Source organism: Janthinobacterium sp. LPB2021202312-11-4 (assembly GCF_037049705.1).
Lineage (GTDB): Bacteria > Pseudomonadota > Gammaproteobacteria > Pseudomonadales > Pseudomonadaceae > Aquipseudomonas.
In genome coordinates this window covers 1-48,277 of the sequence record NZ_JBAGKV010000041.1, presented here as the reverse complement: position 1 = coordinate 48,277, position 48,277 = coordinate 1, and the positions used below count along the sequence as shown (strand labels likewise).

Here is a 48,277-nt window from a genome sequence, read left to right as displayed (position 1 = left end):
GAAGAAGTGCCAAAACAATGAGCTATTGCCGCCATTGACCACCGCCTGATCGGCGGTGAACACGCACGCAGAATTGATGCTTGCAGATCTGCAAAGGCATATACATACTATGTTCACCGATTGCGTTCCGCAGGTTTCCGCCAAGAAATCAGCTGCTGAACGTAATTAAGGAAAGGCCCGCCTCGTGCGGGCTTTTTTATGCCCGCTTTTGCGAGGCGTGTCGCTGCTGCGCGTAGAACTCACAAATGTCTGCGAGGTTCCAGCGAATTGCGCGACCGAAATGCAACGGCTGTGGAAAGGCGGGATCGTTCTTCGATAGCCGATAAAGCGTTGACCGTGAAATCTTAAAGATCTCGCAAACCTGCTCAGTAGTTTGAATTTGCATCGCGTATTTCTCGTTGTCAAAGCCTGTGACGCTGATCATTCGCGACACGAGCTGACACGTCAATCAGCCAAAAACCGACTCTAAACTGCTGTTTTATATGGTGTTTTACTATCAGAATTGCTTTTGAATATCTTTATGCGGCTCTACGAGTCATTGGCCCGCTTAAAATGCACGAAAAGGAATAAGAAAATCAACATGAATAACAATTCAATATAAAATTATTTGTAATTTCTGACGCCAACGCGCCTCCTAGATCCAGCATCAGGAGGAACTCCGCAGATTGCGTTGTTTCACCGATATCACGACACGCACCTAAGGTGCCAATTCCACTGATTCCACTTAATACCCATCAACCCCCAGCGAGCGCAAAATTGGTCGACGAGCTTCGCCAAACTCTCTAGATATATCCGTAAAATACGCTGCAACTTCTAAATCTCTATCATCGATTCCACGCCAAAAGAACGGAACATTTCTATTTTCGAGACTCTCTATAAATGTTATATGAGTCAGACAAATGAACAATCTTGCAAAGTTCGCTGGATTGTTAAAATCATTTTTCAACAAGTGCATTACAAGATGACGATTAAAACCATCAACTTCACCATAACTAGGCCTATAAAGAACATTCTTAAAGTATATTCTGAACGCGTTAATCACATCAGACTGCGGGCATATATGCGTTAAAAAATCTATCTCAACCGCTTGATTATAGTCTTTTCCTGGGTGCCAAACATATGATTCCAGCCTTCGTCGCCCCCATTGAATTATGATACTACGAAGATGGCGCTCAAAAACCTCTCCACTTACATTATCGGGCGCAATGCTCAGGCGCGAGTTCTGAACATTTCTTAACCCCGCCTCGAATACTGGTATAAGAGACATAATCGCTACATGATCCATTCCAAGATAGTAAGCTTCTATCGCCTCAAACACGATGAGTCGATAACTTTTAAGAGAGTCGCTTGTAGAAAAAAACTTATTGAAATAGGTTGCTGCGATTTCAGGCGCAAAAAACTCATTAAGCCAAAAATCTGCTGCAGATTTCGGATCTTTTGAATTATTCATTTCGAATATTTCTTTATTTAGCTGACCTTCACCTATGATGTGAAGCGGTACTGGCAAGGACAACGGCAATGCTCTTTCCTGCGCGCCAGTGACCCGCCCCCACTTCTCATTGTAGTGGCTTATCGGTCGTTCCGTGACAAAGCACAAACCAGCATCGGTGGCAATCTCAAAGCCCGGCTTTTCAATGTTCTTAGGACGAACATCTACATCCTTATCTTCATATTTATTGAAAGCTGCGACTATTAGGTCTTCGGTTAGCTTGGGATACGCACACAATCTTCTCAGCGTTTTTTCATACTTCATTCCGAAATCCTTTTTTTATGAATATACGAGCCAAGGCCCCAAAACCGAGCTCTGAGTTAAACAAATAATAGTTATTAGACCCTATCAAGCAAATTAATTTTAACCCAGCTGATGATCGCTATTCTGATGTAGCGGCTAAAGTTTCCAAAATCAGCATTTTTTTCGTGAAAAGAGAACGCGATGTCTTGCTGAAATTCGATGTTGTATTCATCAAATAGGAACTGCCCAGCGTGGAAGTGTTTGGAGCGAACGCTGTAAAAATAGTCTGTCAGGTCTTTGTCGAATCCCGGCTTACTATGGCTTATCATGAACTCTGAAAATTTCTTGTTTTCGCAAAGCCCCAGAGCTTCGACGGCACAAACTTTATATGATTGTGCCAGGGTGGGATGTCGGCGGCCGACCGTTAAAGCGAGATTATAAAGGCGACAGCAAGCCAGAAAGGCGTCTTTCTTTTTTTCATCAAGAGAAGCAATAGCCCTGAAAAATTTACGCGTTTCGGCTGGTAACCTCACTGGAGCGTTAGGACAATGAGGTTCGTCCGACAACTGAGGTGGAGCAACCCTGTCTTTGGACCCAGCGGGAGGGGTGAGGATATGTCTGCTGAAGGTTTTATCGAGGAATTCATTATTCGATGAATTATCGAATACGGCGGTAGAATAATGCTCGAAGCCCCCATCCTCCCGGGTGCCTGCAAAGCTTAAAGCAACTTTCCCTGCATTATAGGAGTCAACTTGGTCCTTATCATGTAAGTCTTTAAGACCATAGTGATTGTCTTTTACCAGCAGCCCTAGTTCGTTGTCTACGACGCCGGTCCGGTAACGCATCGACTGTACTATACCGCGCTCATTTTTTATGTTAAATATTCTGAATTCCGAACTTACCATTTCGAAGCCACAGTCTAGAAGCACGGAAAGGTAAGCATTCATATTAGCTGTGTGATTGTATGCCAGGTTGCGAGCATGCTCAATATTGACGGCGTGAACCTCGGTATCGAACATTAGTATTTGTTCGGATAGTGGCTCTTCTCTGGTGGGCCATGGCTGAGGTTTTATGAGAAATTTTGGGTCGAAATTTATAAAGACGGTGTCAGTCATTGCATAACAGCAGTAAAACCTTGAGTATGTTCGTATAGTGTACTTTTTCATCTCCTCATTGTGATCATTGGCGAGGATATCTTGAATTAGATTAATAGCAAAAAACTTTAAAGTGTATGTGTTAATATCTTTCGGCTTTTCATATAGAGAGAAGCGCGTATTATAAATATGGTCCGCATTCAGCCTAAACTCAATATCAAGCTTTGCTGAGGTTCCTTCTAGGTCGGCGAGAACAGTGAAACGTAAGGACCGGTAATCAGGAGTGTTTTCTGTGGCTGATGAATATATGGATGTGCTGAATTTTTCAATGGAAGAATGGATGCGGCTTAGCGTGTACTCTTTGATTTTTAGTTTATGTTCATGTACGTAACTTAGGTCGTGCTCCATGCAGCCCTCTCTCGCTCAGTGTTATGGGGATCTTTCACGTACTCGGAAGTGTACCGAATGGTTGGCTATCTGGCACGACGACCATGGTGTTTGCATTACTGTCCTGGTGCTCTTACTACCCGCGAGTCAATGCACCAGGTGTTCAAATCAGGCCATGCACGTTAAGTTTGAGGTGTAGCCGCTTGAGCCTTGTTGACGAAAAAAGCGGGGACAGACCACGTTATTGATTCTGACGAGAGTCAGCGTGGGGTCGACTCTGTCTATCATGACTGACCACTCCTGGCCGTTTTCTGCCCATCGAGAGAGGCAGAAAACGACTCAAAGCAGACCCAAAGCTAGTTTTTGCTGCGCTGCAGGTTCAGCGCCAGAAGACGGCGCAGGATGAGTTCATCCGTCCACTCAGGATCATAGTCATTCCAGCCGTAGGCTATTGCGACAGCTTTATCCAGGGATTCGTGTGTGAGTGCGAGCCACTGCGGGCGTTTATTATAAAGGTTAGTTAGCGTACGTTTTTTCAGGTCCAATTCATGGCCTGACTTAGGGACTGGGCGTTTCGGAAAGCCGGCAGCATCCTCTTCAGTGGTAATGAGCCAGTCCGTCCAGTCCGGTGGATTGAGGTAATGATCACGCAACGCCATGAGTTCGCTTGCAGCAATGGCGATGGCCTTCGCTTTTTCGTTGTCTTCGTATTTCACCGCAGGGATATTCGGTGTCAAACCATCGGGAAACGGGAAAGTTTCAAAGCAAGTTGTGTGAGTGTAGCGTGGGTCATTTCCGACTCCCAAGCTCGTGCCACGCCTGAGCGCCCAAACTTCGTGAATACGAGATTGAAGTATTCCCATGGTGGTGTCGTCGTCCCGGGCGATAACTACCAGTGCATCGCCCGGGGTAACGGCAGGAGGTGTCCATGCGCAAAGATGGTGCTTTGATACTCGCGTAATGGAGATGTAGCGAGTTAGTCCATTAAGTGCGGTGACCATGGCCGGGCGAGGCCGCCAAAGCTGCCACCATGGGTAGCCTTGGGCGTCTTTCATTTGCGCACGGTTCAGTCGCACGTTTTCCAAGGCCCCAAACGGTAACTCGAAAAGGGAGGCGTCCTTTTTTTCGCGGACAATGAAGTTGACGATGAAACGATCAAGTGGCCTCGTCGTGATTTCGTCTGCAATCCAATATGGGCGCACTACAGCGGACATCGGCTCCCCCTTGGCGTTGGCTGGTTCTCGCAGAATTTTCCTAGCCTCGTCCCCGCTGAGGTTGAACGTGGCGCTCGGAAGTCCAAGCTCAAGGCGGCGCCTCTTCTGAACTTCAGCGCGCGGCGTGACACCCTGAAATGACTTGTTCAAGTTTTCTCGCATTATTGATGCGTTCGTCACATCAATGTCTGAATTCAGGTCGGCATGAATAACCGCAACGTCAAGTCCATCAAGCTTCGGTTTGATGGTGCTTTGTCCGAAACCCGTCATCGACACGCGCACGGCAGCGCCGTTGTCCCACCATTCCTCATCGCTCCAAGCAAGAAAAATCGGCGACTTCTCCAAAATTCGACTAAGCACCTCGCGGTTCGCACCGCCGCGAATGGAGTTGGTCGAAACCAAGCCTGCTGATTGCAACTTGCCCGCTTCCATCTGCAGCCGTGCTTTCTCGAACCAGAAGCAAACAAAGTCTGCACCGTCAATGTTGTTGTCTCTATAGGCGAGGCGCACCGCGTCCACATAGGCATCTCCCAACTCACCGCGCATCTTCTTGTTGCCTATAAACGGTGGATTGCCGACGATTACATCCGCGCTAGGCCACTGGGCTTGGCTGCCATCGGTGTTCATCAATGCATCACGATGTTCGACGCCATCCAGTGGCTTTAGAATCGGGTTGCTTGCATGCCGCCAGCCGTTCTGCCTGCACCACTGGATGTCGCCAATCCACACAGTGACCCGAGCCAGCTCCGCAGCAAACCCATTGATTTCCAAGCCCAGGATGTTGTGTGGGCCGGTCTGCAATTCCGTCTCAGCGTGCAGGCCCAGCTCCTGCGCTTCAATTTGTGCGCACTTTTCTACATCGCGCAGCGCTTTAAGTGCCAGATACAAAAAATTGCCACTGCCACAGGCCGGGTCGAGTACACGAAATTTATTAAGACGCAGAAGAAAATTGGTATATAGGTTGCGTGCCTCGTTCAATGCTTTGGTGCTGGCGGTCTTTGCAGCGGTAAGCTTGCGCTCCATTTCTTTCTTCGCTTGCACCGTAGTTTTTACATTCACGGCGGCGGCTTTCGCCTCGTCGAACGCACCGGCCTTGGCCATTTGCGTGACGATTTTTTCGCGCGTCGCTTGCCATTCGACCAAAAGCGGGTCGCGTACCAGCGGATCGACGAGCTTGGCAATAGTGTTGGTGTCCGTGTAATGCGCGCCAAGCGCAGCGCGCATTTTTCCAAGCCCGCGTTCGAACAGCGTGCCAAAAATGGTAGGGTCAATCGCTCGCCAGTCCATATCTGCAGAGGCAGCACGCAGCGTTTCAAGGTCGCTGGCCGTTAGCGTGGGGATGGCAATGTGGCGGAATAATCCGCCGTTGAACCATTCGATGTCATCGTTGCCGTAAACGCCTTTGGGTTCCTGCATAGCCATGAACAGCGCGGCAATACGGTTGGCGGCCTTCGCTACGTCACTTTTGGCGCTCGTAAGCAGGCCCGTGAAAATCCTTTCAGGCAACAGACCTTCGTCTTCGGCGAACATGCAAAACAGACATTGCACGAGGAAGTGTGCCACTTGATTACTGTCTTGCCCACGCTGGCGCATAGCCTCGGCCAAGTCAGCAAAGCGACGGGCAGCCTCTTCGGTGACTGCTGCGGTAGATTTTTCGGGCCGCAGCTTTAACGGGTCTGTAAACACCCACTTGAGCATTTGCCGCTTGCTGTCATCCACCAATTCTTCAATACGAATTTCGCGGGGTTCATCAGGGTAGCCAGTGAAGGCAGTGTGGATAATGAGGCGCTCACGGTCGCAAACCACCAGGAGCGGCGGGCTTTCGAGTTGCAGGGAATAGTCAGTTAGTTGCTTTAGGGCCTTGTCAAGGTCACGTCCAGGCTTCTTGTTCTCCCACGCGAAATGACCACGCTTCCAGACATCGGCCCAGCCATCGCCGCCTCCGGATTTCTTGGCGCCACGTTCGAAGCAGTAATTGTTGGGATCACGCGGCTTATCGACGCCGAGTAACTCGCACAAATCATCAAAGTGTGACTGCGCCCCGGCACGCTCAGTGAGTTTGTTGGATTTCCAGATTGAGATGAATTGGGTTGGTGTCATGGGTTTTCTTATGAGCCGTGCAGAAGGATGGGGGCTAACAGTAAATCACGCAGGGATTGAACCATTCCCAGAAGCTAAAAACTGTAATTTTCACATGGGCGGTTGCGATAGTCTGCGTTCAAAAGAGAGATAGTTAGATTCATAACTGCCCCAGGTTCTGGTATGCAGTAACTGTCCGCTTCTGGCCGTTTTCTGCCTATGGCGACCGGCTGAAAACGGCCAGAAGCGTTCATCGAGCACCTTGGAAATTTAGGACCCTTCAGGCTGCCTATGCTTGTGATGGCAAAAGCAAAGTCGGTATCGGAGGCGCGGATCACAGCACATCAGCGGAATCGGCTGCAATTCCGCTGGTGCAAGTCAATTAAGGGCTGACAATGACCTTGATGTCCGAGCCCGAGATACTCTTGATGTATGTGTAGCTCGTTCCCAAGACGGCCAACTGCTCCTTCGACACCTTCTTCGCTGATATCGCGGGTTGGACGATCACAAATTTGAAGATCAACTCATGGTCGTGGCATTTATTTCGCAGTATCTCCAGCTGCTGAGGCGTGCCTTTCAGGATTCTGTCGAAGTCCTTTAGCAGTGATTGCTGGTAACGATCCATCAGTCGGTTGAAGAACTTATCGCCTGTGTACAGCCATTTCACCGATCTCGACGCCTGACCGCATACCTCATAGACGTCGGCGACGCGCGCCCCGGGCGCGGCCACGCCATCCGTCATGGGGCAGAATTTGCAGTGGTAAAGGTCGACGTAGATGGCGTCCTTGTTTTCCCGAATTGCCACCAGATCAGCAATTTCGCCTTTGCCGTCATCGTTGAAGACGATGGAGTAGTCATCAGCGATCTTGTCAAAGGTGAAGCCTTGTACTGAGTCCTTACGTCGCTCTGCACGCATGGACTCCTGATGGATTTTCGTCGTTCCCCAATCCCAGGGTTCGAGCAAACCGGCAGGCAGTTTTACATCCATGCTGTTGAGCGAGTACTGACGGTAGTTGCCTTGCACCATGGAACCGTCGACCTTGAGCAATACTAGCGGCTCTGCATCTAGGTAGGAGTCCAGTGGCATTTCGTGGGGGTAAAGGATCTTCACACCTGGGCAGGAGGTCTTGTATCCGTCCTCCAACAACTTGATGGCGATGGTAGTGAGGCGACGCTCTTCGCCATCGTTACGCGCGACAAGGACGGGGATCTCCAGCGTCCGCGCGCCACTGTACTCAGGCTTACCAAGCTCGACGTCGAGAAGGTTGAAAGTCTCTCCCTGAAAATATAGCGAGATCCTTTGCTCGTTTTCGATCGCGATCGACACAGGCCAGTCGGCGTAGAACAGGCCTTCTGGCCATCTGTCCTTGATTTGGTCAACACGCATGACATTTTTGAGTACGTCAGCAGGGTCGATGGTGTTGTCGTTGAGTTTGAACGACATGCGCTTGCACCACTCGACCCAGTAGTTGATTGGAGAGGAGTTCATCTCCCAGATCTTGCCCTTGTGCGAGCAGCCCACGGTGGTTCGTTCTCCATTCTCAAAACCCGTGGCGAAGATGTTGGACTTTGTCGCATTGCCTTTCTCGATGTCGCTGATCACCTGGTTGATATCGCGCCCCACGTGCATCGTGAACCGCAGGTCTTTCCGGGCGCGGGACAGGCCAACGTTCTGCAGCTTCATCAGCTTGATGTCGTGGAGCGTACGGAAGGTCGGCTCACCATTGATGCGACGAGGGTCTTTGGCTACCAGGTTAAGAAAGCGAGTTGCCTGGGTGTCGTCACCCGAGGTGTGAATGAACAGGGTTTTCTGCGCTTTGTTATAGAAAGCGATGTACAGATTCCAGTTGGTATCGACGATTTCTTCGGTCTGAGCCCACCCAACCAGCGTCTCTCGCCGAGTCACGGCAATGACGGTATCGGCCTGATCATTGATCGAGATGTACTGCAGTGTTTCTCTGCGTCCATCCAGACCCTGCGCACGCTGTGGTGTCCAGTCTTTGGGGGAGACGTGATACGCCACGGCGCTGATTTTGGGGTTCGGGTTCAGCCCAAAAATCACTTGGGCATCGTCACCGTCAGCAAACTGCTCGTTGAAGTCCGCCTTCTCAATTTCCCGGCCTACCTTTTGCTCGCTCACGTTGCGAATGACTGCACCCCAGTCAGCACTCTCCTTGTAGAGGTCTGCCATCTGGTGGTCGGTTTTCTGGTTAGCGATGTTCGCCACGAACTTGGCATCACCAAGGGCGGCATCAACCCGCGTCAGCCGGCCAATGAACTGGAGCGTCACCGCAGGGCTTTGGTGTTGGTCATGAATTGCAGCGATTTTGAGCTCAGGCAGATCGAAGCCTTCCCCAAGCATGTCGACGCAGACGATGATCCGGTGCTTCTTCTTGACGATCTCCTCCATCACCCTGGCTTGGTTCGGCACCTTGCTGTGAATCAGGACTGGCGTGAGGTCGGCGTGCTGCTTGTAAATCTCAAACAGGTCTGTCGCCCGCTTGTGCGATTTGGCCCGCACCATCATTAAATGGTTGTACCCAGCCTTGAGGTCAGCCCGGAGCAGCTCAACAGCCTTGTCTGCGATGGCCTGGTCGGACAGCTTGAGGTTGTATTCTCGTACCGGATGGAACTCGATGCCTTTGAAATAGCCATCAAGCTGCGCATCCCGGAGCGGGTAGTTGTAGATAATCTTGCCGGCCAGAGCCAGACCATCCTCCCGGAATGGCGTCGCTGTGAACTGAATACACGGTTTGCCCATGAAGGCGGTTTTGATTCGGTTCCAACTCACTGCCACGACATGGTGAGCCTCGTCGATCATCAGGTGGCTGCACATGTTCACCAGCGCCCCCAAGACGGCGTCTTCGAATAGCAGCAGGGCCTGGGGAGTGGCCACAATGATGTTGGCAGTAGCTAATTCTGCAACCTGCGCCTCAGACAGCTTCGAATCGATGGCTGCAACAATGGGGTTACGCGCCGTGTCCGATACCGCCCCCACGGTGCGGAGCGTCTTCATCTCCGTGCACTTGCCCACCAACTGCGTCCTGAGGGCGTCCGAGGGAACCAGGATCAAGGTTCTGGCCATCCTCGCAGCGATGATCAGCGCGAGCATGGTGTCGGTCTTCCCTGTACCGGTCGGCATGACCACTGTGGCGGTCGAAGAGGGATCAACCACCAGGTGCCCCAGAGTGGCATAAAGCGCCGCCAGTTGCGGTTTGCGCAGCCCAGGTGCGTTCGTCTTGGGATCGTCGAGACTGAAATTGAAGAGATGGTTTTGCCAGCTCTGGTACACATCCAAATGCGTTATGACTACATCGTCCATGGCGATTACCTAGAGGCAGAAAAGACTTCTGGGGGAGAGGGTGGCGATATGGTAGCACGCCCCCTATTGCTTCCATGACCTTAACCACTTAGACATAAGGACAAAACCAGTCGAGCCCCGCGCAGGATTGCCGAACTGTCGTGCCCGCTTTTGGCCGATTTCAGCCTGTCGCCACCATAGGCAACATTCATCATTTTTACGAAGCGCGCGGGCCGAATCCGACGCAGGGGATCAGTTGAAATGCACAATGGCTTTTCAATTGGGATTCAATTACACAGGTAGAGAGAACGGCCAAGGCATCAATTTCGAAAATCGGCCAGAAGAATCCGATTCCCTTGAAAAGTTGACTCAATACCGAACGCTCAGAGAAGTGGGGACCAAAGTGGGGACTTGAGAGAAAACTCAATCGAGGAGCTATCGGAAAATCTAGCTAATAACCTGATTATAATGGTGTCCCAGGGCAGGTTCGAACTGCCAACCTTCCCCTTAGGAGGGGGATGCTCTATCCAATTGAGCTACTGAGACACAAAGTCGCCCGCGAGGACCGCGGAACGATAGACGGCGAGCATGTTAACGGGCACACCTGCTTTTGTCATGTCGTCCTTGGGCTTTTTAAGTGTAGGCAAGCGCCTCACAGCCCTGCAGCATTGTTTACCGTGCAAATTGCATCACCCCAGAGCGCCATCATTGCAAATTGCAATGCGACCCCTCTCTAAAACCACATTAAATCCTTGTTTTTAAAGGATTTAATAGCCGTTAGACTCTTGGCATACGGACTGCTTTAGCTATTCTCCAAGAACAATAGAGGATGCCCCCATGACCCGCGCCCTTTTACTCTCGAATGCGATCGCCTTGGCCGTACTGCTTGGCTTTCAATTTATCCCAGAGGGCGACGTTGCCGTGGTTGCACAGCGCATGCCTCACTACCTTCAACTGCAAAGAGCACCTCAATTGGCAGTCATGGGTCATGAGCCCAGCTTTGTAAATCAGGAAGTGAGCCAGGAAAGCTCACTTCTGCAGCCTCAGCACTCCCAACGTTTGGTATTTTGATTTCCCACCAGGAGCACCACATGTCCAAGTCGGCCGCCGGATTTTTCATTCTGGCCTTGTTGAGCGGCATTCTTCATTTGTTATTGGCTCAGCCCGCGACAACCACCCTGCCTTTGATAGCTTGCGGCGTGTTCTGCGGATTGTTCGTGCTGGCACTCATCGCAGGGCGCCGAATCAAATTTGATCCGGTTTTACGTTGAGGCTTAGCCAGCTCAGGAGATTGGCGACCGTGATGGCCAGGTCGCCGGAGTTATCGAGTCGATAGATCTGCTTATTGCCGATCGCCCCCTCTGACGCGAATTGTCCGTTACGCCCAAGCCTGGATTCGATTTGCACAAGGCTTTCACGCCCTCGCCGCAGCAACCGCTCGCGTAGCACTTCATCCTTGACGGTCAGTAGCAACGGCAGCAACGCCGGATAACGCTGCCGCGCTTCGTCCAGGTGCCCCCGAGATCCATTGACCAATACATGCCAACCATCGCGCAACCATTGGTCGATTTCGGCGGGAATTCCGTAGTCCAGTCCATTGGCATGCCAGTACAACGCAAAATCACCATTACTGCGGCGCTGCTCAAATTCCGCGCGGGAAACGCCTACCGCCTCCTCCCCCACAGATTCGGCAGACCGAGTGATAACACGGCGCACGACCTTACAACCCAGCGCCTGCAGCGGCTCTCGAGTGGCGTCGATTAGCGTGTCCTTCCCTGAACCCGAAGGCCCCATCAGATAAATCAACTTGCCATCCATCCTGAAATCGCCCCGCACTACAGGTTAGGCTCTAGTAAATCGGCCATTTGCCACTATCCTATAAAGGGTAAGGAACAATGATGTAATCCGCACAGCATGCACCTTCGGACGTCTTTGGACATCACCCGCAGGGCAAGAGGACGCGGCCAGAGATACGGACCAAGGCAACTTTTCAAACCAGTCCGCATTTTTGTCAATTGCTACTGGCATAACGCCTTTATCCAGTTCAATATTTGTCACAGAATTGACGCCAACGATCTGGCTTCTTTGAGGCATGATGCGAGGCTCTATCAATTCAGGTTGAACATTTGGCCAGAGCGCTTGTCCTATCAGACATCCTGCGGCCAATCCCGAGAACCGCTCCCCTGAACTAACCGGTTAAATATATGCGCCCATTGAAACAGGCAATTTATTCCAGCCGTACGGCTGACAAGTTCGTCGTACGTCTGCCAGACGGAATGCGTGAACGCATTGCCGAGGTGGCTCGCAATCATCATCGCAGCATGAACTCCGAGATCATTGCGCGCCTTGAGCAGAGTCTTATTCAGGAAGGTGCACTGGGCGAAGAACTGAGCATGCGCCTGGACAGCCCGGAGCTTTCGTTGCACGAACGCGAACTGCTGCAACGCTTCCGCCAACTTTCACACCGCCAGCAAAACGCTCTTGTTTCGCTGATTGCCCATGACGCTGAAATGGCCGCAGACGCGTCCTGATACATCCTAAAAAACTCAAGCCAGCATAATCGCTGGCTTTTTTTTGCCTGGAATTCGGGTAAAAAAAAGCCCGCCAATTCGGCGGGCTTTGAAGGAACTGTTTAGAGCAGAAATATTGTCGCCAACCCCAGGAAGATGAAGAACCCGCCACTATCAGTCATGGCCGTGATCATCACACTGGCACCCATTGCCGGATCACGCCCCAGGCGCGCCAGGGTCATGGGTATCAATACACCCATCAGCGCCGCCAACAACAGGTTGAGTGTCATCGCTGCAGTCATCACCACTCCGAGAGACCAACTGCCATACAGCAGATAGGCAACCACACCGATCACCCCTCCCCAAACCAAGCCGTTGATCAAACCGACCGCAAGCTCTTTACGCATCAAGCGCGAGGTATTGCCGGTGCTGACTTGGTCCAGCGCCATAGCCCGAACGATCATGGTGATCGTCTGATTGCCCGAGTTACCACCAATTCCCGCCACGATCGGCATTAACGCCGCGAGCGCTACCAGCTTCTCGATCGAGCCTTCGAACAGACCAATCACACGGGATGCAATAAACGCTGTGATCAAGTTCACCGCCAGCCAGGCCCAACGGTTACGCAGGGATTTCCAGACTGACGCGAAAATATCCTCCTCTTCCCGCAGACCTGCCATGTTGAGAACTTCGTTTTCGCTCTCTTCACGAATCAGGTCGACCATCTCATCGATCGTCAGACGGCCGATCAGCTTGCCGTTTTTGTCGACGACAGGCGCCGAGATCAAATCGTAGCGCTCAAACGCCTGAGCCGCATCATAGGCGTCTTCGTCCGGGTGAAAACTCACCGGATCGCTGGCCATGACTTCAGCAACCTGTTTATCAGGATCGTTGACCAACAACCGCTTGATCGGCAACACGCCTTTCAGCACACCGTCGTAATCGACCACAAACAGTTTATCGGTGTGGCCCGGCAACTCCTTGAGACGACGCAGGTATCGCAGAACCACTTCGAGACTGACATCCTCACGGATGGTCACCATCTCGAAGTCCATCAGCGCCCCGACTTGCTCTTCGTCATAGGACAATGCCGAGCGAACGCGCTCACGCTGCTGGCCATCGAGGGTTTCCATCAGCTCATGAACGACGTCTCGCGGCAGCTCGGAAGCCAGGTCAGCGAGTTCGTCGGCGTCCATGTCCTTGGCCGCTGCCAGGAGCTCATGATCGTCCATGTCGGCGATCAGGGTTTCACGGACCGAGTCGGATACTTCAAGCAGGATGTCGCCGTCACGATCAGCCTTGACCAGCTGCCAGAGCGTCAGACGATCGCCCAGCGGAAGCGCTTCAAGGATGTAGGCAACGTCGGCGGAGTGCAGATCATCAAGCTTGCGTTGCAGCTCGACGAGATTTTGCCGGTGAACCAGGTTCTCGACCCGGTCGTGATTCGGACCTTCCTGGCGATGAGTCAGGTCTTCGACCACCCGCTGGCGCTGCAGCAGCTCAACGACTTGAGCGAGGCGATCTTGCAAGCTTTCTTGCGTTTTCTTTACTTCAACATCGGACATAGGCGAACTCCACTCCCAGCAGCGGGGCACGCCGGAAGGATCAATCAGTCAATTCATGATTGGAAAAACGGGGTACTGAGTAACTACTGGGTAAGTCCATGGAGGTTTTCCACAAGCCCCGGCGGGGCTGACGGGCGCAATGATACACCGCCTGACGGTTTAAAACGTTAAAAAATCGTGGATGAAACAAGCGCTTGCAAGACAAACCTGTGCGCTCTTCTTATCCATGAAACTGCGACGACTTATCCTGAAAAGAAAACACACCACTGCCGAAAAATGTAGCGACTACCCTTCTGATGAAACGTCATGGAGGACGCCGAATGCCATCGAACACCCACCTTTTATTGCTGACCACTCTGCTCGGCCTGCCATCCGAAGCACTTGCGGCAACCATCCACCGATGCGAAGCAGCCAACGGGCGCATCACCTTCACGACGCTGAGCTGCAAGGCCGAAGAGCATCTTTCACTTCAAGAGGTGCGCCCCTTCATGCCAGGCAATGTCGTAGCCGTCATGCCAGAAGCCAGCGCTCGCGAAACATCAGGCACGAATACAAAAAGGAGGGAACCGACGGTTGTCGGCCAATTCGAGGACAAGTGCGGAAATCTGATAAACGCCAGGCAACGTCGAGAGGCAATCATCAATCAGCGTGTCGTTACCGGTATGACACAACAGGACGTCGAAAGTGCACTCGGCAAGCCGGACAAGATCAGTATTCGAAATTCAGCCATGAGCTACCGCTATGACCTCAAGCGGGGTCGCAGCGCTCACGTCGAGTTTGATGAGAAAGGATGCGTCAAAGGAAAAGCCAAATCCCAGACAGCAAAAAGCCCGCGTTAGACGCAGGCTTTTTGGTGTTTGGTGCACTCGACAGGATTCGAACCTGTGACCGCTCGGTTCGTAGCCGAGTACTCTATCCAGCTGAGCTACGAGTGCATTTTGTGTTTTTTAACCAGACCACAACTGGCTGAAGCAAAGTTGCTCGCATTACTGCAAACAACTCTTAAATGGTGCACTCGACAGGATTCGAACCTGTGACCGCTCGGTTCGTAGCCGAGTACTCTATCCAGCTGAGCTACGAGTGCATTTGTTGCCGCGCATTATAGGCCGTCTAATCTCTATGTCAAACACTTTTTCTAGTAATTTCAACAACTTACCGAAGAAGCCAGATTACAACGTACTACGCAAATAATGGCGGAGAACGGGGGATTCGAACCCCCGACACCCTTTTGAGGTGTACTCCCTTAGCAGGGGAGCGCCTTCGGCCACTCGGCCAGCTCTCCGCAACACGGGGCGTATCTTAACCAACCTTTTCCCCGTTTGCAAACATAAAAAACGATAAAAATTAATGGCTTGGTTCGTCGTCCTTCTCTTTCTTTATACGCAGGTAAATTTCCTCACGATGCACAGCCACCTCTTTCGGGGCGTTGACGCCAATGCGCACTTGATTTCCTTTGACGCCGAGCACCGTCACGGTGATTTCGCCGTCACCAATAATCAGGCTTTCAGCGCACCGACGAGTCAGAATCAGCATACCTTTCTCCTCACGCATTACAGTTCAGGGACAACAGTCTGCAAAAAAAAGGCACTCGACCTACAACCGATACGATCGCAGCCCTACATGCCTGAGTATTGACCAGCGCGAGCAAAAGAACAGTTCCAGGGTCGCGCTATTCAAAAAAGACGAAGGGCGCGGTCAGACCGCGCCCTTCGAGAACCGCATCACTCACCCTGACGGGCAGGCGCATCCAGTTCGAAAGCCGTGTGCAGAGCGCGCACAGCCAGTTCCAGGTACTTCTCTTCGATTACAACGGAGACTTTGATTTCCGAAGTCGAGATCATCTGGATGTTGATGCTTTCCTTGGCCAGGGATTCGAACATGCGGCTGGCCACGCCTGCGTGGGAACGCATGCCGACGCCGACGATCGAGACCTTGGCGATCTTGATATCACCCACGACCTCACGGGCACCGATCTCGCGAGCGGTGTTTTCCAGCACGGTTTGCGCAGCCTGGAAGTCGTTGCGGTGCACGGTGAAGGTGAAGTCGGTAGTGTTATCGTGCGCAACGTTCTGCACGATCATGTCGACTTCGATGTTCGCGCCGCTGATAGGCCCAAGAATCTTGAACGCAACACCCGGGGTGTCTGGCACGCCACGGATGGTCAGCTTGGCTTCATCGCGATTGAAAGCGATGCCGGAAATGATCGGCTGTTCCATGGTTTCCTCTTCATCAATAGTAATGAGGGTGCCCGGACCCTCCTTGAAGCTGTGCAGTACGCGCAGCGGAACGTTGTACTTGCCGGCGAATTCCACCGCACGGATCTGCAACACCTTGGAACCGAGGCTGGCCATTTCCAGCATCTCTTCGAAGGTAATCTTGTCCAGGCGCTGAGCCACGGACACCACGCGAGGGTCGGTGGTGTAGACGCCGTCCACATCGGTGTAGATCTGGCATTCGTCAGCCTTCAAGGCTGCTGCCAGCGCCACGCCGGTGGTGTCCGAACCGCCACGACCGAGAGTGGTGATGTTGCCGTGCTCGTCGACGCCCTGGAAACCGGCGACAACCACCACGCGACCGGCCTTCAGATCACCACGAATCTTTTGGTCATCAATCTGCAAGATACGCGCTTTGTTGTGCGCGCTGTCCGTCAGAATCCGTACCTGGTTGCCGGTGTAGGACACCGCTGGCACGCCGCGCTTGATCAGCGCCATGGCCAACAGGGCAATCGTCACCTGCTCACCGGTGGAAACAATCACATCCAGCTCACGCGGAACCGGCTGACCGTCGCCACTGATTTGCTTGGCCAGATCGATCAGACGGTTGGTCTCGCCGCTCATTGCAGACAGCACAACCACCAGGTCATCGCCGGCATCACGGAATTTCTTAACCTTGTCGGCGACCTGCTCGATTCTCTCGACAGTGCCGACCGAGGTGCCTCCAAATTTCTGTACGATCAAAGCCATTTCAAAGCCGCCTCTGCCCATGAAGGGCGCCCAATAATCACTCAAACAGTTGCCGAACCCGCCACTAGACCACGGGCTCGGCAAACCGCCTTATAAACCCTGCTCTACAAATGGAACGGTCAGGGCCAGCGCCGCGTCCAGTGCGCTGGCGTCTACACCACCGCCCTGCGCCATGTCCGGACGACCACCACCCTTCCCGCCCACTGCCGCAGCGGCTTGCTTCATCAAATCACCGGCTTTGAGTTGGCCAGTCAGGTCTTTGGTTACGCCTGCAACCAGAACGACCTTTTCCTCATGGACACTGCCGAGCAGGATCACTGCGCGGCCGAGTTTGTTTTTCAGTTGATCGACCAGCGCCAGCAGCGCCTTGCCGTCCTGGCCGTCCAGACGCACGGCCAACACTTTCACGCCTTTGACATCCAGCGCGGAAGCCGACAGATCGTCGCCCGCCGCACTGGCAGCCTTGGCTTGCAACTGCTCGAGTTGCTTCTCCAGCAGACGGTTGCGCTCCAGCACAGCCGACAGCTTGTCGATCAGGTTGTCGCGGCTGCCCTTGACCAGGTTGGCCGCTTCCTTGAGTTGTTCTTCGGCAGCGTTCAAGTATGCCAATGCCGCAGCACCGGTGACCGCTTCGATACGACGCACGCCAGAGGCCACACCGCCTTCGCTGATGATTTTCAGCAGGCCGATGTCGCCGGTACGGTTGGCGTGGATGCCACCGCACAGCTCGACGGAGAAATTGCCGCCCATACTCAGCACGCGCACGTTGTCGCCATACTTCTCGCCAAACAGCGCCATGGCGCCTTTCTTCTTGGCGGTTTCGATATCGGTTTCTTCGGTTTCAACCGCAGAGTTCTTGCGAATCTCGGTGTTGACGATGTCTTCCAGCGCCTTCAACTGCTCAGGCTTGATGGCTTCGAAGTGGCTGAAGTCAAAGCGCAGGCGCTGACTGTCGACCAACGAGCCTTTCTGCTGAACGTGTTCGCCCAGCACCTGACGCAATGCGGCGTGCAGCAAGTGCGTCGCCGAGTGGTTCAGCGAGGTGGCATGACGGACGTCGGCATCGACGTGAGTCTCAACCGGCGCGCCGATGGTCAGGCTGCCGGACGCCAACACACCGTGGTGCAGGAACGCGCCGCCGGTCTTGGTGGTGTCGCGCACGTCGAAACGGCTGCTGCCGGCTTGCAGATAACCACAGTCGCCGATCTGGCCGCCGGATTCAGCGTAGAAAGGGGTCTGATCGAGAACGACCACGCCCTCTTCGCCTTCACTCAAGACGTCGACCGACTGGCCTTCTTTATAAATAGCGACAATTTTGGCCGAACCGCTGGTGGCTTTGTAACCGGTGAACTCGGTCGCCACGTCAACCTTGACCAACGTGTTGTAGTCCAGACCGAACGAGCTGGCCGAACGCGCACGAACACGCTGGGCTTCCATTTCGCGTTCGAAGCCGACTTCGTCAACCGTGAGGTTACGTTCGCGAGCGATGTCGGCGGTCAGGTCCATCGGGAAACCGTAGGTGTCATACAACTTGAACACCACGTCGCCCGGCACCACGGTGCCTTTGAGCTCCAGCAGATCCTGCTCGAGAATCTTCAGGCCGTGCTCCAGGGTCTTGGAGAACTGCTCTTCTTCGGCCTTGAGTACGCGTTCGATATTGCCCTGTTGCTGCTTGAGTTCCGGGAACGCTTCGCCCATCTCGGCAACGAGTGCCGCGACGATCTTGTAGAAGAAGCTGCCAGTGGCGCCCAGCTTGTTACCGTGACGGCACGCACGACGAATGATCCGGCGCAGTACATAGCCGCGACCTTCGTTGGACGGCAGCACACCATCGGCAATCAGGAAGCCGCAAGAACGAATGTGATCGGAAACGACCTTGAGAGAAGACTGATCGCCATTTTCACAGCCGATCGCTTCGGCCGATGCGCTCAGCAGATTCTTGAACAGGTCGATTTCATAGTTGGAATTGACGTGCTGCATCACCGCACTGATCCGCTCCAGGCCCATGCCGGTATCCACCGACGGCGCTGGCAACGGATGCAACACGCCATCGGCGGTGCGGTTGAACTGCATGAACACGTTGTTCCAGATCTCGATGTAACGGTCGCCGTCTTCCTCCGGCGAGCCCGGAGGGCCGCCCCAGATGTGGTCGCCGTGATCGTAGAAAATCTCGGTGCACGGACCGCACGGGCCGGTATCGCCCATGGTCCAGAAGTTATCGGACGCGTACGGCGCGCCTTTGTTGTCGCCGATGCGGATCATGCGCTCGGCAGGCACGCCGATCTGCTGGGTCCAGATGTCATAGGCCTCGTCGTCCGAGGCATAGACGGTTACCCAGAGTTTTTCCTTGGGCAGTTTCAGGACGCCGGTCAGGAAGGTCCAGGCGAAGGTGATCGCGTCGTGCTTGAAATAGTCACCGAAGCTGAAGTTACCCAGCATTTCGAAGAATGTGTGGTGACGAGCGGTATAACCGACGTTTTCCAGGTCACTGTTCTTGCCACCGGCACGCACGCACTTCTGGCTGCTGGTCGCACGGGTGTAGGCACGTTTTTCCTGGCCCAGGAAGCAGTCCTTGAACTGGTTCATCCCCGCGTTAGTGAACAGCAGGGTTGGGTCGTTGCCCGGAATCAAAGAGCTGGAGGCTACACGGGTGTGGCCTTGCTCTTCGAAGAAGCGAAGGAAGGCTTCACGGATTTCTGCGCTTTTCATTAGGTTCTTCCACGGAGGCTGCGGCCAAAGGCCTGTGCGAAACGTCAACAGACGAAGCGACGGCAAAGGGCCGCATTATATCGGCGTTAGTGACTAGGTACAGTGTGTTTGTACGTTACAAGCGGTCAAATGGACGGCTAACACTGTCAGTTGCGATAAAAGTCGGCAAATGTCGCGATGACGTGCTCGATTTGCGCGCCGCTGACGTCCATGTGCGTGACCATTCGCAGACGGCCGGCAGCGCTCAGCTTGATGCCACGCTCAGCCCCGAACGCCTTGATCGCCTCGGCCTTGTCACCCATTTGCACATAAACCATGTTGGTCTGCACCGGCTCGACCTCATAACCGATGTTGCGCAGGCCCTCGGCAAGCGATTGCGCGTTGGCGTGGTCGTCGGCCAGGCGCTGAACGTTGTGATCCAGCGCATACAAGCCCGCCGCCGCCAAAATCCCGGCCTGGCGCATGCCACCGCCGACCATTTTACGCAGGCGGCGCGCCTTGGCGATCAACTCGACCGTGCCACACAACACCGAACCGACCGGCGCGCCCAGCCCCTTGGACAGGCAGACCGAGACCGAATCGAAGTGCTGAGTGATTTCCCGGGCATCGACGCCCAGCTTCACAGCCGCGTTATACAACCGGGCGCCGTCCAGGTGCAGGGCCAGACCGTGTTCGCGAGTGAAGCTGCGCGCCCGCGCCAGATACTCCAGGGGCAGGACCTTGCCTTGCATGGTGTTTTCCAGGGCCAGCAAGCGGGTGCGGGCGAAATGGAAGTCATCCGGCTTGATGGCTGCAGCAACCTGGGCCAAGTCCAGCGAACCATCGGCTTGCACTTCCAGCGGTTGCGGCTGGATCGAGCCGAGCACCGCCGCACCGCCGCCTTCGTACTTATAGGTGTGAGCCTGCTGGCCGACGATGTATTCATCACCGCGCTCGCAGTGCGCCATCAAACCCAGCAAGTTACTCATGGTGCCCGTCGGGACAAACAGCGCTGCCGCGAAACCCAGCCGTTTTGCCAATTCGGCTTCCAGACGATTGACCGTCGGATCTTCGCCATACACATCGTCACCAGTGGCCGCAGAGGCCATGACGTCGAGCATCCCTTGGGACGGTTGGGTGACGGTGTCGCTGCGAAGATCGATAACGCTCATAAATCTGGCCTCGGTAATCAGGGGAATTCACTTTCCAAGGCGAATTACTGCGGTCATGCCGACGAATAATCAACCCTTGGGCGAGGAAAAGGCGCTTTGTGCCTTCGAAAAAGCCGATATCAATCATCAGAAAGCAGCAATGCATAAGCGAGAAATATGTGTTAAAAACGCTTCGCCGCCAAACATTCTGGCGGCAAAACGTTCTCAGGGCGGGGTGCAACTCCCCACCGGCGGTAATTGCGCGCAATGCGCATAGCCCGCGAGCGCTTGGTGACAGCACGGCTTCGGCGGTGACTGGCGGCAAGGTCAGCAGACCCGGTGTGATCCCGGGGCCGACGGTCATAGTCCGGATGAAGAGAGAACGGGATTGGCGCCGAAGGGCCGTTTGCGAGCAGTTATGCGAGCGTGCGTACCCTTAAATCCCATTCGATTCATAAGCCCTGTTTTTCACACAAACAGGAACCAGAACATGCAACCCACCGCAATCGACAGCAAAAGCAAAAACCATCACGGCGAGCGCATCGCGTTCATCCAGGCCTGCTGGCACAAGGAAATCGTCGACCAGAGCCGTAAGGGCTTCCTCGCCGAAATCATTGCCCAGGGCTATCAGGAATCGGACATCGACTTCTTCGAACTCGGCGGCGCCTTTGAAATCCCGTTGCACGCCAAGCTGCTGGCCAAAACCGGTCGTTACGCCGGTATCGTTGCCGCAGGCCTGGTGGTAGACGGCGGAATCTACCGTCACGAATTCGTCGCCCAATCGGTGATCAGCGGCCTGATGCAGGTTCAGCTGGAAACCGAAGTGCCGGTGTTCTCGGTGGTTTTGACCCCGCACCACTTCCATGCCGGCGAAGAACATCAGAAGTTCTTCTTCGAGCATTTCGTGCATAAAGGCCAGGAAGCGGCGAAGACGTGTGCGGATACGCTGCACAAGACCCGTGCGTTGCGTCGCAGCGAGCCGCGTGCTGTAGCGGTCTAAACAACACCGCCCCCGTAGGAGCGAGGCTTGCCCGCGAAAGCCATTTCATGATCAACAGTGATGTTGAATGTTAAATCGCTATCGCGGGCAAGCCTCGCTCCTACGGGAAAGCAGTGTCTGTCAGGCGAGATTTTCTTCGGTGGTCGGCACAATCAGGATGCCGGCGCGCAGGCCGTTCTTCACCTTGGGGTTCGGGAAGATGATCCGGGCGCCCTTCTCTTCGATGATCCAGCGGGTCTGGGCGATGTCTTCGGCCAGCACGTAACCCACTTCCAATTCCGAAAAATTCTCGATGTCCACTGGCAGGTTCAAGCGGAAGCTGTCGCTGTGCTTGATGATTTCCCGCGCCACGCTAAAGAGCTGCAAACCGTCCAGCGAGGCGTCGTCCAGGGCTGGCTCGTTGCCTTCGATGATCTGTTTGAGACGGGTTTCCAGCAGATCGACATTGACCCCGGCGTTCTGCCCGAACGGCCGCGCCTTACCCAATTCGAGGGTAAAGGACTCGGCACCGAGCTTGTCGTAGGTGTAGGAACTGAACACGATGGACGGTTTGTTCTGCAACAGCACCGCTTCCATGCCAGCGGCGCGCAGACGAGCCAGCTCCACGCGCGAATGCTGGCGACCTTCCTTCCAGGGGTACAACGCAAACTGCTCGATTTTCGAGCCGCGAATAGCGGTGTGCAGGTCGTAGTGCAGACGGTCGCGGTCCGGCAGGCTGAAGAAACTCGCCGCCAGTCGCTCCAGCTCACAGGCACGCAGGGCTTCGGAGCCGCTGCTTTGCTCGTGACGGCCATTGAACAGCCGATTGACGTCCTGCTCGATGAAACGCTCGCCGCGACGGATCGCCTCGGGGTTGCCGAACAGGAACAGAATACGTGCGCGCGGTTTAAGATCGCCGCGAGCGATGTAGTGCAACAGGCGATCGAGCAACTCGATCGGCGCTGTTTCGTTGCCATGGATGCCTGCCGACAGCAGCAGGTCCAGGCCATTGTCGCGAGCCTCAGGTGGCCGGACTTCCAGCGCACCTTCGCTCAACCAGCGCATCCGCACGCCTTCGACAGTCAGTTGAGTCTTCTCCGCCGGTTCGCGGCCAGCGAGGGTCAGTTCAAGCAGTTTGCCGAGGGCGAGCATAGAGCGATTTCCTTAGTGGTCGTGTGCGCAATCCGGGCCGTGCACGTGGTCTTCGTCACCGACTTCGGCCGGTTCCATTTCCAGTTGCAGACTTACCAGATTAGTCGCCAATGGACGCAGCAGCAGATTTGCGTATTCGGCATCGCCTTCTTCGACGTCCACGCCGATCAGCAATTGGCCACGGCCGTCTTGCTGAATCCACAGCTCTTTGCCTTGCCACAGGACCGCGACACGGGTGCAGGAGGTTTCCAGTTGCGTGCCGTCGGTGTCTTCAAGGATCAGCTGCAGGGTATCGCTCATGTTTTTTACGCTCTCGACGTTCAATTGATCTGGAATGGATAAACCGCGCCCAGTTTAAGGATTTGCGTCAGTTCATCCAGTGCCGTCCGGCACTCAAGCAGCAATTGCGGGTCCGCCAGATCGTTTTCGGTCATGCGGTCGCGGTAGTGCTTGTCGACCCATTCGGTCAATGTGCCGTACAACGGTGCCGTCATGATAACCCCTGGATTGACCGCCGCCAGTTCGGTTTCGTTGAGCGCCACGCGCAGTCGCAGGCAAGCCGGGCCACCGCCGTTCTGCATGCTCTGCTTCAAATCGAAGACTTTCACTTCGCGGATCAGCCCGCCGGAGCTGGTCAAACCTTGCAGGTACTGCCAGACGCGCTCGTTGCCACGACATTCTTCCGGCACGATCAACAGCATCGAGCCGTCAGGACGCGACAGCAACTGGCTATTGAACAGGTAGGAACGAACGGCGTCTTCCACGGTTACTGCGGAACGCGGTACGCAGACAGACTGAAATTTCCCACCGACTTTGGCGAGTTTTCCAGCCAGTTCGGCCAGCATCTGCTCGGTGTCGAGGAACGCGTCCTCGTGATAGAACAACACCTCGCCATTGCCGACGGCGATCACGTCGTTGTGGAACACGCCCTGATCGATCACCGAAGGGTTCTGCTGGGCGAACACCACGCCGTCATCGCTCAAGCCGTGCAAGCGCGCCACCGCCTGGGAGGCTTCGAGGGTCTGGCGCGCCGGGTATTTCTGCGGTGCCGGATAACGGGTATCGAACGCGCTGCGACCGAACACGAAGAACTCGACGCCAGCCTCACCGTATTCACGGCAAAAACGGGTGTGGTTGGCCGCGCCTTCGTCGCCGAACTGCGCCACGGCCGGCAATGCGGCGTGGTGGGCGAAGTGCTTCTGGTCAGCGAACATCGCCCCCAGCACGCGGCTGGTGGTCGGGTGTTCGATGCTGCGGTGATATTTGCAGTTCAGGTTGGCGGCGGTGAAATGCACGCGGCCATCGGCGGTATCGGCGCTCGGGCTGACGGTGGCGGCGTTGGCGACCCACATGCTCGATGCCGAGCAACTGGCGACCAGCAGCGGCATCGCATCTTTGGCGGCCTGCTCGATCACCTGGGCATCGGTGCCGCTGAAACCCAAGCGGCGCAAAGCAGCGACGTCCGGACGTTCTTGCGGGGCCAACACGCCTTGTTGAAAGCCCATTTCCATCAGCGCTTTCATTTTCGCCAGGCCTTGCAGCGCCGCTTCCTTCGGGTTCGAAGATTGCTGGCTGTTGCTCTGGGACGCGACGTTGCCGTAGGACAGGCCGCCGTAGTTATGGGTCGGCCCCACTAGACCGTCAAAATTGACTTCATAGGATTTCATCGGCGAGGCTCCACGAGAATCTGTTTTTATAGGCATCGGGTAACAATTCAATAAGACCGAGGCGTGGCCTTCGCGGGCAAGCCTCGCTCCTACGGGATTTAGGGTATGTGTCAATCATGCGCACGACACAAAACCCGTAGGAGCGAGGCTTGCCCGCGAATGGCCGTTACGCCATCCGTACGCCAGGCGTCAGGGTCGCCGGCATCACCAGGCTCGGGGTTTCCAGCGAAGCCACCGGGTACGCGCAGTAATCTGCCGCGTAGTAGGCGCTGGCGCGATGGTTGCCCGAGGCGCCGACGCCGCCGAATGGCGCGCTGCTCGCAGCGCCGGTCAGCTGTTTGTTCCAGTTGACGATCCCGGCGCGGCTTTCCAGCCAGAACTGCTGATAACGCGCTTCGGAATCCGACAGCAAACCGGCCGCCAGGCCATAGTCGGTGTCGTTGGCTTCAGCGATCGCCGCTTCAAAATCAGCGTAGCGGATCACTTGCAGCAATGGACCGAACAGCTCTTCGTCAGGGCGATCAGCCACGGCGCTCACGTCCAGAATGCCGGGGGTCAGCAACGCGGCCTGGGCCTGAGGCTGGGTCATTTCCAGCAACGCCACGGCGCCGTTGGCCAGCAGATGTTCCTGGGCGTCCATCAGCGCTTTTGCGGCGCCAAGGGAAATCACCGAGCCCATGAACGGCGCCGGGGTCTGATCAAACGCACCGACTTCAATCGTCGAGCTGACCGCTACCAAACGCGCCAGCAAGGTGTCACCCCAGGCGCCTTGCGGCACCAGCAAGCGACGGGCACAGGTGCAACGCTGGCCGGCGGAAATGAACGCGGACTGAATGATGGTGTAGACGGCGGCATCCAGATCAGCGACCTCGTCAACCACCAGCGGGTTGTTACCGCCCATTTCCAGCGCCAGGATCTTGTCCGGGCGACCGGCGAATTGTTGATGCAGGTGATTGCCGGTGCGGCTCGACCCAGTGAAAAACAGACCGTCGATGCCCGGGTTCGCCGCCAGGGCGATACCGGTTTCGCGGGCGCCTTGCAGCAAGTTCAGCACGCCAGCCGGCAGGCCGGCTTCGATCCAGCACTTGACCGTCAGTTCAGCGACTTTCGGCGTCAGTTCGCTAGGCTTGAACAGCACGCTGTTACCGGCCAGCAGCGCCGGCACGATGTGCCCGTTCGGCAAGTGGCCCGGGAAGTTGTAAGGACCGAACACCGCCACCACACCGTGTGGCTTGTGACGCAATACAGCGGTGGCGTCGCCCAACGGGCCGCTCTTCTCACCGGTACGTTCGCGGTAGCTCTGCACCGAGATGGCAATCTTGTTGACCATGCTGGTGACTTCGGTTGCCGATTCCCACAAGGGTTTGCCGGTTTCTTCACCGATGCAGCGGGCCAGTTCGTCAGCGTGATTTTTCAGGGCGGCGGCAAAGGCCTCCAGCACGGCGATGCGCTCGTCCAGAGTCCGGCGAGCCCAGCCCGGGAACGCCTGACGCGCGGCTTGCACGGCCGACTCAACCTGAGCGGCGGTGGCGCCTTCGCCGGTCCACAACACTTGCTGGGTCACCGGGTTCAGCGATTGGAACGCTTCACCCTGGCCAGCCAGCCATTCACCTGCGATGTATAGCGAATTCATTATTTCGACTCCCGGGCAGCGGACAACGGAACGGCGCGCACTTGATCGCCGGCGTTGAGTTGAAGACGTTTGGCGGTCAGCGGATCAACCACCAAAGTACCGGCGGCGAAGCGTGCTGGCGCGGCAGTGATGCGGCAGTCTTCGCGCTTGCGGTTGTGAATCAGGAACGGTGTGGCGTCATCACCCGGAGTGCCAATGGCCAGCACCAGCGCCTGACTGTCGCGTACCGCGCGGATCTTGCCGGTTTCGCATTCCACCGCCGGGCCGGCGTCGAAGATGTCGACGTAACCCTGGTAACTGAAACCTTCGCTTTTGAGCATGGCCAGGGCCGGCTCGGTGTCCGGGTGCACCTGGCCGATCACGTTGCGCGCATCCGGCGACAGGAAGCAGGTGTACAGCGGGAATTTCGGCATCAGTTCGGCGATGAACGCCTTATTGCCCACGCCGGTCAGGTAATCCGCCTGGCTGAATTCCATCTTGAAGAAATGCCGACCCAGGCTTTCCCAGAACGGCGAACGCCCGGCGTCGTCGGACACACCGCGCATTTCGGCAATGATCTTGTTACCGAACAACTGCGGGAATTCAGCGATGAACAACATCCGCGCCTTGGCCAACATGCGGCCATTGAGGCCCGTACGGTAATCAGCGTGGAGGAACAGCGAACACAGCTCGGAATTGCCGGTCAGGTCGTTGGCCAGGAACAGCGTCGGGATTTCGCGGTAGATGTTCAGTTCTTGCGAGGCGCTGACGGTCAGGCCGACCCGGAAGTTGTACCAAGGCTCACGCAGGCCAACGGCGCCGGCAATGGCGGAAATCCCCACCACCCGGCCGTTGTCGTCTTCGAGCACGAACAGGTAGTCCGCATCGCCCCGCCCGGCTTCGCCGCGAAAGGTCTTCTCGGCCCAGCCGACCCGGTGGGCCAGACGTTCTTCGTTGGCCGGCAAGGTGGTCAGGCCAGTGCCAGTGCTGCGGGCCAGGTCGATCAGAGCGGGTAAATCGCTGCTGCGTACGGGACGAACGATCATGCTATCTCCTCAAACGGGTCGCTGCTGCCACCCGCGAAACACATCTGCTTTCTAGACACCCATTGGGCGTTAAACCGCGACCAGGCGCACGCTGGCACCTTCACCGACGCCCAAGGCTTCGGCCGCTTCCAGATCCAGGGTCACGGGTTTGCCCGGCGCGTAATCGAGCTCGAGCAATACGGCGCGGTAATCCTGCAACTGGGCGTTGGCCACCAGGTATTGACGACCGGCGCCTTTGACCGGCTCACCGATTTTCACCGGGACCACACGGCTCTGGGCAATCGAACGAATCCCCGAGACGCGGGCGTGCAGGGTCGGGCCGCCATCGAAAATGTCGATGTAATGATCGGTCTCGAAGCCTTCGCGCATCAGGATGTCGAAGGTGATCTGCGCCCGTGGATGCACCTGGCCCATCGCTTCTTGCGCGGAGTCCGGCAGCAGCGGCACGTAGATCGGATAGTGCGGCATCAGTTCGGCCAGGAAGGTCCGGCTCTTCAAGCCACACAGACGCTCGGCAGCGGCGTAGTTGAGGTCGAAGAAGTTGCGGCCGATGGCGTCCCAGAACGGCGAATCGCCGTTTTCGTCGCTGTAACCGACGATCTCGGTCACGACCGAATCGGCAAAGCGCTCCGGATGGCTGGCCACGAACAGCAGGCGACCACGGGAATTGAGCTCCGACCATGGCGAACCCACCAGCTCTGGCAGCACGTAGAAACTGGTCAGCAAGCTGTTGCCGGTCAGGTCGTGGCACTGGGAAAGCACGTGAATCTTGTTATGAATCTTCAGCTCACGGGAGGCGTGCACGAAGGTTTCATTGCGGAAGCTGTAGAACGGCTCGGAGTAACCGGCCGAAGCCACGATCGCCGAGCAGCCCACCAGTTTTCCGGTGGTCGTGTCTTCGAGGACGAAGAAATAACTCTCTTCACCGTTGAAGCTTACTTCAGCGGAAAACGAGGCTTCGCTTGCAGCGATCTTGTCGCTCAGGCGTTCAACGTCATCCGGCAAGGAAGTGACACCAATCGGACTGTCCGCAGCCAGACGCTGTACCTCGCCCAGATCAGCCATTTGCGCGGGGCGCATCACCAGCATGGTGTCACTCCTTTCTCGTAACTCTTTTTGGGGGAAATAAGCCGAACCCTTGTAGGAGCGAAGCTTGCTCGCGAAGGTGTGTCAGTCGACATCACTGTGGCTGACACACCTTCGCGAGCAAGCTTCGCTCCTGCAGAAGAGCGGGTCCGGCATAAAAATTTGGATCGACGCCCGAATCATCAGGCGTCGAAGGGTCTATCAGGCTTGAGTCAGTTTCGCCGCAGCGCGTTCGAAACGGTCCAGGCCGGCATCGATATCGGCGTCTTCAACCACCAGGCTCGGCGCGAAACGAATCACGTCCGGGCCGGCTTGCAGGATCATCAGGCCTTCGCGCTCGGCGGCGTTGAAGATGTCCTTGGCCTTGCCTTTCCAGGCATCGCTAAGCACGCAGCCGAGCAACAGGCCCAGGCCACGCACCTGAGTGAACAAACCGTATTTTTCGCCGATCTGTTCCAGGCGTGCCTTGAACTTGTCGTGCTTGGCGTTGACGCCGCTCAGCACTTCAGGGGTGTTGATCACGTCGATCACGGCTTCCGCGACAGCGCACGCCAGCGGGTTGCCGCCGTAAGTGGTGCCGTGGGTGCCGACGACCAGGTGCTTGGCCAGTTCTTCACTGGTCAGCATCGCAGCGATCGGGAAACCGCCGCCCAGGCTCTTGGCGCTGGTCAGGATGTCCGGCGTCACGCCGTAATGCTGGTAGGCGAACAGCTTGCCGCTGCGGCCCATACCGGTTTGCACTTCGTCGAACACCAGCAGCGCGTTGTGCTCGGTGCACAGCTCGCGGGCGCCTTGCAGGTAAGCCAGCTCAGCCGGCAGCACGCCGCCCTCGCCCTGGATCGGTTCCAGCACCACGGCGCAGGTCTTGTCGGAAATGGCGGCTTTAAGCGCAGCCAGATCGTTGAAAGGTACGTGGGTGATGCCGGTGATTTTAGGACCGAAACCGTCGGAGTACTTCGACTGGCCACCGACGTTCACGGTGAACAGGGTACGGCCGTGGAAGCTGTTCAGCGCGGCGATGATTTCGTACTTCTCGCTGCCGAAACGGTCGAACGCGACGCGACGGGCCAGCTTGAAAGCGGCCTCGTTGGCTTCGGCGCCGGAGTTGCAGAAGAACACGCGCTCGGCAAACGTCGCATCGATCAGCTTATGGGCCAGGCGCAACGCCGGCTCATTGGTGAACACGTTGGACACGTGCCACAGCTTGTTCGCCTGTTCGGTCAAGGCACCGACCAGCGCCGGGTGCGCATGGCCCAATACGTTAACGGCAATCCCGCCGGCGAAGTCGATCAGCTCGCGGCCAGACTGGTCCCAAACGCGGGAACCGGCACCACGCACAGGGATGAATGCGGCAGGCGCGTAGTTGGGAACCATTACCTGGTCGAAATCGGCGCGTTGTACCGCAGCGTGCTCAACGGACATCGGAGTCTCCTGATGAGGAACACCCGCCTGAAACTGGCGAGCGATGAGGGGATTGTAAGGACAGTTTTGTGCCCGGCCTTGTCGCCAAGCGACAACTTCTTATAGCGCAAACCCCGGTTTCAGCCGGGTTTACGGCAATGCGACATATACCGTCGCAAAGGCGCAGTTTAAACCGATGCGCGGGATTAGCGGCAGCGCGTGCGACATTAGATTTCAAGTCATGAAGCGAGGTGCGGTAACTATGTACCGCACCCCTTCTTTTTATTTCGGGTCTCCTTGCATCTCGACATGTTTAAGGACGAACCCGTGGATCAATCGATTGCCTCACCCACTGCGACATCAACGCCGATAGAGCCGCAACACCCCGACAGCCATTACGAGCACCTCGCCGCCGCTTTGCCTCAATGGCTGCTCAACGCCTCTGCGGGCAGACGCGCCGCCGTGGCTGATGCTCGACTGCACAGGCATGCAGCATTGCGCAACGCTTCGGCTGGCCAGCACGCGGCCCTGAAAAAGCACAACGCCGCTTACTGGAACGCCCAGAACCAGATCGACCAACGCCTGGCGCACCTCAAGGATGCCCGAGCCTTCGGCGAGCCCTTGCTGCGCGAGGCGCTGAAAAAACAGTACGGCCTGGACCTGGACGTGAACGCCACGTTTCTACACCTGTACATTCCCCAGTCCATCCCGTGGTTTCCGCTCAAGTCCGGCGCCGCGCGCAGCTGGACGGTTTCGTTGCTCGACGCCGCGCTGCATAACTTCGAAGCCGCCGAAACCACGGAAGACGCCTACGAGGCGGATTCAACCTTTATCACCGCGCCGTCAGCCACCGGCCAGTTCGACACACTCGGGCACATCAAGACCACCCTCTCCATCCCCGCCTTCACCCGACTCTGCCGGGAACTGGACATCGGCGCCCGCTATCAGGCCTGGCTCGAAGACAACCTAGGGGTGAGCAACCCGGTGGTCGATGCCGTCTTGCAGCCACAGATCCGCGCCAGCCACAAAGCCGCCCTGCGCATGGCCCTGGAACTGGCGCTCATCCAGAAGGACACGCTCAGCAACGACGCCTACCTGTCCATCCTCGGTCTGGTGAACGGTGTGCAAGGCATGTTGCTCGATGGCAAACCCCTGCTCTGCCACGACCTGACGATGATGTCCGCACAGCTCACCGGCATCCTCCTGTTCGCCCCGAACCTGGAGCTTGATCGCAGCGTGGCGCGGGTCGTGGTTTACATCCCCGAAGACCCGGAACAGCCGCTCAAGGAATACGCGTCCACCAGCGATTTCATGACCGACCTCAGTCGCAAATTGCGCTCAAGCCACTATCAGCGCTTTTTCAGCCGATTCGTCGCCCACCAGGATCGCGGTTACTTTTTCGCCGACCTCAACAACCGGCTGACGCAGGTTACCTGGCACCCGTACATCGTCGGCGACCCTCGCCCCTCCTGGCGCGAATCAGCGGCCCGGCATGCCAACCTGCAACTCGCGGCAACGGTGATCAGCGGCCACCTGTGGCGACACCTGCACCAACGCAAGCTCGACCAAATCCTGAATGACGCACGAACCCTCGCCGTATCCACCGCCAGCGCCGATCAAAAAGCACGTTGGGCACTGTGGGATTCGCTCAGCAACATGGCTTCAAATCTTTTGCAAATTGTCGCGTTCGTCGCACTGCCATTCGTCCCGTTTCTCGGCGAGTTGATGCTGGCCTACATGGCCTATCAACTGCTGGACGAAACGTTCGAGGGCATCATCGATTGGGCCGAAGACCTGACCCAGTCAGCATTCGAGCACCTGATGGGCGTCATCGAATCCCTGGTCCAGGTCGGTACATTTGCCGCTGGCAGCAACATAGTGACCGGTGAATTCCGTCAGGTGCTGCCACAGCAATGGGTGCAGTTCATTGACCGCTTCACTCCGGTGAAGACCGCCGATGGCAAAACCCGCTACTGGAACGGCGACCTGAAATCTTACGAACAATCCCAGGCCCTGCCCGCCGACGCCACGCCCAATAAATTAGGCTTGCACACACAGGCCGGAAAAACCATTTTGCCGCTGGACGGCAAGCACTTCGAAGTCACCCAAGATGCCAGCCTCGGCCAGTTCCAGATCGAACACCCACGTCGGACCGGCGCATACAAACCGAAGCTGGAACACAACCGCAACGGCGCCTGGCACACCGAACTTGAACGCCCGCTGACCTGGGATCGCGACACCACCCTGCAACGCATCGGTCATGCCGTCGACACGCTGTCCGCCACAGAACGCGAGCAAGTGCTGCGCATCAGTGGCTATCACGAAGATGCCTTGCGCAAAATGCATGTCAATCACGAGCCATTGCCGCCGTTGCTGGCCGACACACTCAAGCGTTTCAAGCTCGACAAAGCCATTCGCACTTTCATCGAACGCATCGGCAGTGACCACGCCGACACCTACCTGAGCGCCGACCCGCAAACCCAACTGCAACTGTTGACTGAGCATCTGCCGTGGCCGCAAGCCAAGGCGCTGCGACTGATCGACGGGCGCGGCGACACGTTATGGCAAAGCAGCAACAGCCTCACCCGCGATGTACGCGTATATGAGGTCAAGCCAAGCGACGGCGATGTCTTGAACACCGCGCTGCGATACCTCGACAGCGCTGAAATGAAAACCCTGTTCGAGGAAGCGTTCGGCGCACCCGCCGTCAGCCTTCAAGCGCGAACCCATGCACTGAGGACCAGGCTGGCGGAAATCGCCCGGGATCGACACGTCTCGATTTTCGAGGCCCGTTACCGGGCGCTGGAACTCAACGTCGACCCGCTGGCGCAGCGCCTCATCGACACCACACCCGGCCTGCCGGCGAGTGTCGCCGAAGAGTTGCTGATGAAGGCCAGCGGCACCGAACTGCAACAACTGGAGGACGGTGTCGTACCGGCGCGCCTCAAGGAATTGGCGCGTTGGGCGCAACAACAAGTACGCGCGGTCCGTGCCCGTGAAAGCCTGGAACTGGCCGCGCAACACAACACCGACACCGCCCGACTGGCCCTGCATTCACTGCCGCGCGTGCCCGGCTGGTCAGGCGAGATCCGGATTGACCTGAACCGGTTTTCCTTCAGTGGCGAACACCTGGAACGCATCGGCAAACCCCAGGCGCCGGTCAGCAAAGTGCTGGTCCAACTGGAGGACGGGCATTACCAGGCCTTCAACGATATCGGCGAACAACTCTCGGGCGCCGAAGATTTCTACGACTGCCTGCTGCGGGCGCTTCCCGACAGCGAGCGCAAGGCCATGCAGCTGGAAATCGGCCAAGGCACACGGCTCAGGCAAACGATTAGCGAACATGCGCTGGGATACGAAGAACTGCAGCAGGTGCTGTCACCCCACCCACAGCGCAAACCCCGCTACGACTCGAAAACCATGCGCCTGCCCGGCGGTGCCGACGGCTACCCTCGCCTCAACCCTGGCACTCACACCTTGCAAGACCGGGTTCGCGAACTCTACCCCGCCCTCAATACCGCCGAAGTCGAAGACGTCGTTCGCACACTGCAAAGCCACCCGGCCGGAGCGCGAATGGAACTCTCGCGCCTGCTCGGCGAATACAACCGGATGACCGACAGCTTGCGCATCTGGATCAACGCCACCCCGCACTTCCATCCGGAAACCGGGGCCCGGCTCACGCCCGCGCACTACGAGGCCGCGCAGCTCAATCGCGCGATGTTCATGGACGAGCTGCAACGCTGCTGGCGCCGCCAGACCGCCCTCAATGACGACGACACGGATGTGGGTGATCGCGGTTACATGTTCAGATTCACCCGGCCCATCATCGGCGAGTTGCCGGCGATCGACGCGGACTTCAGCCATGTCGCCTTCCTGACCCTCGAAGGTAATGAAGCGACCCGTGGCGCCCAGCAATTCCTGCGTCATTTCACCGGGTTGCGCCGCATGGAGGTGCGCAACATCGCCCTGAACACCGTGCCCGACAGCGTGTTCTCAATGCCCCATCTGACCCAGTTGATTCTCAGCAACTGCGGCATCACCCTGACCGCCGAAAGCTCGGCGTCCCTGGCCTCGCTGAGCCGCATGCGAACACTGGAGCTGTACAAAAATCCGCTCGGACGCGTCTTCAGTGTCCAGGCCATGGCGGAACTCGACTACATCGACCTGGCCGAAACCGGCATTTCCAGCCTGCCGCCGGGCCTGCTGCGGGTGCCCGTTAAAACGGCCATTTTCACCGACGACCTGATCAGCGACTTGCCTGCCGAACTGTTCGATTTGCCCGGGAGCATCAGCAAAGCGTTCGACTTCGCCGGCAACCCGCTGACGACTGTCACCCGCGACCGGATAAAAGCGTATTTTCAAAAGACCGGCCAGGACCTTGCGGTGTACGCCCCACAAGCCGACCTTGATCGCATAACCCGCTTGTACCCACAACTGGACCTCGAACAGGCCAGCGACTTTTTCTATCGCCTGCCCGGCACCCTGGAAACCGGCCGTACCGAACTCGCTCGACTGGAAACCGAATACGCCACACTGACCGCAACCCTGGCCGCCTGGTCCGGCGACCTGCCCGCCGTACACCCGGTCAGTGGCGAGCCCTTCAGCGCCGAACAACTGATGATCGAGCACAGCGCACGGGACGAGTTCAAACACCTGCTTGAGCAAGGCTGGCGTCGGGAAAGTGAACTGGACGAATTCAATCAGGCCCTCGAACCCACCCATGAACTTGACCTGTCACTGGCGTTGACGGGGGAACTGCCCACCCTGAGCGCTGACTTCAGCCACATCTCCCACCTGTATTTGCAGAGCGAAGACGGGCTGACGTCCGTGTCTGACGGGTTCCTCAGGTGCTTCCCCAAACTCAAAGGCCTGACCATTCGGGAGTACCGTTTGGGCAATATTCCGCAGTCGGTGTTTCACATGGGGGAACTGGTGGCGTTGTCATTACCTGAATGCCGCGTCAGCCTGACCGCCGAGACCGTCGCGGCCCTGGCCGGCATGGAGCGCCTGGATTTTCTGGACTTGAGCGGCAACCCGCTGCTGCTGACACCCGACGTCAGTCAGATGTCAGAGCTGTCGACGCTGATGCTCAACGACACCCACATCAGCGAATTCCCGCCGGGGCTGGTGAATCTACAGGGACTGGACATCGCCAACCTGAGTGACAACGCCATTCAGGAAATACCCAGCGACATCCTCGAACTGCCCATGGAAATTGCCGAGAGCATCAACTTGAGTGGCAATCCGATTTCCGAACAAAGCCTGGTGCTGCTCAGGGCTTATTTCAAACAGACAGGCACTGACTTTGGTCTTGAGGAAGTCATCATTACTGCCGAAGTCAACGCGTCCAACTCAGACGATTCGGAGACCGAGCAATGAGGCAATCGGGTTAAATACCCGCCAGCGTCAACCGCGTTCCGATGGCACTGACGACAACTCGAATGGACTGCTGCTGCGCCGCTGGTTGCGATCTTCCCGCGGCGTGGCACCGAAGAAGTTGCGATAGGCGCTGGAGAAATGCGGCCCCGAAGAGAAGCCACACGACAGGCCGATCTGGATGATCGACTTGCTGGTTTGCATCAACATCTGCCGGGCCTTGTTCAGGCGCAGTTCCAGGTAGTACTGGCTCGGCACACGGTTGAGGTATTGCTTGAAGATCCGTTCCAACTGCCGGCGGGACACGCACACATGCTGGGCGATTTCGTCGGTGGTCAGGGGTTCTTCGATGTTGGCTTCCATCAGCAACACCGCTTGGGTGAGCTTCGGATGGCTGGAGCCGAGGCGGTTTTGCAGCGGGATGCGCTGGCGTTCGCCGCCCTCACGGATGCGTTCGACCACCAGTTCTTCCGACACTGCACCGGCCAGTTCGGCGCCGTGATCACGGGCCAGCACCGCCAGCAGCAAGTCGAGTACCGACAGGCCACCGCAGGCAGTCAGGCGATCACGATCCCAGTCGAACAGGTGACTGGTGGCGATGACTTTCGGGAAGCGTTCGGCGAAATCGTCCTGCCAGCGCCAATGCACAGCCGCGCGATAACCGTCGAGCAGACCGAGCTGGGCCAACGGGTAAACACCGGCGGACAAACCACCGATCACGCAACCGGCACGCACCAGTTGTTTGAGCGAACTGCTGAGCGCCGGCGCGAGTGTGGTCGGCGGCTCATCGGCGAGCAGAAATAACTTCTGGAAATTTTCGAGCTTGCCGGCCCACGGCTCACCGGGCAATTGCCAGGCACCTTCGGTTGGCGGTTCGGCCTGCAAGAACGACAGTTCGTAGACAACGTCCGGATGCACACGCTGAGCGACACGCAAGGCCTCCTCAGCCAGCGCAAGCGTCAGAGCTTTAGTGCTGGGCCAAATCAGGAAACCAATTCGATGGGCAGTCATGGCGGGCAATCCGAAACGAAGAACAGTGATGAAGGCATGGGCCAATGCTAGCCCGTAAATGAACGCATATCTCGAAACCAACAAAGATCAACCGCAGGAGCCGTATCGCCCCGCCTGTAGGAGCTGTCGAGTGAAACGAGGCTGCGATCTGTTGATTTTAAAAATCAAGATCAAAAGATCGCAGCCTTCGGCAGCTCCTACCGGAACCGTATCGCTGCCCCTGTAGGAGCTGTCGAGTGAAACGAGGCTGCGATCTGTTGATTTTCAAGATCAAGATCAAAAGATCGCAGCCTTCGGCAGCTCCTACCGGAACCGTATCGCTGCCCCTGTAGGAGCTGTCGAGTGAAACGAGGCTGCGATCTGTTGATTTTAAAAATCAAGATCAAAAGATCGCAGCCTTCGGCAGCTCCTACCGGAACCGTATCGCTGTCCCTGTAGGAGCTGTCGAGTGAAACGAGGCTGCGATCTGTTGATTTTCAAGATCAAGGTCAAAAGATCGCAGCCTTCGGCAGCTCCTACCGGAACCGTATCGCTGTCCCTGTAGGAGCTGTCGAGTGAAACGAGGCTGCGATCTTTAGATTTTAAAAATCAAGATCAAAAGATCGCAGCCTTCGGCAGCTCCTACCGGAACCGTATCGCTGCCCCTGTAGGAGCTGTCGAGTGAAACGAGGCTGCGATCTGTTGATTTTCAAGATCAAGGTCAAAAGATCGCAGCCTTCGGCAGCTCCTACGGGTGATTCGGGTCAGCCTCCAGGTTGCGAAGCATGCACTATCCCGGTGCACAACGGGAGTTCGGTTTACTTCAGGCTGCCCGAGAGAAATTGCTGCAAACGTTCGGACTGTGGATTGACCAGCACCTCACGCGGGTTGCCGCTTTCTTCGACGACACCTTTGTGCAGGAACACCAACTGGTTCGACACTTCACGGGCGAAGCCCATTTCGTGGGTCACCACCACCATGGTCCGGCCTTCCAGGGCCAGGGCCTGCATGACTTTCAGCACGTCGCCCACCAGTTCCGGGTCGAGGGCCGAGGTCGGCTCGTCAAACAGCATCACCTCAGGCTCCATCGCCAGCGCACGGGCAATCGCCACACGCTGTTGTTCGCCGCCGGACATGTGTCCCGGGTATGCATCTTTACGATGGGCCACACCGACCTTGTTCAGGTAGTGCTCAGCCTTCTCGCGGGCTTCAGCCTTGGTCATACCGAGCACATGGACCGGCGCTTCCATGATGTTTTCCAGCGCGGTCATGTGCGACCACAGGTTGAAATGCTGGAACACCATCGACAGGCGCGAACGCATGCGTTGCAGCTGTTTCGGGTCGGCGGCTTTCAACGCGCCTTCCTTGTTGGCCACCAGTTTCAGCTCTTCGTTATTGAGCAGAATCTTGCCCGCGTGCGGCTGCTCGAGCAGGTTGATGCAGCGCAGGAAAGTACTTTTGCCGGAGCCACTGGAGCCGATGATGCTGATCACATCGCCAGCCGCCGCTTTCAGGGACACGCCCTTGAGCACTTCGTGACTGCCATAGCGTTTATGCAGGTCTTGGACTTCAAGTTTGTACATGCGGTCGGTTCTCACAAAAACAGTCAGTCAGTCGTTGAGCAAGCGCCCGTGACGCAGCGCTTCGCGCCCCGCCACCTTGGCCAGCCAGAAACCGGGTTGGGCATAACGTAGCCGTTCAATGGCAAACAGCACCCCGGACGTACCAGCACACACCGTGCTGACGCGATCCGCCAACGGATCGATCACTTCGAAAATCTCATCCCCGGCTTCAATCCACTCACCGGGTTTACGCAGGAAACTCACCACACCGGGGTGCGGCGCGAACAACAATTCGGTGCCTTCGAACGGCATGCCTTCACAGGCCTCTTGCGCCGGTTTTGGCCATTCGCCGCTGATCAGGCCTTGCTCGGCGAGAAACGCCAGAATGCCTTCGGCGTGCGCCTGGGCTTGCGGGCGACCGGTATCAGCCTGCCCGCCCAGCTCAATGGTGGTCGCCAGGCAAGCCAGGGGAATCTGCGCGTCCGGGAACTGGCGCGACAGACGCAGCCACGGCAGCGAACAGGCTTCGTCGAACGAGCTGCCGCCGGAATCTTCCGCCAGCAAACCCACTTTCACGTCCAGGTGCGCGGCCAGCGAACGCCATTGCGGCCAGTGTTGCGGCAAGGCGTACATGTGCAACGCGGCTTCAGCATCGCAATGCAAATCCAGCACCACGTCGGCGGTGCAGGCATGGCTGAGCAAAACCCGCTGCATGCCTTGCAACTGACTCGCCGCCGGAGGCAATGCAACGAGCGCATCGCTCATGGCCTGGCGGATCAAGCGGATATTGGCGTGCGGATCATCCCCCAGGCGCCCTTCCAGCTCGGCGGCCACTGGTGCGCTGAGCTCGACGAAATCGCGGTTGAAGTTCTTGCCGCTGCCCGCTTCGAAACGCCCTTGATGATTGCCTTGCAGCAGTTGACCGAGGCCCAGTGGGTTGGCCACTGGTACCAGTTCGATGACACCGTTGAGCAAGCCTTGGGTCTCGAGCTCACCTAAACGCTTTTTCAGCTCCCACGCGGTGCGCATGCCCGGCAGTTCATCGGCGTGCAGGCTGGCCTGGATGTAGGCCTTGCGTTCGCCGCTACCGAAGCGGAACACCGAAATCTGGCGTTCGCTGCCCAGGTGGCTCCACGGCAATGAATGATCGATGCGTTCCATATCAGTGCTTCCGCGGGGCCATGTAGCCCAGCCAGCGGCGCTCGGCCAGTTTGAACAGTTTCACCAGAATGAATGTCAGGCACAGATAGAACACGCCAGCAGTGATGTACGCCTCGAACGGCAAGTAGAACTGGGCGTTGACCGTGCGTGCGGCACCGGTGATGTCGATCAGGGTCACGATGGACGCCAGACTGGTGGTCTGCAGCATCATGATCACTTCGTTGCTGTACTGCGGCAGCGCCCGGCGCAGGGCCGACGGCAGCAGGATGCGCTTGTACATTTTGTAGCGCGACATGCCCATGGCCTTGGCCGCTTCGATCTCACCGTTCGGCGTCGCACGCAGGCTGCCGGCAATGATTTCGGCGGTGTAGGCGCTGGTGTTGATCGCAAAGGCCAGGCACGCACAGAACGTCGCGCTGGACAGCCACGGCCACAGGAAGCTTTCCCGTACCGCTTCGAATTGCGCCAAACCGTAGTAGATCAAAAACAGTTGCACCAGCATCGGCGTGCCGCGGATCACGTAGGTGAACAGCCAGGCGCTCATGTTGACGGCGGCGTTCTTGGACACGCGCATCAGCCCCAGCGGCAGGGCCGCCAGCAGACCGAAAAACAGCGACAGCGCGAGCAATTTCAGGGTGGTGACCAGGCCGCCGAAGTACAGCGGCAGGGCCTCCCAAATGACGTTGTAGTCGAAGATCATAGATCAGCCGCCCTTACGCCTACCGAGTAGCGCTTCTCAAGGTGACGCAATGCCAGCAACGAGACACTGGTGATCACCAGGTACATCGCCGCCACTGCGAGGAAGAAGGTGAAAGGCTCGCGGGTGGCATCTGCCGCCTGCTTGGCCTTGAACATCATGTCTTGCAGGCCCACCACCGAAATCAGCGCGGTCGCCTTGGTCAATACCAGCCAGTTGTTGGTGAAACCCGGAATCGCCAGACGAATCATCTGCGGCACCAACACCCGGAAGAACACCTGAAAACTGCTCATGCCGTAAGCCATGCCGGCTTCTGCCTGACCTTTGGGGATCGCCATGAAGGCGCCACGAAAGGTTTCGGACAGGTACGCACCGAAGATGAAGCCCAGGGTGCCGATACCGGCCGCCAATGGGTTCAGGTCGATGTAGTCGTTAAAGCCAAGCATCGGTGCGACGCGGTTGAGCAGGTCCTGACCGCCGTAGAAAATCAGCAGGATCAGCACCAGGTCGGGAATCCCGCGGATCACCGTGGAATACAGGTCGCCCAGCCAGGCCAGCCAGCGAATCGGGGACAGACGCAGCGAAACGCCGATCAGACCCAGAACGATGGCCAAGACCATGGACGACAAGGCGAGCTGAAGCGTCAGCCATGCGCCATCGAGGATGACAGCCCCGTAGCCTTTCAACATGATTCAGGTCCTCGAAAGTTGGGATGAAAAAATGGCGCAAACCTCAGAGATCCTGTTGCTTGCGCCATTTCAGACTTGTCGCGGGGACGTGTTACTTGCCGTAGATATCGAAGGCGAAGTACTTGTCCTGGATTTGCTTGTACTTGCCGTTCTCGCGAATGGCAGCGATCGCACCGTTGATCTTGTCTTTGAGCGCGTCACCCTTGCGAACCGCGATACCCACGCCGTCGCCGAAGTATTTGACGTCGGTGAAGGCCGGGCCAACGAAGGCGAAACCTTTGCCGGCGTCGGTTTTCAGGAAACCGTCATCCAGCAGCGTAGCGTCTGCCACGGTGCCGTCGAGGCGGCCGGCGGCCACGTCGAGGTAGATTTCGTTCTGCGAACCGTAAGGCTTGATCTCGGCACCCAGCGGGGCCAGGACTTCACGGGCGAAACGCTCGTGGATCGAACCACGTTGCACGCCGATGTTCTTGCCCTTGAGCTCGGTCAGGCCATCGCTGACTTGAGTGCCCGCCTTCATGACCAGACGTGCCGGGGTGTTGTAGTACTTGTTGGTGAAGTCCACGGACTTCTTGCGATCTTCAGTGATCGACATGGACGACAGGATCGCGTCGATCTTGCGCACTTTGAGTGCCGGGATCAGACCGTCGAACTCTTGCTCGACCCATACGCACTTGACCTGCATCTGTTCGCACAGGGCGTTGCCGATGTCGTAGTCAAAACCAACGATGCTGCCGTCCGGCGCCTTGGAGGCGAACGGAGGGTAAGCTGCTTCGATACCGATTTTCAGAGGCTTTTCATCGGCGAAGGTCGGCAGGGACAGCACGGACAGTGCCAGGGCGCCAAGCAGCACAAGTTTCTTCATCTTGGGACTCCATCGGTAAAGGGCAAAACGGCAGAGTGAGCTAATGCCCAATATGCGAATGGGTTAAACCGCAAAGCGGTGCTGCGTCGTAGGAAAGCTGCGTTGAATTCAACACGAGCAACGACGAGCGAGTGATCGGCATTCTAACGACAGGCCCGAAGCCGATATTTCTTCAATGCGACAACAAATTACAGATGCACTGAGAATGGCGCTTGAGCACGTTGACAGCCTTGCAATTTCATGCAAGAGCAAAAGATTGTTAACCGATATATATTGCAAATTGCGGGCCCATTATTGGCAAACCCTTCTAATCCGGCAAGCACAGCGTTGTGTCTTATTTTTCAGAGGGGCTGGAGACGCCCACATGTGGGGCTTTGCGTTTCCCAATGCCCCGTCGTCGGGCGCGAGGTTACACATTTAGTTACTTGAGAGGCGACGGGTAACAGTGGGAAATCACCTACGGATGAAGTCGATAATTATTGGTTGAAAATCAACACCAAAAGATCGCAGCCTTCGGCAGCTCCTACGCCGAGCGCGCTCCCCTGTAGGAGCTGCCGAAGGCTGCGATCCTTTGATCTTCAACAAAAAAACCCCGCCAGGTGCAATACCGGGCGGGGCTTCGATGACGCCAAACGCGGCTTACGCGGCGTTCATGGTCTTGTGGGTATCAATCAAATGCTGCACCACACCCGGATCGGCCAGGGTGGAGATATCCCCCAACCCGTCGTATTCGGCAGTGGCAATCTTGCGCAGGATGCGGCGCATGATTTTGCCCGAACGGGTTTTCGGCAGCCCCGGCGCCCACTGGATGACATCCGGCGAAGCAATCGGACCGATCTCTTTACGTACCCAGTTTTTCAGTTCCAGGCGCAATTGCTCGCTTGGCTCTTCGCCACCGATCAGGGTGACGTAGACATAAATGCCCTGGCCCTTGATGTCGTGCGGCACACCGACCACCGCCGCTTCGGCGACTTTCGGGTGAGCAACCATCGCGCTTTCGATCTCGGCTGTGCCCATGCGGTGACCGGACACGTTAAGTACGTCATCCACACGACCGGTGATCCAGTAGTAACCATCGGCGTCACGTCGCGCACCGTCACCGGTGAAGTACATGCCACGGAAAGTCTTGAAGTAGGTGTCAACGAAGCGGTCATGATCGCCATACAGCGTGCGCGCCTGACCTGGCCACGAATCGAGAATCACCAGGTTACCCTCGGCAACGCCTTCGATGATGTTGCCCAAGTTGTCCACCAAGGCTGGCACCACGCCGAAGAACGGACGCGCCGCCGAACCTGGTTTCAAGCCATGAGCGCCCGGCAATGGGCTCATCAGGGTCGCGCCGGTTTCGGTCTGCCACCAGGTGTCGACGATCGGGCAACGGGACTGGCCGACGTTCTTGTAGTACCAATCCCACGCTTCCGGGTTGATCGGTTCACCGACCGAACCCAACAGACGCAAGCTGCTGCCATCAGCGCCTTCAACAGCGGCGGTGCCGGAAGCCATCATCGCGCGGATCGCGGTCGGCGCGGTGTAGAGGATGTTGACCTTGTGCTTGTCGACGATCTTCGCCACCCGGGTGATGTCCGGATAGTTCGGCACGCCTTCGAACAGCAACGTGGTCGCGCCATTGGCCAGCGGGCCGTAGACGATGTAGGTGTGGCCGGTGATCCAGCCGACGTCGGCGGTGCACCAGTAGATTTCGCCCGGACGGTAATCGAACACGCGCTCGTGGGTCATTGCCGCATACAGCAAGTAACCGCCGGTGGTGTGCTGCACGCCCTTCGGCTTGCCTGTCGAGCCGGAGGTATAAAGGATGAACAACGCTTCTTCGGCGCCCATCTCTTTCGGCGCGCAGACACTGCCCGCCACTTTCATCAGGTCTTCGTACCAGATGTCGCGATGCTGGTTCCACTTGATGTCGCCACCGGTGCGCTTGCACACGATGACTTTCTGGATGCTGCTGGTTTCCGGGTTGGTCAGCGCGTCGTCGACGTTGGACTTGAGCGGGATCTTCTTGCCGGCACGAATGCCTTCGTCGGCAGTGATCACCACTTTGGATTTGCAGTCGATGATGCGACCTGCCAGGGCTTCCGGCGAGAAACCGCCGAACACCACCGAGTGAATCGCGCCGATCCGGGTGCAGGCCAGCATGGCGACCACGGCTTCGGGGATCATCGGCATATAGATAGTCACCACGTCGCCGCGGTGCACATCCTGGCCGCGCAAGGCGTTGGCGAACTTGCAGACTTCTTCGTGCAACTCGCGGTAGGTGATGTTGCGGCTCTCGGCCGGGTCATCCCCTTCCCAGATAATCGCGATTTGATCGCCGCGCTCGGCCAGATGACGGTCGAGGCAGTTGTAGGAAACGTTCAGGGTGCCATCGGCGAACCACTTGATGTCGACATGGTGATCGTCGAAGGACGTCTGCTTCACCGTGGTGAAAGGCTTGATCCAGTCGAGGCGCTTGGCTTGTTCGCGCCAGAAGCCATCCGGGTTGACGACCGACTGCTGGTACATGGCCTTATAGGTGGCCTCGTCAGTCAGCGTATTGGCTGCTACCTCGGGACGAACGGGATACAAAGAAGCCGCACTCATCTTTCTTACCTCGGTGAAATAGTTGTTTTTGTATGACCCTGTTGTAGCCGGGACGGGCCTATAGAACCATTCGACGATGGTAGTAACAAGCCCCTACAAAACGCCCTGATTACCCCTCCTTCCCCCCTGAAACCCCGTATTCCAAGGCCCCGCGCCCCTGTAGGAGCTGGCGAAGCCTGCGATCTTTTGATCTTTCGAGGGATTGTTACGAAAAACACGAAAGGTGTTTATCAAAACCACGGCTATATGAATCCAAACCCCACGCCTAAAATCCACCTCGCCAACAAGGCAACCCTGATTAACCAAGTTGCAGCCCCCACGAAGGCAGTTAATCAAACACCAAGTACTGAAGTTCCACACGCAATCCTAAAAAGATTGCGTGACCCCACTCGACCTTAGAAAGGTAAATTTGAAATGAAAGCTTTATTAGTTCTGGCCCTCAGCAGTCTGTGCGCAACCGCCATGGCAGACGAGGCCCCGACTGATGCTGCACAGCAAAAACCGGTGATCGTTGAGGAATACACTTACTCCACCCACCTGGATATCGCCAACATCGTGTCCATGAGCGAAGTGCCAAACGTCTGTGAAGTTGTTCCGATGAAAATGGAATACGACGACTCTAAAGGCCAACGCCACATCCTGCGTTACAGCGTCATGGGCAACGGCTGCTCTAACGGCTAATCACCCGCAACTCCCTTAACGGTTCGACCCACCCGCCTCGCTTTTCAAGGCAGATGAAGCGCCGAACCGTATACATCGAATAATACGATTGTTAAGTGCGATTATTTGCGCTTTTTAATCAACTTAGTTGGCGTAGCATGAAGTCCACACCCAAGGCACAACGCCAACGAACCTGGAGCCACCACCATGAAAACCAAACTGATCCTCGCCCTGACCCTCTCCGTACTGGCCGGCAGCGCCTTCGCCGCCGACGGTTATGACCGCACTGGCTCGGCTGTTTTTACCAGCGATGCGGCACTCGCTTCCGACGGTTACGACCACACCGGCTCGGCGTCTGTCGCTTCCGACGGTGCTGACCACACTGGCGCGGCCAAACTGGCTGCCGACGGTGCCGACCACATTGGCGCCGCCAAGGTCGCTGCCGATGGTGCCGATCACATTGGCGCGGCCAAGGTTGCGGCTGATGGTGCTGATCGTGTAGGCGCTGCCCGTTTCAGCTAATGGCTGAACGCGACATTAGGGCCCGACTTCGGTCGGGCTTAGTTGTGTCTGGAGCCGTCGAAACGCAACCTAAAACACTACATGTAGTGAAAAACGTGTTTTCTGGCTGTTTTTTGAACAAAAAAAACCTTGCACCAAAATTTATGAAAAAAAATCTGCACCCGCGATTTCCAGCCAAAGCCCTGTAAACCCTCGCTCCAACCGAAAAACCTCCCCCCGCCACCCCTTCTCAGCGCCACTTCGTCGCACCACAGCCCTGTTTTTTTCCCTATAATGCGGCCTCAAACGGGCCTGCAATATTCCCTTACAGGGGTGAAAAGCCAGTCTGAAGTCCACGCAGAAGCCGTTCACGCTATCTGCGCCCATCAGAGGCTTCGGAAACCCGTACGATTTTGTGTTTATTGCCTGCGTATAGCTGCTGCAAAAAACGATTCCTTTAGATCCAACGCGGCCGTACGCCGTGTGAAAAACCATCACACGGGCTACAGGCCCTCACGCAGGAGACGACACGTCATGCTGAGCTGGGACGAATTCGACAAAGAAGACACGGGCGAAGTCGTGGTAAAAGGCGCCAACGCCGGCCACGCCACTGAAGCCAACATGGACCGCCTCGACACCGCCGGTGGCGTCGCCGCCCAAGAAGCGCGTGCCGTCACCGCGTCCGACTCCGCCGCCATTGCCCGTGCCAAAGCTGCCCTGGACAACCTCGACATCGCCGAAGGCCTGGCTGAACTCGAAGGCGCCTCGGCCCGTGTCGCTGTCGATGAAAAGCGCATGATCAACTGCCGCGCCGACCTCAACCAACTCGTGCCATTCAAGTACGACTGGGCCTGGCAGAAGTACCTGGACGGTTGCGCAAACCACTGGATGCCGCAAGAAGTCAACATGACCGCCGACATCGCCCTCTGGAAAGACCCGGAAGGCCTGACCGACGACGAACGCCGCATCGTCATGCGCAACCTCGGCTTCTTCTCCACCGCCGACTCCCTGGTTGCCAACAACCTGGTCCTGGCCGTGTACCGCCTGATCACCAACCCGGAATGCCGCCAGTACATCCTGCGCCAGGCGTTCGAAGAGGCGATCCACACCCACGCCTACCAGTACTGCATCGAATCGTTGGCCATGGATGAAGGCGAGATCTTCAACATGTACCACGAGATCCCATCGGTCGCGAAAAAAGCCACCTGGGGCCTCAAATACACCCGTTCGATCTCCGATCCGAAGTTCGAAACCGGCACCGTCGAAACCGACAAAGAGTTGCTGCGCAACCTGATCGCCTACTACTGCGTTCTGGAAGGCATCTTCTTCTACTGCGGCTTCACCCAAATCCTCTCCATGGGCCGCCGCAACAAAATGACCGGCGTCGCCGAGCAGTTCCAATACATCCTGCGCGACGAATCCATGCACCTGAACTTCGGCATCGACGTGATCAACCAGATCAAAATCGAAAACCCACACTTGTGGGATGCTGAAATGAAGGAAGAAGCTTCGCAGATGATTCTGCAAGGCACCCAACTTGAAATCGAATATGCGCGTGACACCATGCCTCGCGGCGTACTCGGCATGAACGCTGCGATGATGGAGGACTACCTCAAGTTCATCGCTAACCGTCGTTTGTCGCAGATTGGGTTGAAGGAAGAGTATCCAGGGACGACGAACCCGTTCCCTTGGATGAGCGAGATTATGGACTTGAAGAAAGAGAAGAATTTCTTTGAGACTCGGGTTATTGAGTATCAGACTGGTGGTGCGCTTAGCTGGGATTGATTTCAGGCTAGACGGGGACGTCCGAAAGGGCCGCCAATGGCGGCCCTTTTTTATGGCTGAGTGCTCTAGTGGAAAATCACAAAAAAGATCCGACTCCCTGCTCCGCCTCCTCTCACGCTCAACATCACCTGCTACACTGCGCTAGCCTTATCACAAATATACTCCGGAAATCGGCATGCAATTTGATATAGACCACGCACGATTCCTTGCAAGGATTCTCAATCGGACAACATTTACATCGCTCGCTCGCGGTGAGGATCCACGCACGCTCTTCGAACCATATTTGAATTTAAAACAAACACAGACATTGACAAAAGTTAAAGATCTATATGCCTACGCGTTCAATTCAATAAGAAAAAACTACAGAAGCGAATATGTATACAAATCCGCTATCGCTGACCGAATAGTTTTTGGTCGTCATAGCCCTCACACATCAGCCCTTTCGATCGAACTACCTGTTGGCAGATCCATAGTAGATGCGGCTGTATTCAACGGCACATCAACAGCATACGAAATAAAAACCGAGTTCGACAGCCCTCGCCGACTAACATCTCAAACCCCCGACTATTCAAAAGCCTTCGAAAATATATATATCATAGCTCACCCGCAGCAGGCTGAACGTTACGCCGATAGAACAGAAGCACACGTTGGCGTTTTATCACTAACAAAAAACGATAGCTTATCCGTTATAAAGCAAGCAACTAGCAACATGAACAACATTAATCCTCAAATAATTTTTAGAATGCTGCGCAGGGACGAATACTTGCCTGCACTGGAAAAACTAGCAGGTGAAAAAATAGTACTGCCTAACGGAATAATAAGAAGTCATTGCGAAAAGCTATTTTCTGCACTAGATCAGAAAACTGCACACAATATTTATGTAAATGCCATGCGGAAACGCACAACCGAAAGCGAAATAGTAAACTTCATGAAGAGCCTCCCTAGCCACTTAAGAGTTCTTGGGTATTCCTCACCTCTTTCGCGCCCTCAGAGAGCAAGATTACTTACAGCATTAGATTCCGATTTCTCCTAGCGCACTTATTAAAACTCTCCAGCAAGGAATGCAAAAATGTATAGTCCATATCTTTACGCTCGCAGATCAGAATTGCTTGCATTAAGAGCTCTCATTAGTGAAGAAATTGATTTTACTGGGCTAATACCAATAATAGAACCAGTACTAGTCAACACTGGCGATATACACCGTTGCATGGAAGCCTTCGGAAAAAACGCAAAAAACCTGGTTATTCTTACAAACCCTAATCAACATCAGTTTTCTAAAGATCCATCAACAAAAAAAACCTTTCGCGACAACTCTCACCATCTATTTGTAAAACATGAAACGCTGATACCTGGCTACTGTATTGGGGCAACAACAACACAGGCCAACATCAATAGCTTTCTATCACACTACAAAGACAAAAATGTAGCACTACTGTACAACAGTCCAGCGCTTAACGAGCAAGAAATCAAGTCTAACAGCGCATCAAATCAGGTTTCTTTTCATATAGTTCTTAATGATAAAATATCCACCAATCAATCAGCCCTGCTTCCAACACATAAAAAAATAGACATTAGAGACTCTTTTAACAAGCTAGATCGCAACGCAGACTATAGTGGCAGAGAGCTATTTACTGACAAACACAAAAATGTCGGTATTGGAATCCTCGCAACCGGTGACTACACCATTACTGGGCGAAAACTAGAAATGGGTGGAGGCAAGCCCGGAGCTGTCGCAAGCCACATTACGTTCAAACACCAAAATACATTAG

The 48,277-nt window shown here is 56.3% G+C and carries 36 protein-coding genes, 4 tRNA genes and 1 riboswitch; of the genes, 11 read left to right on the top strand and 29 right to left on the bottom strand.

The window, feature by feature from the left end; translation table 11 throughout:
- Positions 1-196 precede the first annotated feature (196 nt).
- The 6 genes from V5E99_RS28270 to V5E99_RS28245 form a co-directional block, all read right to left on the bottom strand.
- The gene (locus tag V5E99_RS28270) at positions 197-385 is read right to left on the bottom strand and encodes a helix-turn-helix transcriptional regulator (RefSeq protein ID WP_414813350.1); all 189 of its coding nucleotides are present in this window, start codon (positions 383-385) and stop codon (positions 197-199) included.
- Between the two features lie 339 nt (positions 386-724).
- A complete protein-coding gene (locus tag V5E99_RS28265; RefSeq protein ID WP_499805673.1) occupies positions 725-1,753 on the bottom strand; it encodes a hypothetical protein in 1,029 nt (342 codons plus the stop codon).
- Positions 1,754-1,827: 74 nt separating this feature from the next.
- Positions 1,828-3,234: a hypothetical protein gene (locus tag V5E99_RS28260; protein ID WP_499805671.1), complete on the bottom strand. Its 1,407-nt coding sequence runs from the start codon at positions 3,232-3,234 to the stop codon at positions 1,828-1,830.
- Positions 3,235-3,569: 335 nt separating this feature from the next.
- Positions 3,570-6,527 carry a class I SAM-dependent DNA methyltransferase gene (locus tag V5E99_RS28255; protein ID WP_499805670.1) on the bottom strand — a complete coding sequence of 986 codons (2,958 nt, stop codon included), beginning with the start codon at positions 6,525-6,527 and terminating at the stop codon, positions 3,570-3,572.
- Between the two features lie 361 nt (positions 6,528-6,888).
- Positions 6,889-9,828 carry a DEAD/DEAH box helicase gene (locus V5E99_RS28250; protein WP_499805668.1) on the bottom strand — a complete coding sequence of 980 codons (2,940 nt, stop codon included), beginning with the start codon at positions 9,826-9,828 and terminating at the stop codon, positions 6,889-6,891.
- A gap of 448 nt (positions 9,829-10,276) precedes the next feature.
- Positions 10,277-10,353 (bottom strand) — tRNA-Arg (locus tag V5E99_RS28245).
- A gap of 291 nt (positions 10,354-10,644) precedes the next feature.
- On the opposite strand from V5E99_RS28245, the gene V5E99_RS28240 reads away from it, so the two are divergent.
- Positions 10,645-10,878 carry a hypothetical protein gene (locus V5E99_RS28240; RefSeq protein ID WP_499805667.1) on the top strand — a complete coding sequence of 78 codons (234 nt, stop codon included), beginning with the start codon at positions 10,645-10,647 and terminating at the stop codon, positions 10,876-10,878.
- A gap of 20 nt (positions 10,879-10,898) precedes the next feature.
- Positions 10,899-11,078, top strand: coding sequence for a PA3371 family protein (locus V5E99_RS28235; RefSeq protein ID WP_499805665.1), 180 nt, complete (start codon positions 10,899-10,901; stop codon positions 11,076-11,078).
- Here the strand turns inward: V5E99_RS28235 and phnN are convergent.
- On the bottom strand, positions 11,053-11,625 hold the full coding sequence (phnN, locus tag V5E99_RS28230; protein ID WP_499805664.1) for a phosphonate metabolism protein/1,5-bisphosphokinase (PRPP-forming) PhnN: 573 nt from the start codon (positions 11,623-11,625) through the stop codon (positions 11,053-11,055). The two genes, V5E99_RS28235 and phnN, sit on opposite strands and share 26 nt — an antisense overlap.
- 386 nt (positions 11,626-12,011) lie before the next feature.
- Between phnN and V5E99_RS28225 the strand changes: the two genes are divergently transcribed.
- Positions 12,012-12,338: an Arc family DNA-binding protein gene (locus V5E99_RS28225; RefSeq protein WP_003178899.1), complete on the top strand. Its 327-nt coding sequence runs from the start codon at positions 12,012-12,014 to the stop codon at positions 12,336-12,338.
- A gap of 101 nt (positions 12,339-12,439) precedes the next feature.
- Here the strand turns inward: V5E99_RS28225 and mgtE are convergent, their stop codons facing one another.
- Complete coding sequence (gene mgtE / locus V5E99_RS28220; RefSeq protein ID WP_499805663.1) at positions 12,440-13,882, bottom strand: magnesium transporter; 1,443 nt, start codon at positions 13,880-13,882, stop codon at positions 12,440-12,442.
- A 320-nt stretch (positions 13,883-14,202) separates the two neighbouring features.
- Between mgtE and V5E99_RS28215 the strand changes: the two genes are divergently transcribed.
- The gene (locus tag V5E99_RS28215) at positions 14,203-14,721 is read left to right on the top strand and encodes a hypothetical protein (RefSeq protein WP_499805661.1); all 519 of its coding nucleotides are present in this window, start codon (positions 14,203-14,205) and stop codon (positions 14,719-14,721) included.
- 19 nt (positions 14,722-14,740) lie between these two features.
- On the opposite strand, the gene V5E99_RS28210 is transcribed toward V5E99_RS28215, so the two are convergent.
- The 7 genes from V5E99_RS28210 to ltaE form a co-directional block, all read right to left on the bottom strand.
- Positions 14,741-14,817, bottom strand: a tRNA-Arg gene (locus V5E99_RS28210).
- A 72-nt stretch (positions 14,818-14,889) separates the two neighbouring features.
- Positions 14,890-14,966 (bottom strand) — tRNA-Arg (locus V5E99_RS28205).
- 107 nt (positions 14,967-15,073) lie between these two features.
- Positions 15,074-15,164, bottom strand: a tRNA-Ser gene (locus tag V5E99_RS28200).
- A 62-nt stretch (positions 15,165-15,226) separates the two neighbouring features.
- Positions 15,227-15,415: a carbon storage regulator CsrA gene (gene csrA, locus V5E99_RS28195; protein ID WP_003178872.1), complete on the bottom strand. Its 189-nt coding sequence runs from the start codon at positions 15,413-15,415 to the stop codon at positions 15,227-15,229.
- Between the two features lie 188 nt (positions 15,416-15,603).
- Complete coding sequence (locus V5E99_RS28190) at positions 15,604-16,845, bottom strand: aspartate kinase (RefSeq protein ID WP_054044740.1); 1,242 nt, start codon at positions 16,843-16,845, stop codon at positions 15,604-15,606.
- Between the two features lie 90 nt (positions 16,846-16,935).
- Entirely contained in the window at positions 16,936-19,554 is a 2,619-nt protein-coding gene (gene alaS, locus V5E99_RS28185) for an alanine--tRNA ligase (RefSeq protein WP_499805659.1), read from the bottom strand.
- Positions 19,555-19,700: 146 nt separating this feature from the next.
- Positions 19,701-20,705 (bottom strand): low-specificity L-threonine aldolase, encoded by a 1,005-nt coding sequence (ltaE, locus tag V5E99_RS28180; protein ID WP_499805657.1) that lies wholly within the window; start codon positions 20,703-20,705, stop codon positions 19,701-19,703.
- Between the two features lie 196 nt (positions 20,706-20,901).
- Positions 20,902-21,072, top strand: a riboswitch (FMN riboswitch).
- A 102-nt stretch (positions 21,073-21,174) separates the two neighbouring features.
- On the opposite strand from ltaE, the gene V5E99_RS28175 reads away from it, so the two are divergent.
- Positions 21,175-21,684 carry a 6,7-dimethyl-8-ribityllumazine synthase gene (locus V5E99_RS28175; RefSeq protein WP_499805656.1) on the top strand — a complete coding sequence of 170 codons (510 nt, stop codon included), beginning with the start codon at positions 21,175-21,177 and terminating at the stop codon, positions 21,682-21,684.
- A 120-nt stretch (positions 21,685-21,804) separates the two neighbouring features.
- Here the strand turns inward: V5E99_RS28175 and astE are convergent, their stop codons facing one another.
- The 7 genes from astE to V5E99_RS28140 all read right to left on the bottom strand — a co-directional run bounded on the left by astE (position 21,805) and on the right by V5E99_RS28140 (position 29,648).
- Positions 21,805-22,815: a succinylglutamate desuccinylase gene (astE, locus tag V5E99_RS28170; RefSeq protein ID WP_499805655.1), complete on the bottom strand. Its 1,011-nt coding sequence runs from the start codon at positions 22,813-22,815 to the stop codon at positions 21,805-21,807.
- 12 nt (positions 22,816-22,827) lie between these two features.
- The gene (locus V5E99_RS28165; RefSeq protein ID WP_010457234.1) at positions 22,828-23,115 is read right to left on the bottom strand and encodes a hypothetical protein; all 288 of its coding nucleotides are present in this window, start codon (positions 23,113-23,115) and stop codon (positions 22,828-22,830) included.
- A 20-nt stretch (positions 23,116-23,135) separates the two neighbouring features.
- The gene (gene astB, locus V5E99_RS28160) at positions 23,136-24,482 is read right to left on the bottom strand and encodes an N-succinylarginine dihydrolase (RefSeq protein WP_499805654.1); all 1,347 of its coding nucleotides are present in this window, start codon (positions 24,480-24,482) and stop codon (positions 23,136-23,138) included.
- 166 nt (positions 24,483-24,648) lie between these two features.
- Positions 24,649-26,115: a succinylglutamate-semialdehyde dehydrogenase gene (gene astD, locus V5E99_RS28155; RefSeq protein ID WP_499805653.1), complete on the bottom strand. Its 1,467-nt coding sequence runs from the start codon at positions 26,113-26,115 to the stop codon at positions 24,649-24,651.
- Positions 26,115-27,140 carry an arginine N-succinyltransferase gene (astA, locus tag V5E99_RS28150; RefSeq protein WP_499805652.1) on the bottom strand — a complete coding sequence of 342 codons (1,026 nt, stop codon included), beginning with the start codon at positions 27,138-27,140 and terminating at the stop codon, positions 26,115-26,117. The genes astD and astA overlap by 1 nt, the downstream gene beginning before the upstream one ends.
- 69 nt (positions 27,141-27,209) lie before the next feature.
- The gene (gene aruF / locus V5E99_RS28145; RefSeq protein ID WP_499805651.1) at positions 27,210-28,229 is read right to left on the bottom strand and encodes an arginine/ornithine succinyltransferase subunit alpha; all 1,020 of its coding nucleotides are present in this window, start codon (positions 28,227-28,229) and stop codon (positions 27,210-27,212) included.
- 198 nt (positions 28,230-28,427) lie between these two features.
- Complete coding sequence (locus V5E99_RS28140; RefSeq protein ID WP_499805650.1) at positions 28,428-29,648, bottom strand: aspartate aminotransferase family protein; 1,221 nt, start codon at positions 29,646-29,648, stop codon at positions 28,428-28,430.
- 306 nt (positions 29,649-29,954) lie between these two features.
- Between V5E99_RS28140 and V5E99_RS28135 the strand changes: the two genes are divergently transcribed.
- Positions 29,955-35,006, top strand: coding sequence for a dermonecrotic toxin domain-containing protein (locus V5E99_RS28135; protein WP_499805648.1), 5,052 nt, complete (start codon positions 29,955-29,957; stop codon positions 35,004-35,006).
- Positions 35,007-35,033: 27 nt separating this feature from the next.
- Here V5E99_RS28135 and V5E99_RS28130 read toward each other — a convergent pair whose 3' ends face one another.
- The 7 genes from V5E99_RS28130 to acs all read right to left on the bottom strand — a co-directional run bounded on the left by V5E99_RS28130 (position 35,034) and on the right by acs (position 43,562).
- A complete protein-coding gene (locus tag V5E99_RS28130; protein ID WP_010457247.1) occupies positions 35,034-36,014 on the bottom strand; it encodes a GlxA family transcriptional regulator in 981 nt (326 codons plus the stop codon).
- A gap of 797 nt (positions 36,015-36,811) precedes the next feature.
- Positions 36,812-37,576 (bottom strand): ABC transporter ATP-binding protein, encoded by a 765-nt coding sequence (locus tag V5E99_RS28125; RefSeq protein ID WP_499805646.1) that lies wholly within the window; start codon positions 37,574-37,576, stop codon positions 36,812-36,814.
- A gap of 27 nt (positions 37,577-37,603) precedes the next feature.
- A complete protein-coding gene (locus V5E99_RS28120) occupies positions 37,604-38,716 on the bottom strand; it encodes a M14 family metallopeptidase (RefSeq protein WP_499805645.1) in 1,113 nt (370 codons plus the stop codon).
- Position 38,717: 1 nt separating this feature from the next.
- Positions 38,718-39,416: an ABC transporter permease gene (locus tag V5E99_RS28115; RefSeq protein ID WP_499805643.1), complete on the bottom strand. Its 699-nt coding sequence runs from the start codon at positions 39,414-39,416 to the stop codon at positions 38,718-38,720.
- Positions 39,413-40,105 carry an ABC transporter permease gene (locus V5E99_RS28110; protein ID WP_499805675.1) on the bottom strand — a complete coding sequence of 231 codons (693 nt, stop codon included), beginning with the start codon at positions 40,103-40,105 and terminating at the stop codon, positions 39,413-39,415. Before V5E99_RS28110 ends, V5E99_RS28115 begins: the two co-directional genes overlap by 4 nt.
- 88 nt (positions 40,106-40,193) lie before the next feature.
- Positions 40,194-40,967 (bottom strand): ABC transporter substrate-binding protein, encoded by a 774-nt coding sequence (locus tag V5E99_RS28105; protein ID WP_499805641.1) that lies wholly within the window; start codon positions 40,965-40,967, stop codon positions 40,194-40,196.
- Between the two features lie 639 nt (positions 40,968-41,606).
- Positions 41,607-43,562: an acetate--CoA ligase gene (gene acs / locus V5E99_RS28100; protein WP_499805640.1), complete on the bottom strand. Its 1,956-nt coding sequence runs from the start codon at positions 43,560-43,562 to the stop codon at positions 41,607-41,609.
- 414 nt (positions 43,563-43,976) lie between these two features.
- On the opposite strand from acs, the gene V5E99_RS28095 reads away from it, so the two are divergent.
- The 5 genes from V5E99_RS28095 to V5E99_RS28075 all read left to right on the top strand — a co-directional run.
- A complete protein-coding gene (locus V5E99_RS28095) occupies positions 43,977-44,243 on the top strand; it encodes a DUF2790 domain-containing protein (protein ID WP_499805638.1) in 267 nt (88 codons plus the stop codon).
- 186 nt (positions 44,244-44,429) lie between these two features.
- Positions 44,430-44,744 carry a hypothetical protein gene (locus tag V5E99_RS28090; protein ID WP_499805636.1) on the top strand — a complete coding sequence of 105 codons (315 nt, stop codon included), beginning with the start codon at positions 44,430-44,432 and terminating at the stop codon, positions 44,742-44,744.
- Between the two features lie 513 nt (positions 44,745-45,257).
- A complete protein-coding gene (locus V5E99_RS28085; protein ID WP_499805635.1) occupies positions 45,258-46,508 on the top strand; it encodes a ribonucleotide-diphosphate reductase subunit beta in 1,251 nt (416 codons plus the stop codon).
- A 175-nt stretch (positions 46,509-46,683) separates the two neighbouring features.
- Entirely contained in the window at positions 46,684-47,541 is an 858-nt protein-coding gene (locus tag V5E99_RS28080; protein ID WP_499805634.1) for a sce7726 family protein, read from the top strand.
- A gap of 36 nt (positions 47,542-47,577) precedes the next feature.
- The coding region (locus V5E99_RS28075) for a sce7725 family protein (RefSeq protein WP_499805633.1) at positions 47,578-48,277 on the top strand (700 nt) is incomplete at its 3' end.

Coding starts and splice junctions, on each gene's coding strand:
- V5E99_RS28270 (WP_414813350.1), bottom strand. CDS start 385: ATGCAAATTCAAACTACTGAGCAGGTTTGCGAGATCTTTAAGATTTCA.
- V5E99_RS28265 (WP_499805673.1), bottom strand. CDS start 1,753: ATGAAGTATGAAAAAACGCTGAGAAGATTGTGTGCGTATCCCAAGCTA.
- V5E99_RS28260 (WP_499805671.1), bottom strand. CDS start 3,234: ATGGAGCACGACCTAAGTTACGTACATGAACATAAACTAAAAATCAAA.
- V5E99_RS28255 (WP_499805670.1), bottom strand. CDS start 6,527: ATGACACCAACCCAATTCATCTCAATCTGGAAATCCAACAAACTCACT.
- V5E99_RS28250 (WP_499805668.1), bottom strand. CDS start 9,828: ATGGACGATGTAGTCATAACGCATTTGGATGTGTACCAGAGCTGGCAA.
- V5E99_RS28240 (WP_499805667.1), top strand. CDS start 10,645: ATGACCCGCGCCCTTTTACTCTCGAATGCGATCGCCTTGGCCGTACTG.
- V5E99_RS28235 (WP_499805665.1), top strand. CDS start 10,899: ATGTCCAAGTCGGCCGCCGGATTTTTCATTCTGGCCTTGTTGAGCGGC.
- phnN (WP_499805664.1), bottom strand. CDS start 11,625: ATGGATGGCAAGTTGATTTATCTGATGGGGCCTTCGGGTTCAGGGAAG.
- V5E99_RS28225 (WP_003178899.1), top strand. CDS start 12,012: ATGCGCCCATTGAAACAGGCAATTTATTCCAGCCGTACGGCTGACAAG.
- mgtE (WP_499805663.1), bottom strand. CDS start 13,882: ATGTCCGATGTTGAAGTAAAGAAAACGCAAGAAAGCTTGCAAGATCGC.
- V5E99_RS28215 (WP_499805661.1), top strand. CDS start 14,203: ATGCCATCGAACACCCACCTTTTATTGCTGACCACTCTGCTCGGCCTG.
- csrA (WP_003178872.1), bottom strand. CDS start 15,415: ATGCTGATTCTGACTCGTCGGTGCGCTGAAAGCCTGATTATTGGTGAC.
- V5E99_RS28190 (WP_054044740.1), bottom strand. CDS start 16,845: ATGGCTTTGATCGTACAGAAATTTGGAGGCACCTCGGTCGGCACTGTC.
- alaS (WP_499805659.1), bottom strand. CDS start 19,554: ATGAAAAGCGCAGAAATCCGTGAAGCCTTCCTTCGCTTCTTCGAAGAG.
- ltaE (WP_499805657.1), bottom strand. CDS start 20,705: ATGAGCGTTATCGATCTTCGCAGCGACACCGTCACCCAACCGTCCCAA.
- V5E99_RS28175 (WP_499805656.1), top strand. CDS start 21,175: ATGCAACCCACCGCAATCGACAGCAAAAGCAAAAACCATCACGGCGAG.
- astE (WP_499805655.1), bottom strand. CDS start 22,815: ATGCTCGCCCTCGGCAAACTGCTTGAACTGACCCTCGCTGGCCGCGAA.
- V5E99_RS28165 (WP_010457234.1), bottom strand. CDS start 23,115: ATGAGCGATACCCTGCAGCTGATCCTTGAAGACACCGACGGCACGCAA.
- astB (WP_499805654.1), bottom strand. CDS start 24,482: ATGAAATCCTATGAAGTCAATTTTGACGGTCTAGTGGGGCCGACCCAT.
- astD (WP_499805653.1), bottom strand. CDS start 26,115: ATGAATTCGCTATACATCGCAGGTGAATGGCTGGCTGGCCAGGGTGAA.
- astA (WP_499805652.1), bottom strand. CDS start 27,140: ATGATCGTTCGTCCCGTACGCAGCAGCGATTTACCCGCTCTGATCGAC.
- aruF (WP_499805651.1), bottom strand. CDS start 28,229: ATGCTGGTGATGCGCCCCGCGCAAATGGCTGATCTGGGCGAGGTACAG.
- V5E99_RS28140 (WP_499805650.1), bottom strand. CDS start 29,648: ATGTCCGTTGAGCACGCTGCGGTACAACGCGCCGATTTCGACCAGGTA.
- V5E99_RS28130 (WP_010457247.1), bottom strand. CDS start 36,014: ATGACTGCCCATCGAATTGGTTTCCTGATTTGGCCCAGCACTAAAGCT.
- V5E99_RS28125 (WP_499805646.1), bottom strand. CDS start 37,576: ATGTACAAACTTGAAGTCCAAGACCTGCATAAACGCTATGGCAGTCAC.
- V5E99_RS28120 (WP_499805645.1), bottom strand. CDS start 38,716: ATGGAACGCATCGATCATTCATTGCCGTGGAGCCACCTGGGCAGCGAA.
- V5E99_RS28115 (WP_499805643.1), bottom strand. CDS start 39,416: ATGATCTTCGACTACAACGTCATTTGGGAGGCCCTGCCGCTGTACTTC.
- V5E99_RS28105 (WP_499805641.1), bottom strand. CDS start 40,967: ATGAAGAAACTTGTGCTGCTTGGCGCCCTGGCACTGTCCGTGCTGTCC.
- acs (WP_499805640.1), bottom strand. CDS start 43,562: ATGAGTGCGGCTTCTTTGTATCCCGTTCGTCCCGAGGTAGCAGCCAAT.
- V5E99_RS28095 (WP_499805638.1), top strand. CDS start 43,977: ATGAAAGCTTTATTAGTTCTGGCCCTCAGCAGTCTGTGCGCAACCGCC.
- V5E99_RS28090 (WP_499805636.1), top strand. CDS start 44,430: ATGAAAACCAAACTGATCCTCGCCCTGACCCTCTCCGTACTGGCCGGC.
- V5E99_RS28085 (WP_499805635.1), top strand. CDS start 45,258: ATGCTGAGCTGGGACGAATTCGACAAAGAAGACACGGGCGAAGTCGTG.
- V5E99_RS28080 (WP_499805634.1), top strand. CDS start 46,684: ATGCAATTTGATATAGACCACGCACGATTCCTTGCAAGGATTCTCAAT.